This is a genomic window from Providencia sp. PROV080, assembly GCF_033688105.1.
Classification (GTDB): Bacteria; Pseudomonadota; Gammaproteobacteria; order Enterobacterales; family Enterobacteriaceae; genus Providencia; species Providencia zhejiangensis.
The window spans coordinates 288358-346028 of sequence record NZ_CP096346.1; the positions used below are offsets into that span (position 1 = coordinate 288358).

Below are 57671 nucleotides of genomic sequence, written 5' to 3' on the forward strand. Positions count from 1 at the left end.
TGACCTTATTTATGGGTTACCCAAACAGACACCAGAAAGCTTTGCTTTCACTCTGCAAAAAGTGATTGAGTTGTCGCCTGACCGCCTGAGCGTATTCAATTATGCGCATCTACCAAACCTCTTTGCTGCACAGCGTAAAATTAAAGATGACGATTTACCGAGCGCAGAGCAAAAACTCGATATCTTGCAAGAAACGATCGCGACATTAACGTCACAAGGCTATCAGTTTATTGGTATGGACCACTTTGCGAAGCCACAAGATGAGTTAGCGATAGCACAGCGCGAAGGCGTTTTACACCGTAATTTCCAAGGTTACACCACGCAAGGGAACTGTGATTTGTTAGGTTTAGGCGTGTCTGCTATCAGCATGCTTGGGGATAGCTACGCTCAGAACCAAAAAGATTTAAAAACTTATTATGCGCAGGTTGAAGAGCAAGGTCATGCGTTGTGGCGTGGTTTAGTATTAACCGATGACGATTGTTTGCGTCGAGATGTAATTAAGACGCTGATTTGTAATTTTCAGCTTCAATATGCACAAATTGAATCTCTTTATCCCATTAATTTTAAAGAATATTTCTCGGAAGACTTAGCCTTGTTAAAACCGATGGCGGAAGATGGGTTAGTTGAAATAACAAATACAGCAATTAAGGTATCCCCTCAAGGCCGTTTGTTGATTCGAAATATTTGTATGTGTTTCGATGTTTATTTACGCAATCAAATGCGTCAACGTCAATTTTCTCGAGTGATATAACCGATTGTGGCTCCGTGTTATGACGGAGCCATTGTCTTTTAACGAGCGATCTTTTCTAATAGTTGATAAGTCGCTGTAATGCGCTGAGGGATAGGTATCCATTTATTGGATAACATCACAATGGCAATTTTTTCTTCTGGAATAAATACAGCGTATGTGGCGAAGCCATTCGTTGAACCCGTTTTGTTATAATAAGCACGTATTTCTGGCGCCATAGCGGGTTTGATCAACTCAACTTTTTGCGGCTTTAGTGCCATATCATCACGATTACCCTGAAGCAATTGCGCCAAAGAAACTGGCCATGGATAGCTTTCCCACATCATATCTTGTACAAAAGAATCTGTGAGATAAACGCCCGTATGCGTATTCTCAACCGCCTCTTGCCAAGGTTTAGCCACTTTAATGGTCTGCATATTGATCTCTAAATAACGGATCAAATCTTTAGCGTTTGATTTTAAGCCATAGGCTTCAGCATCAAGGATTTCAGGGGTAACTCGAACGGGTTGATCTTGCTTGTTATACCCTTGTGCATAATATTTTTCTTGGTTTTTAGGGACATGAATATAAGTATGTTTTAATCCAAGTGAAGGAAGCATCAATTTTTCCATCGCTTGAGAAAATGGCATATCAAGTTGTTTGGCTGTTACGATGCCGAGCAACCCAACGCCAAGGTTTGAATAAGCACGATATTGCCCAACGTTGTGCTCAGGAAGCCACTTTTGATAGTACTCGATCAGTTGCTTGTCAGTAGTGACACCATTTGGCACAAATAACGATAGACCTGACGTATGGGTTGCTAAATTCATCACGCTAACATTATCAAAAGCACTGCCTGTTAGCTCAGGTAAGTAATGGCTGACAGGTTGGCTGAAATCTAACTTACCTTGTGTTTGCGCATAAGCGGCAAGCGTTGCTGTGAAAGTTTTTGATAATGACCCGATTTCATACAATGTTCTATCCGAAACAGGTTGTTGGGTCTGCTTTGACTGTACACCATAGTGGTAAATTCTTTGCTGTCCATCCACAGAAATAGCAATAGACATACCCGGAATATTTTCTTGCTTCATCAGCGGTTTGATAATGTCATCAACCGCTTGTTGTGTCATCGCTGACGCTGAAAGTGAAGTAAAGGCTAAACTCAAAGCGACAAAAAGCCGTCCCTGACGAAAAATATTTTTCATAGAGTTATCCGTTAAAGTAAAAGTTTTCGTTGTTACTGACAAAATTCAGGTATGCTAATCCTTCAACATCAAATTTGTTGTAGAGTCGATGAATTCTGCATGTACTGGTGATTGGTAGAAAGTATGCCTATTTCCAACTCTGATTTAAAACGATATAAAATTCGATGAGGCAAAAGAAAAACTTATGTCAGGAAATTATCGTCATCGCCTTCCTCTAAATGCGTTGAGGGCATTCGAAGCTTCTGCCAGACATTTAAGCTTTACGCGAGCAGGTTTGGAACTGAATGTCACGCAAGCGGCGGTAAGCCAGCAGGTTCGCCTACTGGAAGAGCAACTTGGATTAGAGTTATTTGTTCGTTTACCTAGAGGGCTGGCATTAACCGATGAGGGGCTTGCTTTACTTCCTGTTTTGAGTCGCTCTTTTGACCAAATAGAGTCATTATTGCAACAGTTTGAGGATGGTCATTATCACGAAGTACTGAGTGTGTCAGTCGTAGGAACTTTTGCTGTAGGCTGGTTGTTACCCCGTTTACCTGCTTTTACTGAGTTATACCCTTATATTGATTTGCGTATTATGACCCATAATAACGTGGTCAATTTAGCCGCAGAAGGGGTTGATTTCGCTATTCGTTTCGGTGAGGGGCTATGGCCATTAGCTGAAAATACGCCGTTATTTCCGGCCGCCCATACTGTGCTTTGTTCTGAAAAAATAGCCCATAAATTGACCCATCCTTTGGACCTAAAAGAGCACCGTTTAATGCGTTCTTATCGTAAAGATGAATGGGAAAAATGGCAGATTGTAGCGGGACTTGAGCCGTGGCGTGTCAAAGGACCCATATTTGATTCCTCGCGCTTAATGGTTGAAGCAGCATTGCTGACCGACAGCGTAGCCCTTGCACCAAGTTGCATGTTTGAGCATGAATTAAGTGCGGGAACCTTAGTTCAACCATTTGATATCAGTGTAACACTCGGGGGATATTGGCTGAGCCGTTTAAAATCTCGCCCAATAACCCCAGCAATGGTGATTTTTCAAAATTGGTTACTGACTGAAGTTAAATCGTGATAAAGGGTTACTCGATGCCTAGCTCTTTTAATTTTCGAGTTAATGTATTGCGACCCCATCCAAGTAAACGAGCAGCCTCTTGTTTATGTCCATGAGTATGCTTAAGTGCACAGCTCAGCATGGTGTATTCCATTAACGGTACTGTTTGTGCAAGCAAATTTTCTTTCCCTTCCGCGAGAGCGTCTTGAGTCCATTGCTCAAGTAATTCAAACCATGCTGTATTATTGCTTGCGACATAATGGCGTGTCGTGGATTCAGTGGATGCATCATTTTGCTGCTGGTGACCGAGTAAATCTTCAGGTAAGTCTTGTGGCAAAATTTCTTGGCTTGCCGCCATCACGGTGAGCCAGCGACACACGTTTTCCAATTGCCTGACATTACCGGGCCAATGATAGTGTTGTAAAAGACGTTCACTCTCTGGATGCAGCAATTTGCTATCAACCCCAAGCTCTTTGGCGGTATTTTGCAAGAAATAGTATGCAAGGCGGGGAATGTCCTCGATTCTTTCTCGTAATGGTGGGAGTTGCACACGAATGACATTTAAGCGATGGAATAAATCATCACGGAACAACCCTTCTTTAACCCGTTTCTCAAGATCTTGGTGAGTCGCAGCAATAATACGGACATCCACTTTTACAGGAGTATAGCCACCTATACGATAAAATTGCCCCTCCGCAAGTACCCTCAGTAGCCGCGTTTGGATATCGAGTGGCATATCACCAATCTCATCCAAGAATAGAGAACCGCCATTTGCTTGTTCGAAACGACCTTGCCTAACTTGTGTGGCACCGGTGAATGCCCCCTTTTCGTGACCAAAAAGTTCAGATTCAATCAGGTCTTTAGGGATGGCCGCCATATTTAGTGCAATAAAAGGCCCGTTGGCTCTAGGGCTATGTTGGTGTAGCGCATGAGCCACTAATTCTTTACCTGTTCCTGATTCACCATTAATTAGCACACTAATTGATGAGCGAGAGAGACGACCGATAATACGGTAGACCTCTTGCATAGCAGGAGCCTCACCTATCATGGTTGAAGAGACGCTTTCCATTTTTTGTTTGGGGTCACGTTCGACATGATTTTGTTCACGACTATGATTTAAGGCGCGTTCAACCAGCGCAACGGTTTCATCAATGTCAAAAGGCTTAGGTAGATAATCAAAAGCGCCCGATTGGTATGCATTCACTGCGGCATCAAGGTCAGAGTGCGCTGTCATAATAATAATGGGTAATAATGGGTGTGACTGTTTTAGCTGAGTGAGAAGGGCTAAGCCATCCACACCAGGCATACGAATATCCGATAACAAAACATCAGGTTGGTCATGTGTTAGCGCCGCGAGGACGCTATCTGCGCTATCAAAACAGGTGCAATGAAAAGAGGCACTATTTAATGCACGCTCAAGTACCCAACGAATAGAACTGTCATCATCAACAACCCAGATTTTTCCCTGTTGCATTGTTATCTCCTATTTTTTAATTGGTAGATAAATAGAAAACTCGGTATGACCGGGCCAACTGGTAAATTCAATTTTTCCTGCATGTTGGTCAACTAAACTATGAACGATGGATAGACCTAATCCCGTGCCACCTAAGCGACCACTTACCATGGGGTAAAATAAGGTGTCTTGTATAGCTAATGGAATGCCTGGGCCATTATCTTCGATATCGATACGTGCCGCTAAGCGATAACGTTCACCTTGCAACATCACTTGAAATGCGGTGCGAGTTCGTAATGTAATCGTACCACCTGTCTCAGAAAGCGCTTGTAACGCATTACGAATAATATTTAGCAGAACCTGCTCAATTTGGTCAGGATAGTATTCAAGGTCAGGCAAGCTTGGATCATAATCGCGGACTAATGTGATGTTGTCTGGTTTTTCTAACGACACCAATCGGACGATATTTTCAGCGCTATGATGAATGCTTTGTTGTGTTTTAGGACCGGGATATTGTGGGCCTAGTAACCGGTCAACCAAGGCTCTTAGCCGATCTGCTTGCTCAATAATGACTTGTGTATATTCGTTTAATTGTGGATCCGGCAAGGCTTTAGAGAGCAACTGAGCCGCTCCTCTTAGGCCGCCTAAGGGGTTTTTGATCTCGTGAGCAAGCCCTCTGATGAGCTCTCTTGCTGCTAATTGTTGGGCATTTTGTACTTGTTCTTGGCTTAGCCGACGTTGACTGTCTAATTGATAAAGCTCTAATAAAATAAATTGGCTAGAAAAAGGCTGTGCGCTTAACGCCATCACATGGGAGTGATTATTAAACACCAGCGTGACCTCGTTATCGGTAAAACTGTGGCCTTCTTTTAAACTGTTTAACATTAACTCGTCATTTAAAGAGCAATAACTACAAAGAACAGGTAATGGTGTGCCATATATCTTGCGTTGACTTTGCGCAAGTATTTGCAAAGCCGCGTGATTAGCATAATGAATCACAAGGTCATAATCGACAATTAAGACGCTGTTTAACAGTGAGTTGAGGATGTGTTCCGGTGCTGGCAAATGTTCGGCTTTCATGTAATTCTGCTCCTGCACTATTTTGGTGCATTATACTTGATTTACCCAACAAAGCTGCAACTTGAATAACAATGCCGTCAATTTATCTATTACTAAAAAGTCAGAGAAAAGGCCCCATCAAAGATGGGGCAAATGTTTCACGGCAACAAAGACTAGCAGTGGAACGGCGTGTTACACACTGTAGTACATTTCAAATTCTAGTGGATGCGGCGTCATGCGGACACGTTGAATATCGTTACGCAGTAATTCAATGTAGGCGTCGATAGCGTCATTAGTGAAGACACCACCACGCGTTAAGAATTCGCGATTTTTATCTAATTCATTCAGCGCTTCTTCTAATGAACCCGCAACCGTTGGGATCTCTTTCGCTTCTTCTGGTGGCAAGTCATACAAGTTTTTATCCATTGCATCACCTGGGTGGATCTTGTTGATGATGCCATCAAGACCCGCCATCAGCTGGGCAGCAAACGCCAAATAAGGGTTAGCAGCAGGGTCTGGGAAACGAACTTCAATACGGCGCGCTTTGGTGCTAGCAACAACAGGAATACGGATAGATGCTGAGCGGTTACGTGCTGAGTAAGCCAACATAACGGGTGCTTCAAACCCAGGAACCAAACGTTTATAGGAGTTGGTTGTTGGGTTAGTGAAGGCATTCAACGCACGAGCGTGTTTGATAATACCGCCAATGTAGTAAAGCGCCATTTCAGATAACCCGCCGTACTTATCGCCTGCAAATAGGTTGATACCATCTTTTGACAGTGACATATGACAGTGCATACCTGAACCGTTATCGCCAACTAAAGGTTTTGGCATAAAGGTCGCTGTTTTACCATAAGCATGTGCGACGTTATGCACGACATATTTATAAATCTGAGTTTCATCCGCTTTTTTCGTCATTGTATTAAAGCGACATGCCACTTCGTTTTGTCCAGCAGTAGCGACTTCATGGTGATGCGCTTCAACCACTAAGCCCATTTCTTCCATTGTGGTGCACATTGCAGAACGCAAGTCCTGTGAAGAATCGACAGGCGGAACAGGGAAATAGCCGCCTTTTACGCCTGGACGATGACCTTTGTTACCACCTTCATATTTAGTGCCGGTATTCCATGCCGCTTCAATATCATCGATATGATAGTAGCTGCTGTGCATGCTATTACCAAAACGGATGTCATCAAAGATGAAGAATTCAGGTTCTGGCCCAAATAACACGGTATCCGCGATCCCACTAGAACGTAAAAAATCTTCCGCGCGTTGAGAGATAGAACGAGGGTCACGGTCGTAACCTTGCATGGTACCTGGCTCAAGGATATCGCAACGAATGATCAATGTTGGATCCGCAAAAAATGGGTCAAGCATTGCAGTTGATGGATCTGGCATGAGCACCATGTCAGATTCGTTAATGCCTTTCCAGCCACCAATCGATGAACCGTCAAACATTTTGCCTTCTTCAAAGAAGTCTTCGTTGACTTGATGAGCAGGGATGGTGATGTGCTGCTCTTTACCTTTGGTATCAGTAAAACGCAAATCGATAAATTTTATTTTGTGCTCTTCTATCAGCGATAAAACGTGTTCTGAGGACATCGTCGGCTCTCCTGGTCAGGTCGGTTTTGCAAAATAATCACAGGCAGTTGGATTATTTTTTGCCATTATTTCTGGCTTTTCAGCGTCAGTTAATCAAGGTGTCACTTCTTACATAAAAATATAAGCGAAAAACGTGCCAACTTTTAAAATAGCCTAAATACGGCATATTACAACGTTATGACAAACGGATAAGGAAATAAACAGCAGTAATTGCACTAATATGGTGCAATTTACTTTTTGATTGCACAGATGTAGTGCAATTTGACTAGGATGGGATTTAAATTGACGTAATAAAGTCGATTGATTGGCTATTTAGCCTTGTGCTTGACGTCTAAGCCCAAGGCTGTTCATTTTATAAAAATGGCTAAATAACAACATTATTCATCGATATTGTCAGTCAGTAATGTGTTTACTTGCTCAATTTGCTGTACTGCATCATTAATGATCTGTGCGATTTGGCGTGTTTGGGTTTCATTTAGTTGCTTTAGCACCATTTTATGGCGCAATAATGCTTTGAAACGGTGAACCGCCATTTCGATTTCTTCGGATAAATTACCGCCGTGCTGCATGTCGCGAGCTTTGGCTAATTTACGGAAAATAGTGGCCTCAATCTCTTGATTCGCTTTTAAATGTTCGGCACCTTCCGCGGTAATTTTGAAGCTTTTACGATTACGTTCAATTATTTCTGATTCAAGAAAACCTTGCTCTTCAAGTAACGTTAGCGTTGGGTAAACGACCCCAGGGCTTGGTACATATAAACCACTGGACGCTTCTTGAATATCTTTAATAATTTCATAGCCATAGCTTGGTTTTTTGGCAACTAATGACAGCACCATAATGTGCAAATCACCATGGTCGAATAAACGACGTAATCCACGTCCACGACCTTTATGACGACCTTCGCCATGTCTACGGCCCTTACCATGACAATGACGACCTTCACCATGACCATGATCTTCGCCGTGGCAACATTGATGTCCATGGCCGTCTTCATGGCGTGAATGATAAACATGACGGCAGGTATGAATTCGCATATAATCCTCCTTAATTAGATATATCGAATTAGCTTGAGTTAAATATAAATAGATATATCTAATTAGTCAATTTAGATATATCTAAATCACATTAAAAGGGTCGAAAACTAGATATTGTGCAAAAAAATCTATTTTTTATTCTTTTTTTAGGCGGATAATTAATGGTACAAAGTGTATTATTCTGCTACTTTGTGGTTTTTCAGTACTGATACGGGTTATTTTCTGATATATTCCGCGATTGTTACGCAACTGAATGTTTTTTAGTTAAAAACTTTTTATACAGTGATGGGTTTCACATTTATTCCACTTGTGCGGAAAAACGTGTAAAATAACAGCAAATTAACGTAGAAAGTATGCTTCCTATATCGATTTAGGCGCAATAAAGCATATTCCTTTCCTGTCAATTAAACGGTAAAAATCCTTGTCAATTCAAAACTTAAGAAATATCGCCATCATCGCTCACGTTGACCATGGCAAGACAACACTGGTTGGTAAATTACTACAGCAATCAGGCACGTTCGGTGAACGTGAAACTGTAGATGAGCGTGTTATGGACTCCAATGACTTGGAGAAAGAGCGCGGTATCACCATCCTTGCTAAAAACACTGCGATCAAATGGAATGACTATCGCATTAACATCGTAGATACCCCAGGCCACGCCGACTTCGGTGGTGAAGTTGAACGTGTTATGTCAATGGTTGACAGCGTTCTGCTGGTGGTTGATGCGACTGATGGTCCTATGCCTCAAACGCGTTTCGTTACCCAAAAAGCGTTTGATAATGGCTTAAAACCCATTGTTGTTATCAATAAAGTTGACCGCCCAGGCTCACGTCCTGATTGGGTAGTTGACCAAGTATTTGATTTATTCGTTAACTTAGGTGCAACGGATGAACAGCTTGATTTCCCTATTGTTTATGCATCTGCAATAAACGGTATTGCGGGTCTTGACCATACTGATATGGCTGAAGACATGACCCCACTTTACGAAGCTATCGTAAAATACGTTGAGCCACCAAAAGTTGATCTGGAAGGCCCTTTCCAGATGCAAGTATCACAGCTAGATTACAACAGCTACTTAGGTGTTATCGGTATTGGTCGTATCAAGCGTGGTACAGTGAAACCAAACCAGCAAGTGACGGTGATCGACAGCGAAGGTAATACTCGCAATGGTAAAATTGGTAAGGTACTGACTCACTTAGGTTTAGAGCGTATTGACTCTCAACAAGCTGAAGCCGGTGACATCGTTGCGCTGACGGGTTTAGGTGAACTTAATATCTCTGACACGATTTGTAACGTGGGGAATGTGGAAGCGCTGCCTGCATTAGCGGTAGATGAGCCAACAGTTAGCATGTTCTATTGTGTTAACACCTCACCATTCTGTGGTCGTGAAGGTAAGTTTGTGACATCTCGTCAGATTCTTGACCGCTTGAATAAAGAACTCGTTCATAACGTGGCGTTGCGTGTTGAAGAAACCCAAGATCCAGACGCATTCCGTGTTTCTGGTCGTGGTGAGTTGCACTTATCTGTTCTGATCGAAAATATGCGTCGTGAAGGTTTCGAATTGGCGGTTTCTCGTCCAAAAGTTATCTTCCGTGAAGTTGATGGTCGTAAACAAGAGCCATTTGAACAAGTGACCTTAGATGTTGAAGAACAACACCAAGGTGATGTCATGAAGGCGTTGGGTGAACGTAAAGGTGACCTACGCGATATGATGCCAGATGGTAAAGGTCGTGTACGTCTTGACTACATCATTCCTAGCCGTGGCCTGATTGGCTTCCGTACTGAGTTCATGACGATGACATCAGGTACTGGCTTACTGTATTCAACATTCAGCCACTATGATGATGTTCGTCCGGGTGAAATCGGCGGCCGCCAAAATGGCGTATTGATTTCAAACGGTCAAGGTAAAGCGGTTGCTTATGCACTGTACAGCCTGCAAGACCGCGGTAAGTTGTTCTTAGGTCACGGTGCAGAAGTGTATGAAGGCCAAATCATTGGTATTCACTCACGTTCAAATGACCTGACTGTTAACTGCTTAACAGGTAAGAAATTGACTAACATGCGTGCATCGGGTACTGACGAAGCCACAACGCTGTCGCCACCAATCAAAATGACTCTGGAACAAGCGCTTGAGTTTATTGATGATGACGAGTTAGTTGAGGTCACTCCACAGTCTATTCGCCTACGTAAGCGTCACTTGACTGAAAACGATCGCCGCCGTGCAAATCGTTCAAAAGATGACTAATTATCGTTAGCGAGATAGCTATCATGAAGAAGGCGCCCAAAAGGCGCCTTTTTTATCCGTATAGGCAGATGCGTTAAGGATGGAGTAGAGGATAAACCCCTGGGCCTATTGGTAAGCCGGCATAGTACCAACCTACGAGTAGTAATATCCAAACGCCAAAGAAGACTAATGGGTAAGGCAAAATTAAGGTGTAATAGGTGCCGAGTTGGGCATTTTTGTAATATCGCTGCAAGAACCCTAAAAATAGTGGCAAGAAAGGGGACATAGGCGCTAGCGGTAATACGGCAGAATCTGCAATGCGGAAAACTATTTGGGCAAAAGCTGGGTGGAAGCCTAATAAAACAAACATGGGCACAAAGATAGGCGCTAGGATAGACCAAATCGCCGAGCCACTCGCAATAAACATACATAAAAATGCGGATAAAAACATCAAGCCAATAAACGCAGGAACACCTGTCATCCCTAAATTTTCAAGTAAGTCAGTTAAACCTATTGCCATAAATTTCCCCATATTGCTCCAATTGAAAAAAGCAACAAACTGGGAAAGTGGGAAAACCATAACAATAAAGCCTGCCATGCTTTTCATTGGGTCAACTAATAAATCAGGGATATCGTTTGGTTTTTTAATCTGCTTTGTCGAAATACCATAAGTAATAGATACCACAAAGAAGAAAATAATAATGACAGGAACAATGCCTTTAATGAAAGGAGATGGAATAACCGAGCCAGTTTGAGGGTCACGAAGCGGGGCGCCTTCCGGCACAACCATTAACGCAACAATCGCGATAAAGATGAGTGCTGAAAGTCCGCTCATTAATAACCCACGATTTTGTAATGGTGTCAGTTTTTCTAAGCGGTCATTAGAGGTTCCTTCCCATTTTGGTAGCCTAGGCTCAATAAATTTGTCCGTGAGTAATGCGCCAGCAATCGTTAAGACAATCACGGAAGTCGCCATAAAATACCAGTTATCAATCACACTAACATGTAAGTTAGGGTCAATGATCATTGCCGCCTCAGTACTAATGCCTGAAAGTAAAACGTCGGTGGTGACAATGAGTAAGTTAGCGGTGAATCCCGAACCTACGCCGGCAATAGCGGCGAGTAAGCCTGCAACTGGGTGACGCCCTACCGCAATAAAAATTAATGCGCCTAATGGGGGCATAACGACAAGAGCCGCATCTGATGAAATATGGCTAAAAAACGCGATAAAGAGCACCATGTAACTGGCATAGCGTTTATTAATTCCTGACGCCATTTTGTACATTAAGGCTTGCAATAAACCTACTTTCTCAGCGAGACCCGCCCCGATAACTAATGCGAGAATTGCCCCAAGAGGCGCGAAGCTACTAAAGTTTTTGACGATATTAGGCAATATCCATTGAATGCCTTCAACGCTCAATAAATTCTTAACCGAAACCAGTTCACCGTTAGCGGGATTTTTGACGGATAAATCGAACCAAGACAGTATTGCAGTAGCAACCATTAGGATCGCGAGAAGATAGACGAAGAGAATAAAAGGATTAGGTATTTTATTCCCGACACGCTCTATCCAACGAAAAATAGCACCTGGACTTTTATTCATTGAAGTTGCAGTTTGATTCATGATGTTTTCCTATGTATTTGCAATTATTGTTATTTTTATAATTGTGATGGCGGGCGTTATGATTGTTATTTGCCCGCCAATGTCACGTTACTGCAATTTTGACGGCTTCACGTCAGATGGAATTGGGCAGTGATAAGGTTGTTCATCACGCTGACGTTGGAATTCATTTTTTGCTTGAGCTAGTAAGCTGGGTGTCGTGAATAGTTCGACGGCAGTAGCGGCCATAATTTTCCCTGCTAATAACATGCCCTTATGCGCAATGGATGTTCTGCCTTGTGCAACTAATTGCCATGTATGTAGAGGCGTACCGAATGCAAAGCAGGGACTAAAACACTGTGCGGTCGGGGTCACCCAACTGACATCGCCCACATCGGTGGAGCCGTACATCAGCTCTTTTGATTCAACATAAGGTAAAACCTCATCTGTTAGCGCTTTATTGCCTTGACGTTCACCCCAATGAAGCGCTTCTTCACCACCACTACGCGCTGCATTTAATTTGGCATTGCGTAAATCATCTTTAGTGAGTGTGGCATGGATCTCCTCGGCAAATTGGCGTTCTTGCGAGTCATATTCAGGAATGCCGTAAGTGGTAATATGTTGGTACATCGCTTTTTCAATCGTACGATTTGGTACATAATTTGAACACGCTTTATCAAAACGAATATCGAGTTCTGTACCTGTCATCAAGGCGGCACCTTTAGCGATATCAATAACGCGTTGATATATATCTTGAGCTTGGTCTAGTTGAGGAGCGCGTACAAGGTACAAGACTTCAGCATCGGCCTGAACGACATTTGGGGAGGCGCCCCCTGTATTCGTCACTGCATAGTGAATACGTGCTTCTTGGATAACATGCTCACGTAAGAATTGAACACCCACATTCATTAAACTGACGGCATCCAGCGCACTACGTCCTAAATGAGGTGAGTTTGCCGCATGTGCTGCAATACCTTTGAAACGGAACGCTGTCTGGATATTGGCAAGTGATTGCACATTAAAAACGCCACTGAAAGATTCAGGATGCCAGGTGACAGCAGCATCTACATCATCAAAGAGGCCTTCTCTTACCATGAAAGTTTTACCAGAGCCGCCTTCTTCTCCAGGGCAGCCATAGAAACGTACGGTGCCTGACAACTGGTTTTCTTCGAGCCACGCTTTTACAGCAAAGGCTGAGGATAAGGCGGCAGTGCCAAGTAAATTATGCCCACAACCGTGGCCGTTACCATTTTCAATAACAGGATTAGGTTGACTACAAGCCGAATGCTGACTTAAACCTGCAAGTGCATCGTATTCACCGAGTAAAGCAATAACAGGGGTACCTGAGCCAAAACTGGCGATGAACGCGGTTTCTATATCACCAACCCCTCTTTCAACCTGAAAGCCTTCTTGCTCCAGCGCATCGGCAAGAAGATTAGCAGAAAAGGTCTCTTCAAACCGCGTTTCAGGGTGGTCCCAAATCGCATCGCTTAACTGGGTAAAACGAGTACGATTTTGCTCAATATAATTATTAATAAAGGATGTGAATGTCTTACTCATGAGTTTTGCCTCCAAATTCAGGTAGCGAAAGCGCGATGGTTGCTAAGGTTTTGACGGCAACAGGCATGACATCTTCATCAAAATCAAAGCGCTCGTTGTGGTGACCCGCGCTTAATTCAGTACCGAAAATCATATAGGTTGCTTGTCCACCTTGCGCTTTTGTACGCTCCATAAAATAGGTCGCATCTTCTGAACCCGCAGCTTGAGGTTTATCTTTGATGACGGAGGCCAGCTCAGGGATTTTGTTCTGTGCAAGACCCATAATAAAATCGACCCATTCAGGGCTAGGGTGACTACTTTGTGCCGCTCCCATTAAGTTGATTTTGAAATCAACATCCTGCATTTTTGCTGCACCTTCGATGACATTAAGTGCTTTTTGATACATAAATTCGTTGATTTCATTCGTTTCGCCGCGTGTCTCGACTTTCATTAAGGCGTGATCGGCAATCACATTACGTCCGATACCTGCATTCAGTACGCCAACATTAATACGAGAGCTACCTTCACTGTGACGAGGGATAGCGTATAGGCCAAGTGTCGCTTGAGCAGCAGCCACTAATGCGTTTTTACCTTCTTCGGGCCTTGCTCCCGAATGGGCTGCTTTACCATGAAATGTGACATCAAATTTAGTCGTAGCGAGAAAACTTTTGCTACCGCACACGAGTTCCCCTTTCGGAACACCTGTACCGATATGTATTGCGACAAAAAAATCCACATCATCGACCACACCCGCGGTTGCCATTGATTTTGCTCCGCGAGTTCCTTCCTCAGCCGGTTGGAAAATCAGTTTAATTCGACCTGTTAGCTGTGATTGAAACTGCTTCAATATATGGGCTAAACCAAGGCCAATAGCGGTATGTCCATCATGACCACAGGCGTGCATCATGTGTGAATTACAAGAAGCAAAGCCTTCTGCATGAGGGCGGTGTTGTGCGGTGAGATCCTCATTAAGGTCTAATGCATCCATGTCGACACGAAAGGCGAGTGTCGGTCCTGGTTTACCGGTATCTAATGTGGCAACGATACCGGTAAATCCGCCAGAAAAATGGGGAAGCCATTCTGTTAACGCACCTTGCTCAATAGCGCGTTTTTCTTGTTCGGCAAACTGTTCTGGTGTCGGCAACCCCATACGATCTTCCGCTTTAATAACGTCTTTTCCGAGTTGTAGCTGATAGCCAAGGCGAGCGAGTTCATCTGCGACTCGTGTTGCGGTCCGAAATTCAAACCAACCTGATTCTGCATATTGATGGAAGTCACGGCGCCAAAGTTGTAGTTGATGTGTGATGGACTCAATGGCGTTATTTAAAGAAATCTCCATAATTGTTATCTCTTTTAGTTATCACGATAAAATAGAATGGCTCGGTATAAATACCCAGTACGATTTGATTTTGGTGAAATTAAATTTTATTTAATAATTTCAAAATAATTTAATATGTTGTGTTTCTTTATTTTAATAAATAAAAATAGTTAATAAGTGTTGATGTTAATTATTTGTTATCGTCATGCATTGACTGTACACAATCAAAATAGGGTAAAAAAGATACAATTATCTTTGCCTATATAACTAATGGTTATCAGGGAATTCATATGGCTTTGCCAATAAAACTGAATCAGTTGAGAGCGTTTGTCGAGGTAAGTCGCCATGGCAGTATTAGAGCGGCTAGTCGCTTTTTACAGCTTTCTCAGCCCGCATTAACGAAGTCTATTCGTGAATTAGAGGCTTCTTTAGGCGCAAAATTGTTTATTCGCAGTAATCAAGGGATCTATCTGACGGAAAGTGGAGAAAGTTTTTTGCGTCGTGCCAGTATCATTCTTGAAGAGTTACGTGTCGGGCAAGAAGAGATACAGCAGCGTATAGGCTTATCCAGCGGCACGATTAATATTGGGGTTGCAGGCAGTATTGCGCGTTCAGTGATGCCAAAAGTGATTATTCAATTCCATCGTGACTTTCCAAATATCAAAATTCGGATTATGGAAGGACAACTCTTGACGATGTTACCTCAGTTACGCCAAGGTGAGCTCGATTTCACTGTAAATACGTATTATCCCGGTAGCCTAGATGCGGAATTCAATTTTGAACGTTTAATGAGCAAGGAATACAAGGTGATCATGCGTAAAGATCACCCAATGAAGCATGCCACCTCATTAGAGCAGCTCACCCACTGTGATTGGACGATGCCAACACCGAAAGGCACTTACTATAAGCAACTGTCTGAGGTGTTCTCTAGGATGGATAAACCGATGAGCTTTAGTGTGACATGTGAAACCTTGATCGGTTGTATGAGTTTAGTGGCGCAGAGTGATTTCTTGACGATAGTGTCTATCGATACTATTGATGACCCTCTATTTGAACAACAATTCATTGCGCTCGATCTCGCTGAAAAGCTTCCTTATGCGACTTTTGCTCTTGTACGACGTCGGGATCATACGTTATCGCCAGCAGGTGAACATTTGGCGAGATTATTCCGTATCTACTGTCACGATAGAGATGATGGTCACGTGTATTCATAAAAAACAAAAAATAATCTGTAATTAGGGCTGTTCAGTTGTATGAATAATGATTAAAGTGAATTTAGTTAATAACAACGAGGAAACGGTATGCTGTATATCTTCGATATGGGTAATGTGATTATTGATATCGACTTTAATCGTGTATTTGATAAATGGTCAGAACTCAGTGGAATACCGTCTGAGCAAATCAAGTCGCGGTTTACTTTTGGGAATATCTTCCAACAACATGAATGTGGCAAAATCTCAGATATCGAATTTGCAGAAATGTTATGTGAAGAACTTGGCATTACACTCAGTTTTGAAGAATTCGCGGAAGGCTGGCATGCGATATTTATGTCAGTAAGACCAGAAGTGATTGATATCATGGAACGCCTTCGTGAACAGGGGCATCGTGTGGTTGTTTTATCTAACACTAACCGCCTACACCTTGATTACTGGCCTGAACATTATCCTGAAATTGCAGCTTCCTCAGACTTTTTATACTTATCTCAAGACCTGGGGATGCGCAAACCTGATCCAGCTATTTACCAATATGTTCTTGAATCTGAAGGATTTGATGCAGCTGATGCTATCTTCTTTGATGATGTCGAGGACAATATTAAGGCTGCCGAAGCATTAGGTATTAAAGGTGTCCATGTCGTGAATAAAGACACGGTACCTGAATATTTCCGCACTTATGACTTCAGTGCTGAAGTCGAATAATTGATGAATTATCACCATGGAGTAACCTAAACTGTTACTCCATATTTTTGTCGAGTTATCATGATTGCATTAATACAGAGAGTCGCTCATGCAGCAGTGGTTGTTGATGAGCAGGTGGTTGGTCAAATTGATTCTGGGTTACTTGTTTTGCTCGGTGTTGAAAAATATGATGATGAACAAAAAGCAAAACGGTTGTGTGAAAAAGTACTTGGCTATCGGATTTTTAGTGATGAACAGGGAAAAATGAACCTGAATGTTCAACAAGCGGGTGGGAGCTTATTAGTTGTCTCTCAATTTACATTGGCAGCTGATACTAAAAAAGGAATGAGACCTAGTTTTTCTGGGGGAGCTGAACCTACGCGGGCTGAACAATTATATGAATATTTTGTTGAGCAAAGTCGCCAACAAGGTGTGATCACTGAAACAGGGCAATTTGCCGCGGATATGCAAGTCAGCCTGACCAATGACGGTCCTGTGACTTTCTGGTTGCAAGTCTAATTCTACTATTAAGGGGGAGACTATGTACCATCTGCGTGCACCGAAAGATGAAGCGGAATTTGATGCTTATTACCAGTTCCGCTGGGAGATGTTACGTAAACCCTTTAATCAACCATTTGGTTCTGAAAAAGATGGTTATGATCTTACCGCTTACCATCAAATGGTTGTTGATGATAAAAATCGTATCTTAGCCATTGGTCGGCTTTATATTAATGCCGATAACGAAGGCGCGATTCGTTTTTTAGCGGTGAATCCAGCAATGCAAGGAAAAGGGCTGGGTAAACTCATTTTGATGGCGTTAGAATCAATTGCGCGGCAAGAAAGTGTCAAACGTATTGTGTCGAGCGTCCGAGAAGAAGCGGTTCCCTTTTTTCGTAAGATAGGTTTTGAAAGCCGAGGTCTGATTGCCGGTGAGCTCAAAACACCTGTTCGTCACTATTTAATGATCAAACCGATCGAGACACTTGACCAGATCCTTCATCGCCCTGATTGGTGTGGAGAGTTACAACAAGCTTGGTATAAATATATCCCATTAAGTGAAAAAATGGGGGTTCGAATTGAACAATATACAGGGCAAAAGTTTATTACCACTATGCCAGAAGCTGGCAACCAAAACCCTCACGAAACGATTTTTGCAGGAAGCCAATTTTCGTTAGCCACCCTGACAGGTTGGGGATTGATTTGGTTATTAATGCAAGAGCATCAACTCGGTGGTGATATTGTATTAGTGGATGCCAATATTCGTTATAGCAAGCCAGTGAGTGGTAGACCCACCGCTATTGCGGATATGTCGCAAATGAGTGGTGACCTTGACCGTCTTGCGAGAGGGAGTAAAGCAAGGGTAAAACTTGAAGTGACAGTGAGTGGAACTAACGGCGAGGCGGGGGCCGTTTTTAGCGGTGTGTATATGGTGTTACCTGTTGAGAAAACAGTAAAGTCACTGTAATGCCTTTCGTATATACTGATTTTAAAGGCAGGCCAAGCGTGATCGCTGGCCTGCCTTGTTATTTATTGAGTAATCAGCGCGGGAATTTGCTCATTTGTTGGCAAAATATTCGTGGGAATAGCGTTGGGAGCCGTAGCAGGAGCGGGCTGAGGCTCCATCGGTGAGGCCTCATTTTCAACTGATGAGGTGACGACGCCTTTCACAACGGTTCGATACATCTGTTTCCCTTGTAATGGTATTGCCACTAATTCACCATTTAAGCTGCTAGCTAATGATGGTGCTAACAAGTCACCTTGCAATGAGGCATCAAAATCACCCACGATTTGAGATGGGAAGCCTTGCCAACCCCATTGATTTAAAGCGGAAAGCTCAATATTAGTCCCTGAGGCTCGGAGTAAAAAGGGGATTTTTTTAGGGGATTGCTTGACTAATAACCCTAACTTCACCAGCCCTTTGTCTGTGCTCGTAGTGAATGAAGCCGCAGCAGAACTTTGACCACTTTGGCGTAAGTCCATATAAGGCCGACGTATCATAACTTGATTGATGGTTCCACTATCGGCATTAAAGGTGGCCTTGCCACTCCAAATCCCCCATTGTTTTTGTTTAATAAGGCTGACGTCTTCTATTTTGCCGCTCAGTGCCGTGAATTCGAATGGGAAACTAGGGGCAATATTCATCAATAAAGACTGCGATAAGGTAAATTGTTTGATCGTTAAGCCGGATAACCAATCAGGTGAGGGTTGGCTGAAGAAGTGTAGCCAATTTTCAGGCAAGGTATATAAAATACCGGCTAATTTGCCGTCATTGAGTGTCAGCGTTTTATTATTACGTTGCCATACACCATTAAGGCTAAATACCCCTTTGTAATAATAACCTGAAAGTTTCTCGATATTGAGGTTATCGCCTTGAAGGTTGAGATTGCCAATCAGCGTATCAAGTTGTTGATCATTAATAACGAGTTGATTAATGCTGAAATTGATATGACTTTCAGGGCTACTCCAACTACTTCTGACCCAGTCAAGGTGGTCGATTTCAGTATTGAGCCCTGAAATTGCCCAATCTTTTCCTTGGATATCCACATTAGTGAGAGCGACATTTTTCAAGGACACTGTACGGTGACTATTGAGAGCCTGATTTAATGAAGCAAAGGGAATATTATTTTGCCAACCAACTTTGTCCATGACTAAAGAATCAACTGTGATGGTGCTGTCCGTTAACACCTTTCCTGAGCCTTTAATATAACCATTATTGAGGTAGCCACTGGCTTGAGTAAATTCAGTAAGATTTTTTTCGAGCTTACCGGTGACTGCAACCGTTTTTAATGGTAACTCATTAATATTCAATTCTTTTGTGGTAAATCGAAAGTCTCCGTAGCCGAAAGGATGGTTAGTCGTGGGGTGCCATGGTGTAATGCCACCCGTAAAGCCAAATACGTTGAACTTATTATTTGCTTGATTTAGTTGAATACGACTATTTTCAAATTGCAGGATATTGGCATTTAAAGGTATTGGCGTGGCAGTCTCTACAGAGGAGATATCTAAATTCCCTTCGGTGATGACTAATCGACGAATGGCGGTGCCACTCAATAAATTACGCCAGTTTATATCAACAATCATTTGCTTAGCATCCAAAGTCATATCTTTATGACGTGACACAATGTTGACGTCTTGAAAGATAAATTCTCCAGCATTGGCAAACTCATGCCCCATGATACCCACTTTAATATCATAATCAGTGAATTTACTTAACAACTGACTGGCATAGGATGCACCCCAGCGTGTTTGCAGCCCAGCGTAAGTAAATATAACCACTAATAACAACAGTAGTAAAAGGGTCGTGATGAGCTTAGTTAACCACCTCATGGTTTATCTGCCTCTCCATATATTGGATTGTTTGGATGAAAGCGCTGCCGGGTAAATGACTAAGATAGAATACAGAATAACCGCCAGTGTATTCAACTCTGGCGGTAAATGATAGGTTACTTTTCGTGAGGGAAAATTAAATTCAGAATAATTGCAGTTAAACCGCCTGCCGCGATACCGGATGAAAATAAAGTTTTCAGCCAGTCCGGCGCAAACTGTAAAATCAACGGCTGCTGCGAAACCCCCATTCCGACGGCAAGGGATAATGCAATAATCATGATCGCTCGACGATTAAGTGGTTCACGGGAGACAATACGTACGCCAGATGCCGCGATGGTTCCGAACATCACAATTGTTGCTCCGCCAAGTACAGGCTCAGGGATCTGTTGTACAAAACCGGCAACAGCTGGGAATAACCCTAATAAAACAAGCATTAACGCTACGATATAGCCGACATAACGGCTGGCGACGCCAGTAAGCTGTATCACCCCATTATTTTGACCAAAACAGGAGTTAGGGAAAGTATTGAAGACGGCAGATACCATCGAGTTCAAACCATTCGCTAAGACGCCACCCTTAATTCGCTTCATATAGATTGGACCACGTACCGGTTGTTCTGAAACATCGGATGTTGCCGTAATATCACCAATCGTCTCTAAAGAGGTCACCATAAATATTAGCATCAGCGGAATTAACAGATTCCAATCAAACGACAACCCATAATAAAACGGCTCAGGTATCGTTATCATGGATTGTTCCGCGTTTGTCTCTTGAGCTGTGGGTAACATATCTAACCACCAAGCAGCAATATAACCAATTGCCATGGCGATAACTAAAGAGGCAACACGCAAGTAAGGATTTTTTTGGCGGTTAAGTAAAATGATAACAGCCAACACAATACCCGCTAGCAATAAATAATCAGGGGAACCGAAAGTATTATCAGAAATTGCGGTATGACCACCACCAATAGACGTTAATCCGACTTGAATGAGTGATAAACCAATTATCATGACAACAACACCCGAAACGAGAGGAGTAATTACCCGTCGTGCTAAATGTAGGAAGCGAGAGAGTACCACCTCAGTGAGCGCTGCAACCAGTAGTGTGCCAAAAAGTGCCGCCATCATCGAAGGAATATCAGCACCACCTTGTTTAAGTGCAACCCCTCCCATAATCAAAGGTGCAACAAAGTTAAAGCTTGTACCTTGTATTGAGAGTAACCCCGACCCCACAGGACCCCATGCTCGGATCTGTATTAAAGAGGCAATACCAGAAGCAAATAGAGACATGCTAATAATACGCTGAGTGTCATGCGCTGGAAGCCCCAATGATTGGCAAATGAGCATTGCCGGGGTGATCACTGCAACAAACATCGCTAAAAGATGCTGTCCAGCTGCAAATAATGCTTGGGGGAGAGGAGGTCGGTCTTCTAATCGGTAAATGAGTTCACTTTTAGGTGCGACGTCAACAGCCTGTTTTTGAGATACTTCGGTGGTCATTTTGGTCTTTCTCTGCCAACAAAAAAAGCATTGTAAAGCGACTAATTTAAAAAGCAATCGTTTGCGCGAAAAATATTTCTTCATTGTTAGATAAGGAATGTCACATTTTTATATGTTTTAACTTGTGTTTATCGCCAATTTTTTTTCTAATTCAGTTACCTGCTTTTGGCGTTTTAAGGAAGAAATTAACGTCTTACTAGTTTTAAATAATATTAACAACAGACGAGGTACATAAATGTATCATCTCGATGTCTACGGTACGCTTGTGGCAGCTACCCTTGTGCTATTGCTCGGACGTAAACTTGTAAAAACAGTTCCTTTCCTAGAGAAATATACTATCCCTGAGCCTGTTGCAGGCGGGTTGCTGGTCGCTTTTAGCTTATTAGTGATCAAGCAAGTATTCGATTGGAGCTTATCTTTCGATTTATCATTACAAGAACCGATGATGTTAGCCTTCTTCGCGACAATCGGTTTAAACGCAAACTTAGCCAGCTTGAAGGCTGGTGGTAAGGCACTCTTTATTTTCATCTTTGTGGTTGTAGGCTTACTGCTAGTACAAAATACGGTTGGTATTGCCTTAGCGGAATTACTTGGTCTTGATCCTCTTATGGGGCTGCTTGCTGGTTCGATTACCTTATCAGGTGGTCACGGTACCGGAGCTGCATGGGGTAAGATCTTCACTGAAAATTACGGTTTCCAAAGTGCAACTGAAGTTGCGATGGCATGTGCAACATTTGGTTTGGTACTCGGTGGATTAATCGGCGGTCCAGTTGCACGTTTCCTGATCCGCAATATTCCTACGCCAGGTACTGGGGATGATGATAAAGATGTCCCTACTGCTTTTGAAAAACCACAATCAGGCCGTATGATTACTTCGATGGTACTGATCGAAACGATTGCTATGATCGCGATCTGTTTAATGGCAGGTAGCTATATTGCAGAGTTATTAGTGGGCACAGCGTTTGCTCTACCTAAATTCGTTTGTGTGCTATTTGTGGGCGTTATTTTAAGCAACAGCTTATCTATTGCGGGTTTTTATCGTGTATTCGACCGTGCGGTTTCTGTTGTTGGTAACGTGAGCCTTTCCTTATTCCTTGCGATGGCACTGATGAGCCTGAAACTTTGGGAACTGGCATCTCTAGCAATCCCAATGTTAGTGATCTTGGCTGTTCAAGCTTGTGTGATGGCAGGCTATGCCATTTTCGTGACCTTCCGTGTGATGGGTAAGAACTATGACGCAGCGATATTGGCGGCAGGTCACTGTGGTTTTGGTCTAGGTGCAACACCGACAGCAATCGCTAACATGCAGGCAGTAACGGATAGATTTGGTCCATCTCATCTTGCATTCTTAGTTGTTCCAATGGTTGGTGCATTCTTTATTGATATCGTCAATGCGATTGTGATCAAACTGTATTTAATGTTACCGGTATTTCCTTCAATAACGGGATAACAGATAAAAATAGATAAAGGTAAATAGCAGGTATTGCCGTGAATTTATTCACGGCAATTTTCGTTTATAGGGCACATAATAAATAATGAAATTAGCGCGATGTGTGTAACAGGCTCATCTGATGTAGCGCTGAAACAAGCTCATTTTCATAATGGTCAAGTGTTTCAGGGTAAGAGGTATCACTGTTGGAAGGTGAGAAATTAACCTCAGATAGCTTAATTTCTAAATGAGATTCTGTGGTACGCATATGAATACCTTGCAAAACTTGTTGCAACTGCTCCGCAGCTCTTCCACCACCTCGATTGGCATAACTGACCATTAAGGCAGGTTTGTTGTTCCACTCTTTATACAAATGGTCTATCGCATTTTTTAGTGCGGCTGGATAGCCCCAGTTATATTGTGGAAAAACGAAAATATAAGCATCGGCTTCAGCGATTTTTTTGCTCCAAGCAATGGTATGTGCTTGGGTATATATTCCTTCGGCGGGGAGATAGGGTTCATCATCCATTGGTAAATGCCAATCTCTGAGATCAAGGATTTCAGTTGGATAATTTTTCGCAGCGACATCCTTGACCCAGTGTGCTATCTGAGGTCCTATTCGTGCTTGTCGAACACTACCAATTAAGATTTGTATCTTCATGTTCCACTATCCCTTGTTGTTATGGCTTTTAATTTTTACAAAACGTATTAAGGTCTTTATAGTGCTACGATTGCATTAAGCTTGGCTGTATTGCTCGCGTTCAGGTAGCCACCTTTCAATAATCAATTTGGCATTTTCAGGATAGTTCTGCTGAATATGGCGCGCGATACGTTGTACTTCAGGCAACATATGCTGATCTCGCAGTAAATCAGCGACCTTAAATTCAGCATTGCCGGTTTGGCGTGTTCCTAATAATTCCCCCGGCCCCCTGATTTCCAGATCTTTTTGAGCAATGACGAAACCATCGTTACTGTCGCGTAATACTTGTAAACGTTGTTTGGCGACATGGGTTAACGGTGTTTTATAAAGCAGTACACAGTGAGAGGCGATAGCACCTCGACCTACTCGGCCTCGTAATTGGTGCAATTGAGCTAGCCCTAGTCGTTCTGGATTATCAATAATCATTAAACTTGCATTAGGAACATCAACACCCACTTCGATAACGGTAGTTGCAACTAGTAGCTGAATCTCATTATTTTTAAATGCCGTCATCACACTCTGTTTTTCGGCGGGTTTCATTCTTCCATGCACGAGACCTACTTTTAATTCGGGCAATGCTAATGATAACTCTTCGCTCGTCGCTTGTGCTGCTTGCGCTTCTAAAACATCAGAATCATCAATTAAAGTGCAGACCCAATAGGCTTGGCGGCCCTCATCAATACAGGCTTGCCTGACACGTTCAATAATATCTTTACGCCGAGTATCGGGAATGGCCACTGTCGTAACAGGTGTTCGCCCAGGAGGCAGCTCATCAATGATAGAGGTATCCATATCAGCATAAGCGGTCATTGCCAAAGTTCTGGGGATCGGTGTGGCGGTCATAATTAATTGGTGGGGGTGAAACCCTTGTTGTTCACCTTTTTCACGTAAAGCGAGGCGTTGATGCACACCAAACCGATGTTGCTCATCAATGATAACCAAACCAAGAGTTTTAAAGGAGACATGCTCTTGAAACAGGGCGTGAGTCCCAATGACCATGCTCACCTCACCATTTGCAATGGCATCTTGCTGCTGCTGGCGCGCTTTACCTTTTTGCTTGCCAGCAAGCCAACCCACATTGATCCCGAGAGGTTCAAACCATAATTTAAAATTATTAGCATGTTGCTCAGCCAAAATCTCGGTTGGTGCCATCAAAGCCACTTGTTGACCATTTTCAATCGCAGATAAAGCCGCTAATGCGGCAACGAGTGTTTTTCCTGAGCCAACATCCCCTTGAATTAAACGCATCATCGGTGCATCTTTGACAAGGTCTTGTTCTATCTCGGCAACCACACGATTTTGAGCGTTAGTTGGGGAAAAAGGTAACTGGGCTAAAAATTGTTTTTTTAGTTTGCCGTCCAGTGTCATAGGCTGAGCATAAAGGCGTTGATTGCCTGCACGGATCGCCAACATACTTAAATGATGTGCTAAAAGCTCTTCGAGTATTAAACGTTTTTGAGCGGGATGCTGACCTTTTTCTAGCTCACTTAAGGCAACGTTAGGTGGTGGAGTATGTAATAAGCGAATTGCCTCAGGAAGGCTGATTAAACCACGGCTAAGTTCTTCAGGTAATAGTTCTTTGATCTGCCCGTTATCTAATAGCGCTAACGCTTGCTCAATTAATTTCCTCAGTGTTGCCTGCCTTACCCCTTCTGTTGTGGGATAAACGGGGGTGAGGTTCTCTTGGAGAGAAATATTGGTCGTATCTTGAGAGACTTTATATTCAGGGTGAATGATTTCTGGACCAGTATTGCCACGACGCACCTCGCCATAAGCAATAACATGGCGACCTTCTGCAAGGCTATTTTTCATTGCTGCCGAAAAATTGAAAAATCGTAGAGTTAAGTTGCCTGTTCCGTCGGTGATAAGACTAGTCATCATGCGCTTACGGCCAAAGACGACCTTAGTTTGTAATACTTCCCCTAAAATAGTTGCGGTTGTACCTGGCAATAGGTCACGAATTTGGTAAAGACGCGTGTGATCTTCATAACGAAGAGGGAGGTGTAATAATAAATCTTGAACAGTATTTAGCCCTATCTTACTTAGTTTTTCAGATTGGCTAGCCCCAACGCCATGTAGCGTGGTCAATGAAATCGTATCAAGTAGGCCACTGTTCATTGTTTCTCCCTTAACCTAGCTGCTGTTTTTTCATTTTTTCACTTAGCTGCATTTGTGCCCACCAAGACGCATCGGCTTCTATCTCTCCTCGTTCATTGATATAAGGCCGTGGTAAGCCTTTACGCTTGGCAACTTCTGCAAGAACGGGATAGCCGCCATCAAATAGCCACTCTTGCTGCTCTTGCTCTGAAAGTTGGCTTATTTCGCGGGAATACATACCAGCAAGTTGCCTTTGGCGCTGTGCTTCATAGAGAATCAGTGCCGAGGCGACAGAGACATTCAGGGATTGAACCATACCAACCATTGGAATAATAATGTGTTGATCGGCTAATTTCAGTGCTGTTGAAGAGATCCCTTTTTTTTCTTGCCCCATCATAATACAGGTCGGGCGAGTATAATCAATTTCACGGAAATCGACGGCTTGTTCAGATAAGTTCGTTACAAGAACTTGCATGTTCTGTGATTTTATCTGTGAAATAGCCTCTTCAGTGGATTGATGTGAAATGACTTTGACCCAGCTATTGCTTCCTGCGGCAGAAGAAACGGAAAGTTTAACTTTTTGGTCTGGCCAAATAGCATGAATTTGATGGATGCCAACGGCATCTGCGCTGCGTACGATGGCAGATACGTTATGGGGTTTATGAATTTCTTCGAGGCAAATGGTGAGGTCTGGCTGCCGCATCGCCATCATTTGGCAAATGCGGCGATAGCGGCGTTCATTCATAGTTAATTACGGTTCCGGCTAACTCGTAATACATCAGGCATGATCCGAATTTTGCGCATAACATTTGCTAACTGAACCCGGTTTTTGGTTGTTAGGCGGATAAAGGCACAATAAACACGGCCATCTTTTTCTTCAGTATTCATACTCTGAATGCTTGAGTTAGCATCATTGATAGCAGCTGTTAAATTAGCAAGCGCCCCTTGATGGTTAATCATATCGACTTTGATTTCGGCGATGAAATCAGTATCGGTATCATTATCCCATTCTACAGCCATAAATTTATCGGGCTCTTTCTGGTAGCCACGAATGTTTCGACAAGATTCGTGGTGTATCACGAGTCCTTTACCTGGGCTGATATGAGCGATAATAGGGTCGCCAGGGATAGGGCGACAGCATTTCGCAAAGGTGATGAGAACACCATCTGCCCCTTTTATGGACAGCTTATTGCGTGTTGTGATGACGGGCTCATCCTCTTCCTCTGGGGAAACTTGTGGATTGCTTTGTAAATTACGCGCAACCACAACACTCATTGCATTTCCTAAACCTATTTCGGCCAGTAAGTCGTCGATAGAGTTGAGCTTCATGCGGGCTAATTCAAGATCAATATTGGCTTGGGGGACATCCGTTAATTTATGACCTGCGCCAAGAGCGTGGTTTAATAAGCGGCGACCTAAGTTGATTGAATCTTCACGCTTGAGGTTTTTCAGTAACTGACGGATTTTAGCGCGTGCTTTTGAACTGACGACAAAATTGAGCCAAGCGGCATTTGGTCTAGCGCCTGGCGCGGTAATAATTTCGACAGTTTGCCCACTGGTGAGGGCTTGAGATAATGGATAAGGCTGACGATCAACCCTAGCTCCAACGCAAGCATGGCCAATATCCGTATGCACGGCATAGGCGAAATCGACAGGTGTCGCGCCCGTTGGCAGTTCAACAATGCGGCCTTCTGGTGTAAAGACATAAATCTCATCGGGGAATAGATCAGATTTAACGCTCTCGATGAATTCAAAAGAGCTACCTGCACTTTGCTGTAGCTCAAGTAAACTTTGCATCCAACGTTGAGCACGTACTTGAGCGGTTGTGCCTTGCTCGCCTTGTTCTTTATAAGCCCAATGTGCAGCAACCCCCATTTCAGCCATTTGATCCATATCTTCTGTACGGATTTGTACTTCGACAGGAACACCGTGTGGGCCAATTAATGAGGTGTGTAGCGATTGATAGCCGTTAGCTTTTGGGATAGCGATATAATCTTTGATACGGCCTGGGCGCGGCTTGTACAAATTATGCATTTGTCCCAATACGCGATAGCAGGTATCGACATCTTTGACTATCACCCTAAAAGCATAAATATCCATAATTGAATGGAAGCGCTGCTCTTTAAGGTGCATTTTGCGATAGATAGAATAAAGATGTTTTTCGCGGCCACTGACTCGGCAAGGTATATCCGCTTCGGTTAGGCGACCATCGATTTCAGAGAGGATTTTTTGGATCATCTCTTTACGGTTGCCGCGAGCTGCTTTAACGACTTCTTTGATAACGCGATAACGGTTTGGATATAAGGCTTCAAACCCAAGCTCTTCTAGCTCAGTTTTGATGTGATGAATACCTAATCTATGAGCAAGAGGGCTATAGATTTCCAATGTTTCTCTTGCAATACGTCGACGCTTATCAGGCCTTAATGAGCCTAGGGTGCGCATATTATGAGTGCGGTCTGCCAGTTTTATCAAAATGACGCGAATGTCTTTGACCATCGCCATGATCATTTTGCGAAAGTTTTCTGCTTGAGCTTCTTTTTTGTCTCGAAAGTTTAGTTTATCGAGTTTAGATACACCTTCAACGAGACCCGCAACAGTTGTGCCAAATAGCTCTTCTATATCCTGAAATGTCGCTGGAGTATCTTCAATGACATCATGAAGTAGCGCTGCCATCAATGTTTCATGATCCAAGCGCATTTGAGCCAGAATACAGGCCACAGCAACTGGGTGAGTTATATATGGCTCACCACTTGAGCGGGTTTGTCCTTCGTGGGCATCCCGGGCGACAACATAGGCTTTTTTCAGTAATTCAACCTGTTCCGGAGGAAGGTACTTCTGAATTACTTGATTTAGGCTCTCAAACAGATACAAGGCAGACCCACCTTAGTGATTAGCGACGACCTTCAGCTATAGCAGAAACTGCTTGCATTTCAGCCGCTTCTTGTTCCTGCTGCTCTTGACGCTCACGTACATCCAGTATGTGACCGTTGATTAAACCTTCTTCTACTTCACGGAGTGCGATAACAGTATATTTATCGTTTTCTTCAGGAACTAGAGGGTCTTTACCGCCAGTTTGTAACTGACGCGCTCTGCGAGCCGCGACCAGTACGAGGTCAAAGCGGTTACCAATTTTTTCTACTGCGTCTTGAACAGTTACGCGTGCCATAAATGTGCTACTCCAAAAGAAATAAAAAAATGACCTGATATGATACTGAAACTATTCTCAGTCTGCCAGTAATTTGCTGATTAAAGCACCATGTCGTTGAATTTGACGCTCTAATCTTAGACGTTCGCTACGAATAATAGATTGCAAATCACTTAATGCAGTATTGAAATCATCATTTACAATGAGATAGTCATACTCATTGTAATGTTCAATCTCACCAACCGCTTGTGACATACGTTTTTCAATGACCTCATCGCTATCTTGGCCTCGGCCACGTAAGCGGCGATAAAGTTCATCTTTTGATGGTGGTAGTATAAAAATACTACGGGCTTCAGGCATTGTAGCGCGAATTTGTTGAGCACCTTGCCAGTCAATATCGAGAAAAACGTCTACACCACTTTTGAGCACTTCTTCAATAACAGGTCGAGAAGTCCCATAGTAATTGCCAAATACACAAGCATGTTCTAAGAATTCATTATTTTCGACCATCGTCAAAAATTCAGTTTCAGAGACAAAGAAATAGTGCTCACCATGAACTTCACCAGGTCGTGCAGCTCGTGTTGTATGAGAGACAGAAACTTGCGTGTCATACAACGGTTGTGTTTTCAACAACGCCTGGATCAGGCTAGATTTACCCGCACCGCTTGGGGCAGAAACAATATATAACGTGCCTTGTATCATGATGGTTTCTTGAATAGTCGAGGATTAAACATAAATGATGATAATAAACCCCACATAGTATACACGGACTTAAGCGAACATGCAGCGTTATCAATAAAGCATAAATTATCTCTTCATTTATCGCTGCGACATGGCTGTAGTGATTTATTATATCGATAGCCAACGAGCTATCCCTTTAGCGACGTCTTCCTTTATTACCTTTATTACCTTTCATATCATCTAGAGTATACAGCGCAATTTATTTAATAAATAGATGAATTGCGAAGCGATGCGATAAAATATTTCTCTATTTATACAAAGTGCATACTTTTTGCGAAATATTTCGCAAAGCCAATGAAAATGTACGGTAAATTAAAGAATATCGCTTCAAGATGATAGCGTTCTGAGATAACCAAATAAGATGATAAGAATGGTTTATGTCATTTAGGCAAAAAGCAAATGGGCTTAGACTGACGCTGAGGTTAACGCATTTTATATCATTAATGGTGCTTTCAGTTGTCGCTATTTATTGTCTCAGCAAGAAAGCCATTCTGAATGATTTCAATGTGCAACACTCAGCAAACGCGCAAGGTAAAATGAAATCAATGGCTATTGATACCTGAAATACGGAATGTACTTAATATCGTTAGCGATATAAAAAACATGCCACCCTTTTAATTATGTGATGGCATGAATCATTAATCTTGGCTTTCATAGTTAAAGATCGGTAAGCCTAAACGATAACGGATGGCGATAAGTCGGGCGCTTAGGCCTGCAATTAAGGTAATAATCACAACAATATCTTGTGGGAGCGGGGTGTATAAAAGCCCGATATACAACCATGCGGCAGCAAATGAGACGCCCGCATAGACTTCTTTTTGGAATACGAGAGGAATGGTATTACATAACATGTCGCGAAGAACGCCACCAAATACCCCCGTAATCACAGCCGCAATTGCAGCTATGACTGGGCTATAATTCATATCAAGAGCAATTTGGGCGCCAAGAATTGAAAAGACAATTAAGCCGATTGCATCTAGGATAAGGAACAAACGTCGTAAATGCTTCATCATTGGCGCTATCCAAATGGTGACAACAGCAGCGCCAGCAACAGTAAGAATATACTCGGGGTTTTGTACCCAGCCTAATGGGTAGTGGCCAAGTAGGACGTCACGAACCGAGCCTCCGCCAATCGCAGTTGCTGATGCAATAATAATAACGCCGAAGACGTCCATTTTACGCCGTCCCGCTGCAAGAGCGCCAGTCATGGCTTCCGCGGTGATACCAATAATATAAAGAACACTTAATAACATGATGATTCTATTCGACACTAAAGTTATTGCTAAAGGGTAATATTACTTGTAGAAATTCTCGACTGAGTTTTTCTAGTGCCTTACAAAATAGATTAGTTAAAGTAATCCGATAGCCCATATTAAAAGATGTCACAGGATAACAGATTGAACAGTAAATTGCCTTATAAAGAAACTCAAATAACAGATGATAAACGAAGTCATCAACTTACAAATATTAATGTTTGGACAGCGGATAGCCAATGGCTAGTTTATGATGTTCGGCCGAGTGCGAGTTCGTTTACTGGATTAACGATAGAAAAAATTCATGTTAATACGCAAAAACAAATAGAAATTTATCGTGCTCATCATGGTGCTCACGTTGGAGTGGTGACCGTCAGTGCTGAAAATCCACCTCGTTATGCCTTTATACATGGGCCGGAATTCCCTAATGAGCAGTGGAAATATGATTTTCACCATCGCAGAGGCGTATATGTTAGGGATGATCATTTAGGAACGGCATATTCTATCGATGCGATGTGTATCACTCCGCCATACATCGCTGGGGCATTAAGAGGAGGGACACACGTTCATGTCTTTAGCCCTGACAGTAAATGGCTAAGTTTTACATACAATGATCATGTGATGCATGAAGTTGATGTTCGGTTAGACCAACGAAATGTAGCTATAGCTGTGCCGATAAAAAAAGTACTCGTTGAACCTAAAGGCCATGAGCGTGAGTATAATGGCGAATACTTTTGTTGTGTTATCTCCCAGACGGTACCTACGCCTCGCCTTGGAAGTGACGATATTAGTCGAGCTTATGAAGAGGGGTGGGTAGGGCAGAAAGGCTACCTAATGGAAAACGGACAATGGCAAAATAAGGCGATTACCTTTATTGGTGATACTCATGCTGCTAATGGCGAGATTGTCCCAGAAATTTTCCTCGTTAATTTGCCTGACGACGAAAATGCGTTCACTCAACAAGGTGAATTTCCATTACAAGGTACTGAGTCACGAATGCCCTTCCCACCGAAAAACATTCAGCAAAAAAGGCTGACATATACTCATGAGCGCCGATATCCTGGGTTAGCTAAACACCCTAGACACTGGTTACGCTCATCACCCGACGGCCGCTCAATTGCTTGCCTGATGAAAGATGATGATGGCATTGTTCAGCTGTGGTTAGTGAATACCTGTACAGGGGCGCTAACACAAATTACGCATAGTAGAATGCCAATTCAATCCGCCTTTAGCTGGGATAGCCAAGGGCAGCATATTGCTTTTATTTGTGATAACAGCGTGATGCGTTGCAATATGACTTCAGGGGAATTACACAGATTAACGGTTCGTAGTGACGTTTCCCCCGTTGCTGATGCAGTTGTATTCTCACCGGATGATCGTCTGATTGCTTTTATGCGTGATGAAGCCGATGGTTTTAGACAGATTTATACGGTAGAAACGGGCTTGGGTGGTTGATATTGGCAAAAAGATGACGGCAATCTGTTTTTGAGATGAAGAGGTGATTTTGCCTCTTCATCATGTATTCATCTTTAATAAAGCTATTTTTGTTATTCGATATATCGACAATCGGTGTCAATAAGAATGGCCGATTTATTAAATCATTATTAAATAGTATTAATTAGATGATTTATTTAACTAATTATATAAATAAAGAGGTCATCACCAAAACAATAATACTCGTTATTTGAATACATTATTCTAGATTATTCTCTGAATGAATTTGATTATGGTTCAATGTCGTATTAGTTTGTTTGTCTAATGCTTCAATACGCTTTTTAGGTGAACTCTCTTCAGGGTTACTGTCTGATTTTACGTAATCAAGAGGGATTAATAGGGTGTCCATAATGGCGGTAAAAGGTAGGTCAATCGCCAGTAATGGGCGCATTACCCAGCCCGTATTTTCATCTTTAAGCATTTCTAAACTGTTTTTAGAACCGGGGTAATAACCATCCGAAGGACCAGCATGAGTCATAATACTGGAACAACCAGTTAAGAAAAGAAGAGGAGTACAGATCAATATTCGCGTTAGTAATAACCCAGCCATATAATTTATTTAACCTACCCTTTAAATTTATTATTGTTTCCTGAGTCAATAATAGCTAAAAATGCAAAATTAACAATCAGAGCATAATACAAATCGTTATTTTTGTATTATAAGTGTAGATAAAGATTTAAACCAATATCCTCATTTGTAAGAAAAGTTAACAAATATAAGTCACTATTTCCTAACTAAGTGAATTGCTGATCAAAGGTGTCCTGAACAAAATGTAATTCCTTTTGAACTGTGGGCTAATGCACATATTACTTTGTTTTTATTTGACATAATCGATTCAGTTGTATGTTTTACCACCTTTCAAGTTACGTTTTGTAAGTGACGGTTCGTCAAAAGGATAGCGGTCTATGAGTGAATTAGCTCTTACTGTGAGTTTGTTGGCGTTAGCGGCTGCATTAGGTTTATGGATAGGTAATTGGAAAATCCGTAATGTTGGGCTTGGTATAGGAGGGGTATTATTTGGCGGTATTATTGTGGGTCATTTTGCGCAAAGCTATGATTTACAACTAAATGCCCACATGCTGCATTTCATCCAAGAATTTGGATTGATTCTATTCGTTTACACAATTGGGATTCAGGTTGGGCCTGGATTCTTCTCATCGCTACGCGTATCGGGATTAAAACTGAATGGTTTTGCCTTATTAATCGTTGTTCTGGGTGCTGTGGTGACGGCGATTATTTACCAATTAGCCGATATCCCTTTACCGATTATTTTAGGTATTTTTTCAGGTGCGGTAACGAACACGCCTTCATTAGGTGCGGGTCAGCAAATATTGACTGACTTAGGTTCAGATCCTGCTTTAGTCGGCCAAATGGGGATGGGATATGCGATGGCATACCCTATGGGGATCTGCGGTATTTTACTTGTGATGTGGTTGATACGTATCATTTTTAGGATTGCTGTTGATAAAGAAGCGTCTGCGTTTAGCAATCAAAATATGCATCAACGAGAAACGTTACAAACAATGAATATCGCTGTTCGCAACACCAACCTTGATGGTCTCATGATGCAAGATATCCCGCTATTGGGAAGTGAAGAGATTGTTTGCTCAAGGCTGAAAAGAGGTGAAATGCTGATGGTGCCTCAACCCACAACAGAAATTCAGTTAGGTGATTTACTGCATGTTGTTGGGCAGAAAGAAGATCTGAATAAAGTACGTTTAATCTTAGGGGAAGAAGTTGATGCTTCCTTATCGACATCAAGTTCCGTCTTGCACTCAGTGCGGGTGGTTGTGACAAATGATGCAGTACTCAGCAAACGCCTACGCGACCTTAATTTAAAACAGAAATATGATGTCGTGGTAACACGATTGAACCGCGCTGGTGTTGAGCTTGTGGCTAATAACAATACGATTCTCCAGTTTGGTGACATCCTCAATATAGTCGGGCGTCCTGAGTCTATCGAGGCGGTTAGTGCTCTACTCGGTAATGCAAAACATAAATTACAGCAAGTACAAATGCTGCCTGTATTCATCGGGATCGGCCTTGGTGTGGTCTTGGGGTCAATACCGCTCTTTATACCGGGGTTTCCCGCGGCATTAAAACTTGGTTTAGCAGGAGGCCCATTAGTTATCGCACTGATTTTAGGGCGTATTGGGACAATAGGGCGTTTATATTGGTTTATGCCTCCAAGTGCGAACCTTGCATTGCGCGAGCTTGGTATCGTGATGTTCCTTGCCGTTGTGGGGCTGAATTCCGGTGGTGGCTTCATTGACACTTTAGTTAAAGGTGACGGATTGACATGGATTGGCTATGGCTTGTTGATTACTTTTGTACCTTTATTTATTACCGGTCTTGTGGCTCGAATTTTTGGCAAAATGAACTATCTCAGTCTGTGTGGTGTGCTAGCGGGTTCAATGACGGATCCACCAGCGCTAGCATTTGCGAATAATATTCATCCAACAAGTGGAGCGCCCGCACTTTCTTATGCGACAGTTTATCCCTTAGCGATGTTTTTACGTATCATTTCCCCGCAATTACTGGCGATTTTATTTTGGGCGATGTGACATAACGAACTATTTAAAATCTTAAGTCTGATTGTGAAGAAATAGGGTATGAGAGTATATAGAGGTAAAAATGGTGCTTATTCAAGCAATGAACTTATTCAAAAGGTGCTTTAATATCGTTGAATGATATTCGTAATGTAATACTTGATTACGGAGTTCTCGCTAATTTTTTCAGCCCTTTTATCTTCAATAAAAGGGCTATTTTTTTATTTAACTTTTGCGTATTAGCACTCAACTGTTTGATAAGCTAGTTCTAATTCTTCAGCCAAAATAGCGATACCCTTCTCAATTTTCTCCGGCTCAGGTACATAGTTCATACGCATACATTGGTGAGCATGAGGCCAGTTTTCCTCAAGCCCAGGGAAGAAGTAATGGCCTGGAACCATCAAAACACCGCGTTTTTTCAGTCGCTGATAGAGCTCTAAACTTGTAATCGGTAGGTCTTTAAACCAAAGCCACAAGAAAATAGCGCCTTCAGGTTTATGAATCAAACACCTATCTTCAGGTATGTAACGACGAATGATTTGAATCACGTCTTTGACACGTTGTTGGTAAAAAGGACCGATAACATTTTTAGATAGAGAAATCAGCTCATCACGTTGCAGCATTTCTAACGCTAGCGCTGGTCCAACACCACCTGGTGCTAAACTAATAATGCCATTCATATTACTGACAGCGTTGATGATTTCTTCATTAGCGATAATGATCCCACAACGTGTTCCCGGTAAGCCAAGTTTTGATAGGCTCATACAGAGAATGACATTGTCATTCCAAAAAGGGGTTGCTTCACTGAAGATAATGTCAGGGAAAGGTACGCCGTATGCATTATCAATCAATAAGGGGATATTGTGTTGTTTGGCTAATTGATCAAGATGTTCAACTTCTTCGTCGGTGATCACGTTACCCGTTGGGTTTGTTGGACGAGAGACGCAAATGACACCAATATCATCCGTGATTTCCAATGTATTGAAATCAACGCGATACTTAAATTGACCATTGGGTAAATATTCAATCTGAGGCTTATTTGCGACAAACAAATCATCATCTAAACCAGAGTCAGCATAACCCACATACTCTGGTGCTAGCGGAAATAGGACCTTACGCGTGATACCATCTTCAAAACGACCAGCAAGCAAGTTAAATAGATAGAAAAACGCACTTTGGCTACCATTGGATAGCGCGATATTTTTTGCACTAATATTCCAGCCGAGTTTCGCTTTTAGAGTTGCTGCTAGCGCTTTCAACATGGCATCTTTACCTTGTGGACCATCATAATTGCACAAAGTCTCAGTTAATTTGCCGTTAGCACACATTTCTGACAATAAAGTTTGGAAATACTCATCCATTTCTGGAATATGCGCAGGATTACCGCCACCGAGCATAATTGCACCTGGGGTTCTCAGACCGTCGTTCAAGTCTTTCATTAAGGTTGAAATCCCTGAATTCTGAGCGAACTTATTACCGAATTTAGAAAATATCATCTCATTTATTCACATATGTTAAGTAGTTTGTTAATGGAATTTAAAACATACTCCGCTCGACAAGAGAGTTCAACAGCTGAAAGTGACCCCTCTTCCAGATAAATAACCAAGTATTTATTATTTATAAGTTTAACATATGTTAAAATTAGTTAAAGTATAGTGAATATTGCTTTTGATGAAGAAGCTAGCGCCGCTTAGTTCTAATTTATTTATATTGATGGCATCCCACTAAATGGTCATTAATCATGCCAGTCGCTTGCATAAAGGCATAGCAAGTAATCGCGCCAACAAACTTAAAGCCTCGTTTTTTAAGCGCCTTCGAGAGTGTTTTTGAAAGTTCTGTTTCGGCGGGAACTTGAGAATGGCACTGCCACTGGTTGACAATGGGGGTATTGTTGACGAATTGCCAGAGGAAAGTGGAAAAGTCTTCTCCATTTTCCATCATTTGTAAGTAGGCTTTAGCATTAGCAATGATCGCATTAATTTTGGCGCGGTTACGAATAATGCGAGTATCTTGCATTAAACGCTCAACATCTTCTTCATTCATGATGGCAATTCGGCTGGGATCAAATTGATAAAATAATTCTCGGTAACCTTGGCGTTTTTTTAATATAGTGTACCAAGACAGCCCTGCTTGCTGGCCTTCTAAGCAGATCATTTCAAATAACTGTAGATTATCTTTCGTTGGCTTTCCCCATTCATTATCGTGGTATGCAATATATTCAGGGTCTTGATTGACCCATCGGCAGCGAGTTAGTGATGAATCCATACGATCTCCTTTTGGGGATTGGCTAGCGGTTTAGGGCAGAATGTTGCTCATTTATACTGGATAAATATCCAGTTTTAAAGAGAGAAAGTAAAGTTTTTTTATTTATAGGCTAAATAGACGTAGATTCAGTGCTGTATATCTGGCGGTCAAAGGGTATACTGACATACTTTCATTTAAATCATATGTATCGCGTGCGGATCTAACATGCAAAAGTTTGATACCAAAACCTTCCAAGGTCTTATCCTGACACTACAGGATTACTGGGCGCGTCAAGGCTGTACCATTGTTCAACCATTGGACATGGAAGTCGGCGCCGGAACATCTCATCCAATGACGTGCTTGCGCGCGTTAGGGCCTGAGCCAATTGCAGCGGCTTATGTTCAGCCTTCCCGTCGTCCAACCGATGGCCGTTATGGCGAAAACCCAAACCGTCTTCAGCATTACTATCAATTTCAAGTGATCATCAAACCTTCGCCTGACAATATTCAAGAGCTTTATCTCGGCTCTTTGAAAGAGTTAGGAATTGACCCAACAGTTCATGATATTCGGTTTGTTGAAGATAACTGGGAAAACCCAACATTAGGTGCATGGGGCCTTGGTTGGGAAGTGTGGCTAAACGGGATGGAAGTCACGCAATTTACTTACTTCCAACAAGTTGGCGGTCTCGAGTGTAAGCCTGTTACGGGCGAAATTACTTATGGTCTTGAACGCCTTGCCATGTACATTCAAGGGGTTGATAGTGTTTATGATCTCGTTTGGTGTGATGGCCCGCTAGGCAAAACAACCTATGGTGATATCTATCACCAGAATGAAGTTGAACAGTCAACTTATAACTTTGAATATGCCAACGTGGACTTTCTTTTCAAATGCTTTGAAGAGTATGAAAAAGAAGCTCAGCACCTTCTGTCATTGGAAACGCCACTACCGCTTCCTGCTTATGAGCGCATTCTAAAAGCGGCTCATACGTTCAACTTACTGGATGCACGTAAAGCAATCTCAGTGACAGAGCGTCAACGTTATATTTTACGTATCCGTACCCTGACAAAAGGGGTCGCCGAAGCTTATTATGCTTCTCGCGAGGCGCTCGGATTCCCTATGTGTCACAAGAATTAAGAGGCTGTCATGACTCAACAGACTTTCCTAGTGGAAATCGGCACAGAAGAGTTACCGCCGAAGGCTCTTCGTTCATTAGCTGAATCATTTGCGGCAAACTTTACGACAGAATTGGATAGTGCAGATATTGCACACGGTGAGATTAGCTGGTTTGCAGCTCCTCGCCGTTTAGCGTTAAAGGTTGCAGATCTGGCCAATGCTTCACCTGACCGTGAAGTTGAAAAGCGTGGTCCAGCGATTTCTGCGGCTTTCGATGCAGCAGGTCAGCCAACTAAAGCCGCTGAAGGTTGGGCGCGTGGTTGTGGTATTACCGTTGACCAAGCTGAGCGTTTAAAAACAGATAAAGGTGAGTGGCTCCTTTATCGTGCTCAAGTCAAAGGCGTTGCCGTTAGCGAATTATTAGTGGATATGGTGGCTCGCTCTTTGGCTAAATTACCTATTCCTAAACTGATGCGTTGGGGGGATAAAGAAACCCATTTTGTTCGCCCTGTTCATACCGTCACATTATTGCTAGGTAGCGATGTTGTTGAAGGGGAAGTGCTGGGGATCAAAAGTGGTCGTACAATCCGTGGTCACCGTTTTATGGGTGAAGCGGAGTTTACCATTGACAGTGCTGACCAATATCCTGAGATCTTGCGTGAGCGCGGTAAGGTTATTGCGGACTACGCCGAGCGTAAAGCGGTTATTAAAGCGGATGCTGAAAAAGCGGCACTTGCTTTAGGGGGTAAAGCGGATTTAACAGACAGTTTATTAGAAGAAGTTGCTTCATTGGTTGAATGGCCAGTTGTACTGACCGCAAAATTTGAAGAAAAGTTCTTAGAAGTGCCTGCTGAAGCATTGGTGTATACCATGAAAGGGGACCAAAAATATTTCCCTGTTTATGATAATGAAGGCAAATTAATGCCGAATTTCATTTTCGTGGCAAATATCGAGTCTTCAGACCCACAACAAATTATTTCAGGTAACGAGAAAGTTGTGCGTCCTCGTTTGGCAGATGCTGAGTTCTTCTTTAAAACCGACCGTAAACAACGTCTTGAAGATAACTTACCGCGTTTAGAGACCGTGCTGTTCCAACAACAGTTAGGGACATTACGTGATAAAACCGAGCGCTTAGAAGCATTATCCGGTTGGATTGCTGCTAAGATTGGTGCTGATGTCAATCATGCAACACGTGCTGGTTTATTGGCGAAATGTGACCTTATGACTAACATGGTGTTTGAGTTTACAGATACTCAAGGCGTAATGGGTATGCATTATGCACGTCACGATGGTGAGTCAGAAGATGTCGCATTAGCACTGAAAGAACAATATCAACCACGCTTTGCCGGTGATGAACTCCCTTCTACCGATGTTTCTGCGGCACTCGCCTTAGCAGAGAAAATGGATACCTTAGCGGGTATTTTCGGCATTGGGCAGCATCCGAAAGGTGATAAAGATCCATTCGCATTACGTCGTGCCGCACTCGGTGTTTTGCGTATTATCGTAGAAAAAGGCTATCAGCTTGATCTGGTTGAAATGACAGAAGAAGCAGTACGTCTTTACGGTGATAAGCTCACGAACAAGAATGTGGTTAATGACGTTGTTGAATTTATGCTTGGTCGCTTCCGTTCTTGGTATCAAGAGCTTGGCTACAGCATTGACACTATTCAAGCTGTGTTGGCACGTCGCCCAACCTCACCCGCAGATTTTGATGCGCGAGTAAAAGCGGTAACTCACTTCCGTACATTAGAAGATGCGGAAGCATTGGCCGCAGCGAATAAACGTGTGTCTAACATTTTGAGCAAGTCGAATGAAAAACTGGCTGATAAAGTGTTGGCATCTGTGCTCAAAGCACCACAGGAAGTGAAGTTGGCTACTCATCTTGTTGTATTACAAGAAAAACTAGAGCCAATGTTCGCTGAGCGTAACTATCAAGATGCATTGGTTGAGTTAGCATCACTACGTGAAGTTGTTGATGCATTCTTTGTCGATGTCATGGTGATGGACGAAGATGAGGCTGTACGTATTAACCGTCTGACTCTACTGAGCCAATTGCGTGAGCTGTTCCTGAAAGTAGCCGATATTTCTTTACTGCAATAAGTGGTTACGAGTTGGTGGTAGGCATGGTTCATATCACCACATCAATGCGGATAAGCGCTCATTAAGTTAGACTTGTGAGCGCTTATGACTCTCTAAATTGGTGGATTGATTAAAAAACCACATCAAGTTGATGGTTTTATCATCATGCAAACAAATTTAGTGAAAAATGGGTTGACGGCGAGAGCTCGCAACAGTATGATTCACACCGTTTTCGGCGAGTAGCGCAGCTTGGTAGCGCAACTGGTTTGGGACCAGTGGGTCGGAGGTTCGAATCCTCTCTCGCCGACCAGATTCCAAAACCCCACCTCAAATGAAGTGGGGTTTTTTGCTTTATAGACGCATATGCGTTTTTCGAACTGTCCTCTCGTGATAATACAAATTATCGCAATAACCTTACTATTTTACACCGACGGGTTCACCGCAATCTTTCGGAGTAACTTTGTTGTCTTTCTTGTTCATAATCTGTTCTTATAGTGATGTACTCTGTCTGCTTAACCATTAGTTGGCGCAATCGTCATGCGCTATGCAGTAGCTAGTCGTAGATGACCTCTATACGGAATTTTTATGACAAGGATACTGTCAATGAAAGAGATACCTATACTGCTTATTGGGCTGTTTGTGTTGTTGAGGTGCACATCTTGTTATGCTGATAAGTATTCTATGTCAGCACAGCATTTGCTTAAACAGACTCCAACCGTTCGATCTGTTATGCAGCAACCTGTAATGGCCTGTGTGGCAATCCACCAAGTTCATTTCTCGGCATTATCGCTATTTCCATTAATTACACAGAAACGCTTGAGCCAATGGAAAAGAAGGGTAGAAGGGCAATGTGTGAATGATGAAGCGTTACTGTTATATGCCGATTTTTTGAATGCACAATTAACGGAACTGGGTTATATCACATCCTATATTCATTACCCAAAACAAGCGTTGTTATTGGGGGTATTACGCGTTGAATTGGTGCCGGGAAAACTCGGCAGTATCGTGCATCAAGAAACGGGTCATGAGAGCCATTCGTTATCTTCTGCATTCCCTTTGCAAAAAGGGGAAGTGATTCATCTTCACCCCATCAACCAAGGGCTTGCTAATCTTCATAATACCCAATTGATTCGACATCAAATTCATATTATTTCAGATAACCAAAACAATAATTTGAATCAATTAGTTATTCAACGTCAGGCGATAAGGGCTTTTAAAGGGAGATTATTATTAGAGTCGAAAGCATCACAGCAGTTGCCAAAACATAGAATTAGCAACGTCGTTATGCTTGCCAATCCACTGTTACTCAATGATTTCTTTTTTGGCCGCTTAGACAGCGATATAGGAAGTCGCGCAGAGAAGACATTAAAGTCAGCGTCTATCTTATATTCTGTGCCCTACCACTATTGGTTATGGACCTTATATGCGGGGTATCAAGAAAACAGCATGAACCAATATCTACAATCTAACGAAGCAATGGAAATCCGTTATGATTCGAGAAGTCGTTTGCTGTCATTACAAGCAGAGTACCTTCTTCATCGAACACGGACGGGTTCCACCTCCGCGAGTATAGGCACTCAAATTCAAACACTTGATATTTTCTTAGAACAGTATCGTTTAGAAACTCAGCGACGTTTTAGCAGTTATCTCTTACTGGGTCTCAGCCATAAACGCGATTTTGTACAAGGTAATGCGGTATTTTTATTTAGCGTTAAACAAGATGTTGATTGGTTTGGTTCCACACGAGCACAAGTCACTGGTCTAGAACAGGCCCGAATCTACTTATTATCAATAGACTATCAGCGCATATTCAATTTAATGGGGCAATCCATGTATCACCGGCATGAACTTGAAGTTCAACTCAGCCATTCAAAACTTGATCCGTTACTTGAACTGAATAGCCTTTCAGGAAATTTGGGTATTCGAGGGTTTACAAATAGCTTAGGCATTGAAAATGGAGGGGATAATACATTCAAATTCAAAAATGAATGGGGGTGGTTTTCACCATGGTTTGGCGTTGAGTTGTATGGCGCGCTAGATTATGCAACGGGGTCAACAGATCGAGCCAATTTGTGGCAAGAAAACCATTTAATCGGTACAGAGATAGGGCTAAAAGGGCGGTTTGCAAGGATGGATTATAAGCTCTTTATTGAGGCTCCACTTTGGTATCCCGATGCGCTAAAGGTTAATGACGTGAACTTTGGGGCTAAAGTCAGTTTTGATTATTAGCTCATGACTTAAATAGATGAAAATAGGTAGGAAGAATAGAATCAAGAGGGTTATTCATTTTTTGAAGTTATTAACTAATGAACAAATTGTTAAATTATCATGGCGCGCTCATTTTTATGTGAATAAAAAACAAGCAAAACAATAATAAGCTAAGCAGATTATTAGCCGATAATGCTTCAGAACTTTATGCCGCACTCTCTAAGAAGTTACACTATTTTCGTTCAGTAATTCAGCACTTAATCACAAATATAAAAATAAATCACCCCGTGATAAAAAGCTATTCTATACTGTTTTTGTGGTTATTACTTCTGCGTTATTGGTTGAGTATCTATACAATAGACTAATAACACGCCATATATGTTTCTAAAATGTTATAAGTTAGTAGAGAAGGGAGTGAGACATACTATTGACGAAGTGGGTGACAGTTGATTAATTGCACTATGAATAACTAAAAAATACAGATTCCTTATCTGTCATTCCTATGATGGGTAGGGCATTAAGCAAATAACACATGAACACCACAGGAGCATACAGATGGCGCTCTCAATCAAAAAGACAGGTTTATTGGCAGTAGGGCTTACACTTTCAGCACTTGCAGTTTCTGCCTCTGTGCAAGCAAAAACATTAGTCTATTGTTCAGAAGGATCCCCTGAAGGTTTTAATCCACAGCTATTCACTTCAGGTACAACATACGATGCTAGCTCAATTCCATTATATAATCGGCTTGTTGAGTTTAAACTGGGCACGACAGAGATTGAGCCTGGATTAGCAGAGAGCTGGGAAGTCAGTGAAGATGGTAAAGTTTATACTTTCCATTTACGTAAAGGCGTTAAATGGCATTCCAGTAAGGACTTTAAACCGAGTCGTGATTTCAATGCGGATGATGTGATTTATTCCTTTATGCGCCAAAAAGATCCAAATCATCCATACCATAAAATTTCTGGCGGTAGCTATGAATACTTTATGGGAATGGATATGGATAAGATCATCGATAAAGTTGAGAAAGTCGACGACAATACCGTTCGTATTACATTGACTCGTCCTGAATCGCCATTCCTTGCCGATATGGCAATGGATTTCGCATCGATTCTTTCTGCTGAATATGCAGATCAAATGCTGGCAGCAGGTACACCACAAAAAGTTGACTTGAACCCGATCGGTACAGGTCCATTCCAGTTACAACAGTATCAGAAAGACTCTCGTATCCTTTACAAAGCGAACAAAGAGTATTGGGGCAATAAACCGAAAATTGATCGTTTAGTCTTCTCCATTACACCTGACGCTTCTGTCCGTTACGCGAAGTTACAAAAAAATGAATGCCAAGTGATGCCGTATCCAAATCCGGCTGACCTAGAGCGCATGAAGCAAGACAAAAATATCACGCTAATGGAACAGCCAGGTTTGAACGTGGGTTATCTCTCTTTCAACGTTGAGAAGAAACCATTAGATAACCAAAAAGTTCGCCAAGCTTTGTCAATGGCGGTTAATAAAGATGCCATCATTGATGCGGTTTACCAAGGCGCAGGCCAAAAAGCGAAAAACTTAATTCCACCAACGATGTGGAGTTACAACGATGATGTGAAGGATTATGAATATAATCCTGAAAAAGCGAAAGCACTGTTAGCTGAAGCAGGTTTCCCTAATGGATTTGAGATTGATCTGTGGGCAATGCCTGTACAACGTCCATACAACCCAAATGCGCGCCGTATGGCTGAAATGATCCAAGCAGACTGGGCAAAAATTGGTGTTAAATCGAAAGTTGTGAGCTATGAGTGGGGCGAATACCTCAAACGCGCCAAAGATGGTGAGCCACAAACGGTAATGATGGGATGGACCGGTGATAATGGTGACCCAGATAACTTCTTTGCAACGCTGTTTAGCTGCGCGGCAAAAGAACAAGGTTCTAACTATTCGAAATGGTGTTATCAAGGTTTTGAAGACCTGATCCAACCTGCTCGTATGACTGCGGATCATAACAAACGTGTTGACCTCTACAAACAAGCACAGGTTGTTATGAATGAACAAGCTCCTGCCTTAATCATTGCGCATTCAACAGTATTTGAACCAGTACGTAAAGAAGTGAAGGGCTATGTTGTCGATCCACTCGGCAAACACCACTTTGAAAACGTCGATATTGAAAAATAATCGTTGTTAATTTGTCACAGCCCTTCGTCATCCTCTGATAACGAAGGGCGTTTTCGCCTCTGAATTTCAGGGAAACAGAAAACTTAGTTCTTTGTGAGCAGGCAGAAGAAATAGCACCCTTCTGATTAGCCAAACGGACTTAGAGCCGTCAAAGGCATTATTAAAGAGATTCGGGATATGTTGCAATTTATCCTCCGACGCTTGGGATTAGTTATCCCAACGTTTATCGGTATTACATTACTCACTTTCGCTTTTGTGCATATGATTCCAGGTGATCCTGTGATGATTATGGCAGGAGAAAGGGGCTTATCGCCTGAACGGCATGCTTACCTAATGGCTGAATTGGGCTTAGATCAGCCTCTTTGGAAACAGTATCTTCATTATATTAACGGCATATTTCATGGCGACTTGGGAATTTCATTGAAGAGCCGTATCGAGGTGTGGGATGAGTTCTTCCCTCGCTTTAAAGCCACAATGGAACTGGCTATTTGTGCGATGATTTTTGCTGTTTCTGTCGGGATCCCTGTTGGTGTATTAGCTGCGGTTAAACGTGGTTCTATTTTTGATCACACAGCGATTGGTCTATCACTGACGGGTTATTCCATGCCAATCTTTTGGTGGGGCATCATGCTAATCATGCTCGTGTCTGTGCACTGGGATTTGACCCCAGTATCTGGACGTGTGAGTGATAGTGTTTTCCTTGATGATTCATATCCACTTACTGGCTTTATGTTAATTGATACGTTTATTTGGGGAGAAGAAGGCAACTTTATTGATGCTGTTGAGCATTTAATACTGCCATCGATTGTCTTGGGGACGATACCGTTAGCGGTCATTGTACGTATGACTCGTTCCTCAATGTTAGAAGTACTTGGTGAAGACTATATTCGTACAGCTAGGGCAAAAGGCGTTAGCCGCGCACGCGTTATTCTGATCCATGCATTGCGTAATGCATTATTGCCTGTTGTGACTGTTATTGGCCTCCAAGTTGGCGTAATGCTAGCAGGGGCAATCCTCACCGAGACGATTTTCTCATGGCCCGGCCTAGGTCGATGGTTGATTGAAGGGTTGCAACGCCGCGATTACCCCGTTGTGCAAGGTGGTGTTCTGTTAGTCGCGACACTGATTATTTTTGTTAACCTAGTGGTTGATGTGCTGTATGGCATTGTTAACCCACGTATTCGCCATAAAAAATAAGGAGCGCTAAAATGTCTCAATCTACTGAGCCAACGGTTGTCAGCGCCCCTAAGCCGATGACACCATTTCAAGAGTTTTGGCATTATTTCAAACGCAATAAAGGCGCTGTTATTGGGATGATATATATCATCTTAATGATCTTAATTGCTATTTTTGCTGGGGTGCTGGCACCTCATGCACCCGATGAACAATTCCGTGACTTCTTATTGGTTCCACCTGTTTGGGAACATGGAGGAAGTTGGCAATTTATTTTAGGTACGGATGATGTCGGGCGTGACCTGTTATCACGTTTGATGTATGGCGCCCGTTTATCTCTGCTGGTCGGCTGCTTAGTCGTCGTCCTGTCGTTAATTTCTGGGGTGGCGCTTGGAGTGATTGCGGGTTACTTCGGTGGTGTGGTCGATGCCATTATTATGCGTGTCGTTGATATCATGTTAGCACTACCAAGCTTACTGCTGGCACTTGTGTTGGTCGCTATTTTTGGCCCGTCTATTGTGAATGCGTCGATTGCTTTAACCTTCGTAGCACTGCCACACTATATTCGATTGACCCGTGCTGCTGTATTAGTTGAAGTTAATCGCGATTATGTGACGGCTTCTCGTGTTGCGGGGGCAGGTGCTGTCCGCCAGATGTTTGTCAATATTTTACCTAACTGTTTGGCACCGTTAATTGTTCAAGCGTCGCTTGGTTTTTCTAATGCTATTTTAGATATGGCTGCTTTAGGGTTCCTTGGTATGGGGGCGCAACCACCAACACCAGAGTGGGGCACAATGTTATCGGATGTGCTGCAATTCGCTCAAAGTGCATGGTGGGTGGTCACCTTTCCAGGTTTAGCAATTTTGTTGACTGTATTAGCGTTTAACCTGATGGGTGATGGTTTACGTGATGCATTTGATCCAAAACTCAAGCAGTAATGAGGTAATCTAATGGCATTGTTAAATGTAGAACAACTTTCGGTACACTTCGGTGATGAAGCTACTCCGTTCCGCGCCGTTGACCGCATTAGCTATCGCGTTGAGAAAGGTCAGGTTGTCGGTATCGTTGGTGAATCCGGTTCAGGGAAATCGGTGAGTTCCTTGGCAATTATGGGGTTGATTGACTACCCCGGCAAAGTGATGGCAAATGCATTGCAATTTGATGGACGGGATTTACTGTCGATTCCAGAAAAAGAGCGTAGACAGATTGTTGGTGCAGATGTCGCAATGATATTTCAGGATCCTATGACGAGTCTTAACCCTTGCTTTACTGTGGGTTATCAGATTATGGAAGCCCTGAAAGTGCACCAAGGTGGTAGCAAGAGTACACGTAAGCAACGTGCGATTGACTTGCTGACGATGGTGGGGATCCCTGATCCGCAATCACGGCTTGACGTTTATCCTCACCAACTGTCCGGTGGGATGAGTCAGCGTGTGATGATCGCAATGGCTATTGCATGTCGACCAAAACTCTTGATCGCAGATGAACCCACGACTGCTCTTGACGTAACCATTCAAGCTCAAATTATTGAATTATTGCTTGAATTACAGCAGCAAGAAAATATGGCATTGGTCTTGATTACACATGACCTTGCCTTAGTCGCGGAAGCGGCACACCACATTATTGTGATGTATGCAGGTCAAGTTGTTGAATCTGCAAAAGCTTCCGATATCTTTAAATCTCCACGACATCCTTATACTCAAGCGTTATTACGTGCATTACCCGAGTTTTCAACGAATAAATCTCGGCTCGCTTCTTTACCTGGCGTTGTTCCTGGCAAATATGATCGGCCACAAGGTTGCTTGTTGAATCCTCGCTGTCCATATGCGACAGAACGTTGCCGTATAGAGGAGCCTGAGCTGCGCTCTATTGGGGATAGGCAGGTGAAATGTCACATGCCTTTGGATGATATGGGGAGGCCGACATTATGAGCGAAAAGCAAAATAAACCATTACTACAGGCCGTCAATTTAAAAAAATATTACTCCGCAAAAAGCGGTCTATTTTCGGCTGAAAAGCTAGTAAAAGCATTAGATGGCGTTTCATTTGAACTTGAAAAAGGTAAAACGCTTGCGGTGGTTGGGGAGTCTGGTTGTGGTAAATCGACACTAGGTCGTTTATTAACCATGATTGAGCAACCGACGGAAGGTGAGCTGTATTATCAAGATCAAAATTTATTGGTAAAAGATAAAACAGCAGAAAAATTACGCCGTCAAAAAATTCAAATTGTGTTCCAAAATCCTTATGGCTCGTTGAATCCACGTAAAAAAGTTGGGCAAATACTGGAAGAGCCGTTATTGATTAATACGCCATTGTCTAAAGAGCAACGTAGAGAAAAAGTCTTATCAATGATGGCAAAAGTCGGTTTAAAAACAGAGCATTATGAGCGTTACCCGCATATGTTTTCGGGCGGGCAGCGTCAGCGTATTGCGATTGCAAGAGGGTTAATGCTTGATCCTGATGTCGTTGTTGCAGATGAACCTGTTTCTGCGCTGGATGTCTCTGTCCGTGCTCAGGTACTTAACTTAATGATGGATTTACAGCAGGAGCTTGGGCTTTCTTATGTGTTTATTTCACATGATCTTTCAGTCGTTGAGCATATTGCTGATGAAGTCATGGTGATGTACTTAGGGCGCAGTGTAGAAAAGGGAACCAAAGAGCAAATTTTTAATAATCCTTTGCACCCTTATACGCAAGCCTTGCTATCCGCAACGCCACGCTTGAATCCAAGTTCACGCCGTGAGCGTATAAAGCTGACTGGAGAATTACCAAGTCCATTGAATCCACCGCCAGGATGTGCTTTTGCTGCTCGTTGCCGCAGAGCGTTTGGGCAATGCACGCAATTCCAGCCTTCACTTAAAGAGTATGATGGTCAGTTAGTGGCGTGTTTTGCAGTAGAAGAAGATGAAAAAAATACGTTAGTAGTGAGTTAAGGGGTTAAGACGGCAAAAAGTGTGCTCTTTTTGCCGTTATCCAGCGTTATGCCGTTATAGATACCGATGCCAACTGCCCCTTTGTCCTAATTACATAAACTTTCATTTTTAACTGCTCTTTTCCCGATAAAATCAAGTATACTGGGTTTTGGCTAGCGATATCCTATACCCCGTAAACTTATCTTCTGGTAACGGTACCTAAACTTTCATTATTTAGCTTAAATAACTATCTGTATTCAGTTGCTATAAGATAATATGGGTGAAGCGTGCCTGTATATAGGTTGCTATATACTGGGTCAAAAGGATAACGGTCAGAAGCCATTTGTCCTTGTTGAAAACATAGCCATTTAAGCAGCAAGAATATTAAATTGAAAAGAAGCTTGATAAATAAGGTTTCGGAAAAATGAAGGCCCGAGTTCAGCGTTCACTAACGTTAAAAAGCATGATCGTATTTTTTGTGATCACGTTAAGTTCACTCGCCCTTTTTTTGGGAATTCAATTTAGTTACTTACTTGATCAAAGAAAAAATGACTATCTTGACCAATTGAGCAATGCTGTAGTGCAGATCCAAAAACCATTAACGGATTCGTTGCTCAGTTCAGATTTGAACGAGGTTAAAAGGTTACTCGTAAGCCTGAAAACATCGGGTATTATGGGGAAAGCCATTGTGACGGTAGATGGTGCAACCGTTATGAATTTAGATTTTGCAACCGCTAGGCCAATTCCTGATTGGGCAATAAAATTTGCAGGTATTCCAGTAGAAATGACAGTACCTTTGTACGCATATGGGAATACCATTCTGACAGCAAAACCACAGGGGTATTTAACACTCCAAGTTGATTCTAATCGGGTCTATCGTTTCGCGGTTAATACATTAGCGCTGATGATTACAACCTATTTGCTATTGGTCTTAATTATCGCGATAGCAATGACATGGTGTGTCAGTAGAATGATCGTCAGGCCATTACGCAAAATTGCGCTAGAATTACAGGATGATGATAATCACGATATCGCAGTGCCAAATTATCATGAGGATGACGAGATTGGTCTTTTGGCGAAGAATTATAACCGCCAAAGAAAAAAGCAAAATTCAGACTAAGTCATGAACATGTGATGAGCTTTGTGGTCTAATATCGTAAATAGTTGGTGTCATTAATATTGTATGCGACCCAACCATATCATTTAACCCTATAATTAACGCTTTTCGTTAATTTGTCAGTCATTTTTTGCGGTTAAATACAAGGATAGAAAATACATAGGGGTCTACATGCAGGGTTCGAAAATTCGGTATATCTTCAGTGTGGTGCTATTGTCAGTCGCTGGCTTTGCGAGTGCTGAACCATTACAGCCTGATCCAGCATGGCAACAAGGAAAGCTTGAGAATGGCTTCAGTTGGCAACTGCTACAAACACCACAACGTCCAAATGACCGAATTCAGCTTAGGTTAGCCATCAAGGCTGGCTCACTATCAGAAAAAGCGAGTGAAAAGGGGTATAGCTATTTAATCCCGAAAATGGCATTACTACACCAAACTGAAGCATTTCCAGCGGCGACATTACAAAATTTTTGGCGTCAGGCGACTGATCCTGATGTACCCATTCCCCCAGCGGTTGTTTCGTATGACTACACAATTTACAGTTTAAGTTTACCGCATAATAAGCCTGAACTTCTTAAACAAGCGCTAAACTGGTTGGCAACTTCTGCTGCGGGTGCAACCTATACAGAAACATCATTGCATAATGGGTTAACAGTGACAAATGCACCTGTTGCCACATTACCTCTTGATGCTACAGACCCTGTCTGGCGTGCTCGTTTAAAAGGTTCTGCGATGATGGGGTATGATCCCGGCCAAAAGATTAGTGATAATGTGAATTTAGAAAGTGTGAACGCTTTTTATCAAAAATGGTACACACCGGATGTGATGACACTCTATGTTGCAGGCCATGTAGATGCTCGCATGCTGTCTGACTATATCACACAAACGTTTTCATCTTTAGAAGGCAAGCGCTCAGAGCCTGTCTCAGTAGCGGTTTTATCACAGGTTAAGCCTCAATCCATTGATATTTTGCAAGATAAACAATCGAAGGATAGTTTGTCATTGATTTGGGATATCGACTGGCAACCGATTAATGATTCTGCGGTGCTATTGCGTTACTGGGGTAGTGATTTGGCGCGTGAAGCACTGTATCGTTCCTTGCAAAAAACCTTTAATCAAAAGTTTAGTCAAGATGAGGTCTCCTCTAATTTAGATTGCCGAGTACAGTATCAAAAGGCAAGCTGTACACTTACCGTTAACGCGCCACCTGAAAAAATGATGGCAGTTGCTGATGTCGTGCTGAATGAGCTTTCAACGGTTGACCAAAATGGCATTTCACCTGAATTATTTAATGAAATGATCAATGAGAAGCAAGTTCAGTTATCACAACTCTTTGCCGCATATGCGCGTACCAGTACGGATGTATTAGCCGGCCAGCGTCTGATTTCTCAGCAAAATGGAGTGGTTGATATTGCACCTGAGCAGTATCAACGTTTACGCCAATCTTTCCTTGCTGGCCAAACGCTTGAGCAAGTAAATATGGAAGTGCGTCGTTTATTGTCTCAAGAAGCGGCGTTTGTTTTGACTCAACCAAAAGATAAACAGCTGATGGATGCAGAACAAATTCGTCAGAAATTTACCAAAGTGTTGTGGCCACAAGCAGAGCCGGCTTCGGCTGTTGAAACTGAGCCTACGGTAGCCACTGAACCCGCTAAAGCGACACAATAGTGAGTTTCCGGATAGCCCCTAATAAGGGGCTATTGACTTATCACATGGTATGTTTGTTAGCGTTGTGTCAGTAATGTTTCAATAACCTGAATTAACGTTTCACGAGACTCTCTGTCATCGACAAAACCTGCTGCACTTATTTTGCTTTCAGGGGCGTAATAGGCGGCTGAGCCCCAAAAGCCAAGATGCGAATAAAGCGTTACGCCATTGACGACACTTGCCATTAGACCTAAACGATACGCTTGTGCACCTTCGTGGGTTCCCACGCTCAGCATCGTATTGAGTGTCTCTGGGTTATCAAATATCTCACCATTAAATAGCGCTTCGAGAAAGCGAGCCATTTGTCGAGAAGAGGTAATGAGACCGCCACCGCCGTAGAGGTCCATAGACGCATGAATATGTGTTCCTTCAAAATCTTTCAAATATTGGCGAGCACGGGGCGCTTGCGTTGTCGGTTGCTCAAGGCATTCCCAATAAGCGCTATCTAGTCCGATTTTATGGAACTTTAATAGTGTTCTCACGGCATGACCGAGTGATTGACCCGTTATGCGTTCGATAATATCACCTAATAAAATATAACCGGTATCTGAATAGATGAATGTTTCTGAAGGAGCGACAAATGGAAACGATTTACGGGCGTATATTTGCATTTGCTCCAGTCGAGTCCATTGGTAGTCAGGTCTTGCGAGTACTCGTTTGAGATAATGTTCATCGGCATGATCACAAAGTCCACTACTATGATTGAGTAAGTGGCGAATGCTAATGTGGTCTGTCGCATAACGATGACAAAGTAATTGATTAAATTCGGTGGCGATATGTTGTGATATCGCATCATCTAGCGACAATTTTCCCATTTCGGCTAATCGAAGCACCGCAGCTGCTGTAAATGTTTTTGTATTACTGGCAATACGTAACGGTGTGTCAACGGTTAGGGGATTGCCTGCCAAATCACTACCTCTCGCACAAAAAGTGCCGGTAGTGGCTTTTGCTTGATTGTGATAGTACAGCACAACGCCGCAGGATAAATTTTCTAATTGCTGAATAGAGTCTGTTGTTATCATTTTTATGCCAATGCCTCTGATATTCCGAGATGACCTGAGTGTATTCGTCTAGTTATAACATACTGGAATAATCAGCTTAGCATGTGTTCAGAAAGGCTCTATTGTGTTTTATTCAGCTAACATTAAAGCTTTAAAGGCAGCGAATGCAGGCACATGGTAATCTGAGCGATAAATCAAATAAGTATGGCATAAGGCAACATCAAGCGTTGCAAGCGCGAGTTTCTCATGGGACATGGATTCGAGTAATTGTTCAGGTAGCAGGGCAACACTACTTCCTGCACTGACACAAGCGACCATGGCATGGTAGGAATTGAGTTGCTGAATATGCCAATTTAGTTGGTTTGGAATGTTTAACCATTGCTCAGCAAGATAGCGGTAGCTACAGCCATGAGCAAAAGTAGCCAGTGAGCGAGTTTGGATATCTTCAGCAGCCTTAGCGGCTTTATCTTGTTCAGGAAGTAAGAGAACAAGTCGTTCTTGCCATAATTTTTCTGTTTGTATCCCTATTTCATTGAATTGGGTGAGGTCATACAAATCAGGTGGTAAAGCGACAAAAGCACAATCCAATTTTTCAGTGCGTATTTGATCTATTAACGCTTGGGTAGTGCCTGTGGTTAAGCAAAGCTGTGTTTCAGGATATTGTTTATGGTAGGTCGCTAAAGGTTGTGGCAAACGACATGCCGCTGTACTTTCCATACTGCCTATTCTGAGTTGACCGCCTTCCTTACCTAAACTGGTGACATGACGTGCTTCTTGTTCTAAGGCAAGTAATCGGTATGCATATTGCAAAAAGCGTAAGCCTGCCTGCGACAATTGCATCTGTTTGCCTTGGCGAATAAACAGCTGTTCCCCCAAATCCGTTTCAAGCTGCTGGATTCGAGTGGTAATGTTCGATGGCACTCTGCCTAAGCGAGTCGCTGCCCGTGTAATGCTGAGTTCCTCAGCAACCATACAAAATATTTTTAGCGATTCAGAGTTCATTTTCTTTTTTTGTGAATATGGTGCTATATTTATTCTTAATAAAAGAATAATAAGTGTAACCCTACTTTGTGATAAAGGAAAGACAATGGTACATTCAACATTATTTCTACAGCGTTTAGGCTTGAGATATCCGATAATTCAAGCACCTATGGCGGGTGTTTCAACACCAGCATTAGCAGCGGCAGTCTCTGAGGCTGGAGGTTTAGGGTCATTGGGACTTGGTGCCAGCTCGCTATCTCAAGCCCGTCAGCTAATTGCTCAAACTCAAGCCTTAACAACCAAGCCTTTCAATGTAAATGTATTTTGCCATGCAACGCCGGTACGCAACACTGAAATAGAGCAAGCCTGGATCCACTATTTTGCTGATCAATTCAGCAAATTCAATGCATTACCCCCCAAGCAATTAAACCAAGTGTATACCTCATTCTTGGATGATCCTGATATGTTGGCTTTGCTACTTGAAATGAAGCCCGCGGTGGTCAGTTTTCATTTCAACATTCCGGATAAACAGGCTATTAGTCAGCTCAAGTCTCAAGGGATTTACACGCTAGCGACAGCAACTAATTTAAGAGAAGCGCAGTTGATTGAACAAGCCGGTATTGATGCAATTGTAGCACAAGGTATTGAAGCGGGTGGGCACCGAGGTATGTTTGATGTTCAGGCTCAGGATGAAGGCATTAACACATTAGCTTTGGTTGAATTGTTGGCTCAACACACTCGGCTTCCTCTTATTGCGGCGGGGGGATTAATGAGTGGACAAGATATTATCGCTGTTTTGGAACGTGGAGCCGCAGCCGCTCAATTGGGAACTGCGTTTATATTATGTCCTGAATCAGCCGCGAATGAAGGTTATCGGCGGAATTTAAACAGTAAAAACGCGGAGAATACGGCCTTAACCGCGGCAATTTCAGGCCGACCAGCCAGAGGTATTGTTAATCAGTTCATACAAATGACACAGGTTGATGAGTGCCCACTCATACCTGATTATCCCATCGCCTATGATATCGGAAAACAGTTGCATGCAGCAGCCAGCAAAATAGGTAATGAGGGTTTTGCCGCACATTGGGCAGGGAAAAATGCAATGAAAGCACGAGAGATGCCCGCAAAAAGGTTGATAGAAACACTGGTGTCAGAGATGGAAAATTGAACGATATTTAAGGCAGCAGCGGGATGGCAATAATGGCTATTTTCGCCATCCCGCATGGTGTTAAGGGGTTACTGCTTCTTTATCTGTCGTGTCTTTTGGCTCATCTGTGGCTATCCATGCAGCACAGAATAGTGTGAGTCTGGCAAAGAAATAGAAAAATGCCATTAGGCCTAAAACAGAACCAAAAGCTGCTCCGGACGGTGATGAAGCCAAGTTTGGTAAAATCCATGTCATCACTGATTTAATCACTTCAAAACCAATTGCCGCCAGTAAAGTGCCTTTCAATAATGATGAACGGCGATGCTGCATGCGTGGTAAAATCCAGAAGATCCATAAAAAGAGCAAGAAGTTAGCTGTAATTGAAATAGTAAGGCCGATCAATGTCCAAACAGGTCTTAACCATTCGATGCTGTCTAAACCTAGTGTTCTTACTATGGTGGCTTGCGCTGAACCCGCGACAGAGGTTAGTGTAATTGTCACGATTAAGGCGATCAGTAAACCAATTAAAGCGAGAAAATCACGTAAGTAGCGGAAATAAATTTTTTCGTGTTCATCTTCATTACGCTCCCAGACTGGGCGGGATTGCGCTAAAATTGCCAAGCGTAAATTATTCACCCAATTGACTCCAGAATAGACGGCTAACGCTAAACCGGTTAAACCCACGGTGGTACGTTGGCGAATTGCGGTATCTATTGTTCTTTCTAAAGTATTTGCCAAGGTTGGGTCGCTGATATTGGCTGAGATACCACGCACTAAACGTTCAAGTAATTCAGGGTTACTGGCTAACACAAAACCGGCAGCGGCAAAGGTGAACATCAATACAGGAATTAAAGAGAGGAACGAAAAATAGGTAATAGCAGCACCGAACTGATTCCCCATGCGGTCAGTAAACCGTTGGGCGGTGCGAATAAGGTGTGCAATAAAAGGTATCGCACAAATAAAATTCACGACCTTCATCGAAAAGGTAAGCGCTTTTTTACTATTATCGATACTTTTATTTAGTGAAGATTTTAATTTACCAGCGTCTTTTTGCTCTTTATCCTGCATATTCGACATTCGTTCCTCTTTCTACATCTTGTCTAATTTCGCTTAATTTTCACCATACTATAGCTCAAACTGGTAAAATTTTTCACCTTAATGCCTATTTTTATCGATTAAGTAGGCATTAAGGGGAGTCATATTGTTGTAAAATAAGGCGCAATTAGACAAAGAATATGGGAGGATTACACAGTATTATAAACCTGTTTTATAGGTTTCTAATTCCGCTTGTGCTTCTTTTAGCTCTTCTTGAGCTTCTTTTAATTTACGCTCGCGTTTGGCAATTTTACCGCTATCACCTTTTTGTTTTTCTTCGAGTAATTCAGCTTCCCTTTCTTGCACTTTTTCTTGTTTTTCCGCGACATTTTTTTGGCTATCACGGTAAAGTGATTCAGGAGTACAGTAGGTATTAACATTATCAAGCGCTCTTTGTAGCCCAGCTATACGATGTGTGTTACCGTGCTTTTTAGCATATTCGATTTGCGTTTCAATCTTCTGCTTTTTAATTTGGCAGCCATTATTTGGACTCGCGGCCATTGCGGATGTCCCTGCTAAAATTAATACCGTAGTCATTGTGGTCATGAGTGTTTTACGCATTTTCTGTCCTTAATTATATTGAAATTTTAGTTAGGATAGCTTTTTATTGTATTGACGTCATCACTATTTTGTCAAAATAGGAATGGTGCTAATTTGATAAAAAGTTGGCTATAATGGTGCAGAATCAGAACAAATCATTCGGTCTATTTTTATTCAACAGGCTGTCTTTAAAGAATCTATTTGATAGTAGCCATATGTGGCTAGTGTTGAATGTCCTCAGGAAATAAGAGTGTCATGCTAAGTTACCGCCATAGTTTTCACGCAGGCAATCATGCGGATGTGTTAAAGCACACTGTTCAAAGCCTCATTATTGAATCTCTTAAAGAGAAAGAAAAACCTTTCCTGTATGTGGATACTCATTCAGGGGCTGGCCGTTATCAATTGACGGGAGAACATGCAGAGAAAACAGGTGAGTATCTGCAAGGGATCGCACGTATTTGGGAACAACCAGACCTACCAGAGGAATTACTCCCTTATATGAATATCGTGCGTCGCATGAATGACAATGGGCGACTACGTTATTATCCCGGCTCACCGCTATTAGCGAAATACTTATTACGTGAGCAAGACAAACTCGTACTGACTGAATTACACCCTACAGATTATCCCTTATTGCGTGCAGAGTTTTCTCGTGACAATCGTGCCCAAGTCTCGAAAGAAGATGGTTATCAGCAATTAAAAGCAAAATTGCCACCTCCGAGCCGCCGTGGATTTATGTTGATGGATCCACCCTATGAGTTGAAATCAGATTATGAAGCGGTAGTGAAGGGCATTGTTGAGGGCTATAAACGTTTTGCGACGGGGACTTATGCGATATGGTATCCCGTTGTATTGCGTCAACAGATCAAAAGAATGATCAGCCAATTAGAGGCGACTGGGATCCGTAAAATTCTACAAATTGAATTAGCGGTGCGTCCTGATAGCGATCAACGAGGCATGACCGCGTCAGGTATGATTGTGATCAATCCCCCTTGGAAGCTAGAACAGCAGATGAAAAAAGTGCTGCCTTGGTTGCATCAAACTCTTGTTCCAGAGGGAACTGGGCATACATTGGTCGAATGGATCGTACCAGAATAGGTAAAAGCTATTACATTGAGAGGTAATACCTACCTATTGAAACTATTGTGCTTAGAGGGATAATTAGCATAATCGGACATGTTTTACGCTAAATAATTCGACGTGTAGCTAGGTGATCAGTGAACAAGTGGCTAAGCATAGGGTCAGTTGTGTGATGA

General features: G+C 42.5%; 47 protein-coding genes and 1 tRNA gene (1 of these 48 running past the window's edge). 24 read left to right on the plus strand and 24 right to left on the minus strand.

The window, feature by feature from the left end:
* Positions 1-751: the 3' portion of an oxygen-independent coproporphyrinogen III oxidase gene (gene hemN / locus M1F03_RS01255; protein ID WP_154624399.1), read on the plus strand. The gene continues 623 nt to the left of window position 1, outside the view; the window shows 751 of its 1374 coding nt (coding positions 624-1374); its start codon lies off the left edge, out of view; the stop codon is at positions 749-751.
* Positions 752-789: 38 nt separating this feature from the next.
* Here hemN and ampC read toward each other — a convergent pair whose 3' ends face one another.
* Entirely contained in the window at positions 790-1923 is a 1134-nt protein-coding gene (gene ampC, locus M1F03_RS01260) for a class C beta-lactamase (RefSeq protein WP_375097490.1), read from the minus strand.
* A gap of 193 nt (positions 1924-2116) precedes the next feature.
* On the opposite strand from ampC, the gene M1F03_RS01265 reads away from it, so the two are divergent.
* Entirely contained in the window at positions 2117-2995 is an 879-nt protein-coding gene (locus M1F03_RS01265; RefSeq protein WP_154624401.1) for a LysR family transcriptional regulator, read from the plus strand.
* A 7-nt stretch (positions 2996-3002) separates the two neighbouring features.
* Here the strand turns inward: M1F03_RS01265 and glnG are convergent, their stop codons facing one another.
* From glnG to M1F03_RS01285, 4 genes are all read right to left on the minus strand, one after another.
* Positions 3003-4448 carry a nitrogen regulation protein NR(I) gene (glnG, locus tag M1F03_RS01270; protein ID WP_154624402.1) on the minus strand — a complete coding sequence of 482 codons (1446 nt, stop codon included), beginning with the start codon at positions 4446-4448 and terminating at the stop codon, positions 3003-3005.
* A gap of 9 nt (positions 4449-4457) precedes the next feature.
* On the minus strand, positions 4458-5507 hold the full coding sequence (gene glnL, locus M1F03_RS01275; RefSeq protein WP_154624403.1) for a nitrogen regulation protein NR(II): 1050 nt from the start codon (positions 5505-5507) through the stop codon (positions 4458-4460).
* A gap of 171 nt (positions 5508-5678) precedes the next feature.
* Complete coding sequence (glnA, locus tag M1F03_RS01280) at positions 5679-7088, minus strand: glutamate--ammonia ligase (protein WP_154624404.1); 1410 nt, start codon at positions 7086-7088, stop codon at positions 5679-5681.
* A 377-nt stretch (positions 7089-7465) separates the two neighbouring features.
* Positions 7466-8122, minus strand: coding sequence for a PadR family transcriptional regulator (locus tag M1F03_RS01285; RefSeq protein WP_230085891.1), 657 nt, complete (start codon positions 8120-8122; stop codon positions 7466-7468).
* 421 nt (positions 8123-8543) lie between these two features.
* Here M1F03_RS01285 and typA point away from each other — a divergent pair, with 421 nt between their 5' ends.
* Complete coding sequence (gene typA / locus M1F03_RS01290) at positions 8544-10367, plus strand: ribosome-dependent GTPase TypA (RefSeq protein WP_163860532.1); 1824 nt, start codon at positions 8544-8546, stop codon at positions 10365-10367.
* 73 nt (positions 10368-10440) lie between these two features.
* On the opposite strand, the gene abgT is transcribed toward typA, so the two are convergent.
* From abgT to M1F03_RS01305, 3 genes are all read right to left on the minus strand, one after another.
* Positions 10441-11970 carry a p-aminobenzoyl-glutamate transporter gene (abgT, locus tag M1F03_RS01295; RefSeq protein ID WP_154624406.1) on the minus strand — a complete coding sequence of 510 codons (1530 nt, stop codon included), beginning with the start codon at positions 11968-11970 and terminating at the stop codon, positions 10441-10443.
* Between the two features lie 87 nt (positions 11971-12057).
* Positions 12058-13506 carry a M20 family metallopeptidase gene (locus M1F03_RS01300; protein ID WP_251464900.1) on the minus strand — a complete coding sequence of 483 codons (1449 nt, stop codon included), beginning with the start codon at positions 13504-13506 and terminating at the stop codon, positions 12058-12060.
* The gene (locus M1F03_RS01305; protein WP_251464901.1) at positions 13499-14824 is read right to left on the minus strand and encodes a M20 family metallo-hydrolase; all 1326 of its coding nucleotides are present in this window, start codon (positions 14822-14824) and stop codon (positions 13499-13501) included. The genes M1F03_RS01300 and M1F03_RS01305 overlap by 8 nt, the downstream gene beginning before the upstream one ends.
* A 269-nt stretch (positions 14825-15093) precedes the next feature.
* Between M1F03_RS01305 and M1F03_RS01310 the strand changes: the two genes are divergently transcribed.
* The 4 genes from M1F03_RS01310 (at position 15094) to fabY (ending at position 18163) form a co-directional block, all read left to right on the plus strand.
* Complete coding sequence (locus M1F03_RS01310) at positions 15094-16017, plus strand: LysR family transcriptional regulator (protein ID WP_163860535.1); 924 nt, start codon at positions 15094-15096, stop codon at positions 16015-16017.
* 87 nt (positions 16018-16104) lie between these two features.
* Positions 16105-16719, plus strand: coding sequence for a glucose-1-phosphatase (gene yihX, locus M1F03_RS01315; protein ID WP_154622469.1), 615 nt, complete (start codon positions 16105-16107; stop codon positions 16717-16719).
* Between the two features lie 60 nt (positions 16720-16779).
* Positions 16780-17217 (plus strand): D-aminoacyl-tRNA deacylase, encoded by a 438-nt coding sequence (gene dtd, locus M1F03_RS01320; RefSeq protein ID WP_251464902.1) that lies wholly within the window; start codon positions 16780-16782, stop codon positions 17215-17217.
* 22 nt (positions 17218-17239) lie between these two features.
* Complete coding sequence (gene fabY / locus M1F03_RS01325; RefSeq protein WP_154622471.1) at positions 17240-18163, plus strand: fatty acid biosynthesis protein FabY; 924 nt, start codon at positions 17240-17242, stop codon at positions 18161-18163.
* 62 nt (positions 18164-18225) lie between these two features.
* Here the strand turns inward: fabY and M1F03_RS01330 are convergent, their stop codons facing one another.
* Positions 18226-20025 (minus strand): AsmA family protein, encoded by a 1800-nt coding sequence (locus M1F03_RS01330; protein WP_251464903.1) that lies wholly within the window; start codon positions 20023-20025, stop codon positions 18226-18228.
* A gap of 116 nt (positions 20026-20141) precedes the next feature.
* Positions 20142-21524: a uracil-xanthine permease family protein gene (locus tag M1F03_RS01335; protein WP_163860537.1), complete on the minus strand. Its 1383-nt coding sequence runs from the start codon at positions 21522-21524 to the stop codon at positions 20142-20144.
* A gap of 235 nt (positions 21525-21759) precedes the next feature.
* On the opposite strand from M1F03_RS01335, the gene gltS reads away from it, so the two are divergent.
* Positions 21760-22974 carry a sodium/glutamate symporter gene (gene gltS / locus M1F03_RS01340; protein WP_251464905.1) on the plus strand — a complete coding sequence of 405 codons (1215 nt, stop codon included), beginning with the start codon at positions 21760-21762 and terminating at the stop codon, positions 22972-22974.
* Positions 22975-23065: 91 nt separating this feature from the next.
* Here gltS and M1F03_RS01345 read toward each other — a convergent pair whose 3' ends face one another.
* The 6 genes from M1F03_RS01345 to gmk form a co-directional block, all read right to left on the minus strand.
* Entirely contained in the window at positions 23066-23614 is a 549-nt protein-coding gene (locus tag M1F03_RS01345) for an NADPH-dependent FMN reductase (protein WP_154622475.1), read from the minus strand.
* A gap of 75 nt (positions 23615-23689) precedes the next feature.
* Positions 23690-25771: an ATP-dependent DNA helicase RecG gene (gene recG / locus M1F03_RS01350; protein WP_154622476.1), complete on the minus strand. Its 2082-nt coding sequence runs from the start codon at positions 25769-25771 to the stop codon at positions 23690-23692.
* 10 nt (positions 25772-25781) lie between these two features.
* Positions 25782-26495: a tRNA (guanosine(18)-2'-O)-methyltransferase TrmH gene (gene trmH / locus M1F03_RS01355; RefSeq protein ID WP_154622477.1), complete on the minus strand. Its 714-nt coding sequence runs from the start codon at positions 26493-26495 to the stop codon at positions 25782-25784.
* Positions 26496-26497: 2 nt separating this feature from the next.
* On the minus strand, positions 26498-28621 hold the full coding sequence (spoT, locus tag M1F03_RS01360; protein WP_154622478.1) for a bifunctional GTP diphosphokinase/guanosine-3',5'-bis pyrophosphate 3'-pyrophosphohydrolase: 2124 nt from the start codon (positions 28619-28621) through the stop codon (positions 26498-26500).
* Positions 28622-28640: 19 nt separating this feature from the next.
* A complete protein-coding gene (rpoZ, locus tag M1F03_RS01365; protein ID WP_004262665.1) occupies positions 28641-28916 on the minus strand; it encodes a DNA-directed RNA polymerase subunit omega in 276 nt (91 codons plus the stop codon).
* Positions 28917-28973: 57 nt separating this feature from the next.
* Complete coding sequence (gene gmk, locus M1F03_RS01370) at positions 28974-29597, minus strand: guanylate kinase (protein WP_154622479.1); 624 nt, start codon at positions 29595-29597, stop codon at positions 28974-28976.
* Between the two features lie 416 nt (positions 29598-30013).
* On the opposite strand from gmk, the gene M1F03_RS01375 reads away from it, so the two are divergent.
* Positions 30014-30199: a hypothetical protein gene (locus M1F03_RS01375; protein ID WP_318840059.1), complete on the plus strand. Its 186-nt coding sequence runs from the start codon at positions 30014-30016 to the stop codon at positions 30197-30199.
* Between the two features lie 75 nt (positions 30200-30274).
* Here M1F03_RS01375 and M1F03_RS01380 read toward each other — a convergent pair whose 3' ends face one another.
* Positions 30275-30889 (minus strand): trimeric intracellular cation channel family protein, encoded by a 615-nt coding sequence (locus tag M1F03_RS01380; protein WP_154622481.1) that lies wholly within the window; start codon positions 30887-30889, stop codon positions 30275-30277.
* Positions 30890-31015: 126 nt separating this feature from the next.
* Here M1F03_RS01380 and M1F03_RS01385 point away from each other — a divergent pair, with 126 nt between their 5' ends.
* Complete coding sequence (locus tag M1F03_RS01385) at positions 31016-32344, plus strand: DUF3748 domain-containing protein (RefSeq protein WP_251464906.1); 1329 nt, start codon at positions 31016-31018, stop codon at positions 32342-32344.
* Between the two features lie 238 nt (positions 32345-32582).
* Here M1F03_RS01385 and M1F03_RS01390 read toward each other — a convergent pair whose 3' ends face one another.
* Complete coding sequence (locus M1F03_RS01390) at positions 32583-32933, minus strand: YceK/YidQ family lipoprotein (protein ID WP_154622813.1); 351 nt, start codon at positions 32931-32933, stop codon at positions 32583-32585.
* A gap of 356 nt (positions 32934-33289) precedes the next feature.
* Between M1F03_RS01390 and M1F03_RS01395 the strand changes: the two genes are divergently transcribed.
* Positions 33290-34948, plus strand: a complete 1659-nt coding sequence (locus M1F03_RS01395; RefSeq protein WP_163860540.1) for a putative transporter — start codon at positions 33290-33292, stop codon at positions 34946-34948.
* A gap of 224 nt (positions 34949-35172) precedes the next feature.
* Here the strand turns inward: M1F03_RS01395 and M1F03_RS01400 are convergent, their stop codons facing one another.
* Both M1F03_RS01400 and M1F03_RS01405 read right to left on the minus strand, forming a co-directional pair.
* Positions 35173-36429 (minus strand): valine--pyruvate transaminase, encoded by a 1257-nt coding sequence (locus tag M1F03_RS01400; protein ID WP_318840060.1) that lies wholly within the window; start codon positions 36427-36429, stop codon positions 35173-35175.
* Positions 36430-36634: 205 nt separating this feature from the next.
* Complete coding sequence (locus M1F03_RS01405) at positions 36635-37198, minus strand: DNA-3-methyladenine glycosylase I (RefSeq protein WP_154624360.1); 564 nt, start codon at positions 37196-37198, stop codon at positions 36635-36637.
* Between the two features lie 204 nt (positions 37199-37402).
* On the opposite strand from M1F03_RS01405, the gene glyQ reads away from it, so the two are divergent.
* From glyQ to M1F03_RS01460, 11 genes are all read left to right on the plus strand, one after another.
* Complete coding sequence (gene glyQ, locus M1F03_RS01410; RefSeq protein ID WP_154624361.1) at positions 37403-38311, plus strand: glycine--tRNA ligase subunit alpha; 909 nt, start codon at positions 37403-37405, stop codon at positions 38309-38311.
* 9 nt (positions 38312-38320) lie between these two features.
* Complete coding sequence (glyS, locus tag M1F03_RS01415; RefSeq protein ID WP_154624362.1) at positions 38321-40390, plus strand: glycine--tRNA ligase subunit beta; 2070 nt, start codon at positions 38321-38323, stop codon at positions 40388-40390.
* 212 nt (positions 40391-40602) lie between these two features.
* Positions 40603-40679 (plus strand) — tRNA-Pro (locus M1F03_RS01420).
* Between the two features lie 293 nt (positions 40680-40972).
* A complete protein-coding gene (locus M1F03_RS01425; RefSeq protein ID WP_318840061.1) occupies positions 40973-42598 on the plus strand; it encodes a ShlB/FhaC/HecB family hemolysin secretion/activation protein in 1626 nt (541 codons plus the stop codon).
* Positions 42599-43132: 534 nt separating this feature from the next.
* A complete protein-coding gene (dppA, locus tag M1F03_RS01430; protein WP_154624364.1) occupies positions 43133-44743 on the plus strand; it encodes a dipeptide ABC transporter periplasmic-binding protein DppA in 1611 nt (536 codons plus the stop codon).
* 177 nt (positions 44744-44920) lie between these two features.
* Positions 44921-45940 (plus strand): dipeptide ABC transporter permease DppB, encoded by a 1020-nt coding sequence (gene dppB, locus M1F03_RS01435; RefSeq protein ID WP_154624365.1) that lies wholly within the window; start codon positions 44921-44923, stop codon positions 45938-45940.
* An 11-nt stretch (positions 45941-45951) separates the two neighbouring features.
* Positions 45952-46854 carry a dipeptide ABC transporter permease DppC gene (gene dppC, locus M1F03_RS01440; protein WP_154624366.1) on the plus strand — a complete coding sequence of 301 codons (903 nt, stop codon included), beginning with the start codon at positions 45952-45954 and terminating at the stop codon, positions 46852-46854.
* A gap of 12 nt (positions 46855-46866) precedes the next feature.
* Entirely contained in the window at positions 46867-47847 is a 981-nt protein-coding gene (dppD, locus tag M1F03_RS01445; RefSeq protein ID WP_154624367.1) for a dipeptide ABC transporter ATP-binding protein, read from the plus strand.
* Complete coding sequence (gene dppF, locus M1F03_RS01450) at positions 47844-48848, plus strand: dipeptide ABC transporter ATP-binding subunit DppF (RefSeq protein WP_251464909.1); 1005 nt, start codon at positions 47844-47846, stop codon at positions 48846-48848. The genes dppD and dppF overlap by 4 nt, the downstream gene beginning before the upstream one ends.
* Positions 48849-49251: 403 nt before the next feature.
* Positions 49252-49947 carry a HAMP domain-containing protein gene (locus M1F03_RS01455; RefSeq protein WP_154624369.1) on the plus strand — a complete coding sequence of 232 codons (696 nt, stop codon included), beginning with the start codon at positions 49252-49254 and terminating at the stop codon, positions 49945-49947.
* Positions 49948-50115: 168 nt separating this feature from the next.
* On the plus strand, positions 50116-51612 hold the full coding sequence (locus M1F03_RS01460; RefSeq protein WP_154624370.1) for a M16 family metallopeptidase: 1497 nt from the start codon (positions 50116-50118) through the stop codon (positions 51610-51612).
* A 56-nt stretch (positions 51613-51668) separates the two neighbouring features.
* On the opposite strand, the gene M1F03_RS01465 is transcribed toward M1F03_RS01460, so the two are convergent.
* Positions 51669-52673, minus strand: coding sequence for a serine hydrolase domain-containing protein (locus tag M1F03_RS01465; protein ID WP_163860542.1), 1005 nt, complete (start codon positions 52671-52673; stop codon positions 51669-51671).
* A 108-nt stretch (positions 52674-52781) separates the two neighbouring features.
* The gene (locus M1F03_RS01470; RefSeq protein WP_251464910.1) at positions 52782-53654 is read right to left on the minus strand and encodes a LysR family transcriptional regulator; all 873 of its coding nucleotides are present in this window, start codon (positions 53652-53654) and stop codon (positions 52782-52784) included.
* Positions 53655-53739: 85 nt separating this feature from the next.
* Between M1F03_RS01470 and M1F03_RS01475 the strand changes: the two genes are divergently transcribed.
* Positions 53740-54801 (plus strand): NAD(P)H-dependent flavin oxidoreductase, encoded by a 1062-nt coding sequence (locus tag M1F03_RS01475; RefSeq protein ID WP_251464911.1) that lies wholly within the window; start codon positions 53740-53742, stop codon positions 54799-54801.
* 60 nt (positions 54802-54861) lie between these two features.
* Here the strand turns inward: M1F03_RS01475 and yhjD are convergent, their stop codons facing one another.
* Both yhjD and M1F03_RS01485 read right to left on the minus strand, forming a co-directional pair.
* Positions 54862-55857: an inner membrane protein YhjD gene (gene yhjD / locus M1F03_RS01480; protein WP_154624374.1), complete on the minus strand. Its 996-nt coding sequence runs from the start codon at positions 55855-55857 to the stop codon at positions 54862-54864.
* Between the two features lie 177 nt (positions 55858-56034).
* Positions 56035-56436, minus strand: a complete 402-nt coding sequence (locus M1F03_RS01485; protein WP_196713878.1) for a DUF1090 domain-containing protein — start codon at positions 56434-56436, stop codon at positions 56035-56037.
* A gap of 234 nt (positions 56437-56670) precedes the next feature.
* Here M1F03_RS01485 and M1F03_RS01490 point away from each other — a divergent pair, with 234 nt between their 5' ends.
* Entirely contained in the window at positions 56671-57513 is an 843-nt protein-coding gene (locus M1F03_RS01490) for a 23S rRNA (adenine(2030)-N(6))-methyltransferase RlmJ (RefSeq protein ID WP_154624376.1), read from the plus strand.
* Positions 57514-57671: the final 158 nt, after the last annotated feature.

Coding starts and splice junctions, on each gene's coding strand:
- M1F03_RS01265 (WP_154624401.1), top strand. CDS start 2,117: ATGTCAGGAAATTATCGTCATCGCCTTCCTCTAAATGCGTTGAGGGCA.
- glnG (WP_154624402.1), bottom strand. CDS start 4,448: ATGCAACAGGGAAAAATCTGGGTTGTTGATGATGACAGTTCTATTCGT.
- glnL (WP_154624403.1), bottom strand. CDS start 5,507: ATGAAAGCCGAACATTTGCCAGCACCGGAACACATCCTCAACTCACTG.
- glnA (WP_154624404.1), bottom strand. CDS start 7,088: ATGTCCTCAGAACACGTTTTATCGCTGATAGAAGAGCACAAAATAAAA.
- M1F03_RS01285 (WP_230085891.1), bottom strand. CDS start 8,122: ATGCGAATTCATACCTGCCGTCATGTTTATCATTCACGCCATGAAGAC.
- abgT (WP_154624406.1), bottom strand. CDS start 11,970: ATGAATCAAACTGCAACTTCAATGAATAAAAGTCCAGGTGCTATTTTT.
- M1F03_RS01300 (WP_251464900.1), bottom strand. CDS start 13,506: ATGAGTAAGACATTCACATCCTTTATTAATAATTATATTGAGCAAAAT.
- M1F03_RS01305 (WP_251464901.1), bottom strand. CDS start 14,824: ATGGAGATTTCTTTAAATAACGCCATTGAGTCCATCACACATCAACTA.
- M1F03_RS01310 (WP_163860535.1), top strand. CDS start 15,094: ATGGCTTTGCCAATAAAACTGAATCAGTTGAGAGCGTTTGTCGAGGTA.
- yihX (WP_154622469.1), top strand. CDS start 16,105: ATGCTGTATATCTTCGATATGGGTAATGTGATTATTGATATCGACTTT.
- dtd (WP_251464902.1), top strand. CDS start 16,780: ATGATTGCATTAATACAGAGAGTCGCTCATGCAGCAGTGGTTGTTGAT.
- fabY (WP_154622471.1), top strand. CDS start 17,240: ATGTACCATCTGCGTGCACCGAAAGATGAAGCGGAATTTGATGCTTAT.
- M1F03_RS01330 (WP_251464903.1), bottom strand. CDS start 20,025: ATGAGGTGGTTAACTAAGCTCATCACGACCCTTTTACTACTGTTGTTA.
- M1F03_RS01335 (WP_163860537.1), bottom strand. CDS start 21,524: ATGACCACCGAAGTATCTCAAAAACAGGCTGTTGACGTCGCACCTAAA.
- gltS (WP_251464905.1), top strand. CDS start 21,760: ATGTATCATCTCGATGTCTACGGTACGCTTGTGGCAGCTACCCTTGTG.
- M1F03_RS01345 (WP_154622475.1), bottom strand. CDS start 23,614: ATGAAGATACAAATCTTAATTGGTAGTGTTCGACAAGCACGAATAGGA.
- recG (WP_154622476.1), bottom strand. CDS start 25,771: ATGAACAGTGGCCTACTTGATACGATTTCATTGACCACGCTACATGGC.
- trmH (WP_154622477.1), bottom strand. CDS start 26,495: ATGAATGAACGCCGCTATCGCCGCATTTGCCAAATGATGGCGATGCGG.
- rpoZ (WP_004262665.1), bottom strand. CDS start 28,916: ATGGCACGCGTAACTGTTCAAGACGCAGTAGAAAAAATTGGTAACCGC.
- gmk (WP_154622479.1), bottom strand. CDS start 29,597: ATGATACAAGGCACGTTATATATTGTTTCTGCCCCAAGCGGTGCGGGT.
- M1F03_RS01375 (WP_318840059.1), top strand. CDS start 30,014: ATGTCATTTAGGCAAAAAGCAAATGGGCTTAGACTGACGCTGAGGTTA.
- M1F03_RS01380 (WP_154622481.1), bottom strand. CDS start 30,889: ATGTTATTAAGTGTTCTTTATATTATTGGTATCACCGCGGAAGCCATG.
- M1F03_RS01385 (WP_251464906.1), top strand. CDS start 31,016: ATGTCACAGGATAACAGATTGAACAGTAAATTGCCTTATAAAGAAACT.
- M1F03_RS01390 (WP_154622813.1), bottom strand. CDS start 32,933: ATGGCTGGGTTATTACTAACGCGAATATTGATCTGTACTCCTCTTCTT.
- M1F03_RS01395 (WP_163860540.1), top strand. CDS start 33,290: ATGAGTGAATTAGCTCTTACTGTGAGTTTGTTGGCGTTAGCGGCTGCA.
- M1F03_RS01400 (WP_318840060.1), bottom strand. CDS start 36,429: ATGATATTTTCTAAATTCGGTAATAAGTTCGCTCAGAATTCAGGGATT.
- M1F03_RS01405 (WP_154624360.1), bottom strand. CDS start 37,198: ATGGATTCATCACTAACTCGCTGCCGATGGGTCAATCAAGACCCTGAA.
- glyQ (WP_154624361.1), top strand. CDS start 37,403: ATGCAAAAGTTTGATACCAAAACCTTCCAAGGTCTTATCCTGACACTA.
- glyS (WP_154624362.1), top strand. CDS start 38,321: ATGACTCAACAGACTTTCCTAGTGGAAATCGGCACAGAAGAGTTACCG.
- M1F03_RS01425 (WP_318840061.1), top strand. CDS start 40,973: ATGAAAGAGATACCTATACTGCTTATTGGGCTGTTTGTGTTGTTGAGG.
- dppA (WP_154624364.1), top strand. CDS start 43,133: ATGGCGCTCTCAATCAAAAAGACAGGTTTATTGGCAGTAGGGCTTACA.
- dppB (WP_154624365.1), top strand. CDS start 44,921: ATGTTGCAATTTATCCTCCGACGCTTGGGATTAGTTATCCCAACGTTT.
- dppC (WP_154624366.1), top strand. CDS start 45,952: ATGTCTCAATCTACTGAGCCAACGGTTGTCAGCGCCCCTAAGCCGATG.
- dppD (WP_154624367.1), top strand. CDS start 46,867: ATGGCATTGTTAAATGTAGAACAACTTTCGGTACACTTCGGTGATGAA.
- dppF (WP_251464909.1), top strand. CDS start 47,844: ATGAGCGAAAAGCAAAATAAACCATTACTACAGGCCGTCAATTTAAAA.
- M1F03_RS01455 (WP_154624369.1), top strand. CDS start 49,252: ATGAAGGCCCGAGTTCAGCGTTCACTAACGTTAAAAAGCATGATCGTA.
- M1F03_RS01460 (WP_154624370.1), top strand. CDS start 50,116: ATGCAGGGTTCGAAAATTCGGTATATCTTCAGTGTGGTGCTATTGTCA.
- M1F03_RS01465 (WP_163860542.1), bottom strand. CDS start 52,673: ATGATAACAACAGACTCTATTCAGCAATTAGAAAATTTATCCTGCGGC.
- M1F03_RS01470 (WP_251464910.1), bottom strand. CDS start 53,654: ATGAACTCTGAATCGCTAAAAATATTTTGTATGGTTGCTGAGGAACTC.
- M1F03_RS01475 (WP_251464911.1), top strand. CDS start 53,740: ATGGTACATTCAACATTATTTCTACAGCGTTTAGGCTTGAGATATCCG.
- yhjD (WP_154624374.1), bottom strand. CDS start 55,857: ATGTCGAATATGCAGGATAAAGAGCAAAAAGACGCTGGTAAATTAAAA.
- M1F03_RS01485 (WP_196713878.1), bottom strand. CDS start 56,436: ATGCGTAAAACACTCATGACCACAATGACTACGGTATTAATTTTAGCA.
- M1F03_RS01490 (WP_154624376.1), top strand. CDS start 56,671: ATGCTAAGTTACCGCCATAGTTTTCACGCAGGCAATCATGCGGATGTG.